Origin of the sequence: Sphingomonas jinjuensis (assembly GCF_014197105.1) — a bacterium.
GTDB lineage: Bacteria > Pseudomonadota > Alphaproteobacteria > Sphingomonadales > Sphingomonadaceae > Sphingomonas > Sphingomonas jinjuensis.
Map to the genome: position 1 here is coordinate 615,874 of NZ_JACIEV010000001.1, position 46,881 is coordinate 662,754.

A 46,881-nucleotide genomic window follows, 5' to 3' on the forward strand; every position below is an offset into this window, starting at 1 on the left:
TCGGCGATCCAGCCGCCGCCGAGCACGTGGTCGCCGGCGTAGAGCACCGCCGCCTGCCCCGGCGACACGCCATATTCGGGCGCATCGAACACCAGCCGGTCGCCGAGGAGGCGCGCCGCCACCGGCTTCGCCATCGATCGCACCTTCGCGGTCAGCGGGCCGTCCATGGGCCCCAGCCGGTTTAGATCCTCGAGCCGCGCCGCGGCCACCGCGAGCGCGGCGCGCGGTCCGACGACGACGCGGCGCGCATCCGCCTCGACGCGGACGACGTAGAGCGGCTCGGCCTGGCCGCCGATCTCCAGCCCGCGGCGCTGGCCGACGGTGTAGTTGACGATGCCGCGATGCTCGCCGAGCTTGCGGCCGGCGAGGTCGACGATGTCGCCGCCCGTAGCCGCTTCCGGCCGCAGCTTGCGGACCAGACCGGCATAATCGCCATCGGGCACGAAGCAGATGTCCTGGCTGTCGGGCTTGGCCGCGACCGCAAGGCCCATCTCCGCCGCCAGCTCGCGGACCCGGGCCTTGGGCAAGCCGCCGAGCGGGAAGCGCAGGAAATCGAGCTGGTCGCGGGTCGTCGCGAACAGGAAATAGCTCTGGTCGCGCGCCGGATCGGCGCCGCGGTAGAGTGCGGAGCCGTCGGCCTCGACGACGCGGCGGACATAATGACCGGTCGCCAGGCAGTCCGCGCCGAGGTCGCGGGCCAGCTGGAACAGGTCGGTGAACTTCGGCCCCATATTGCACTGGACGCAGGGGATGGGCGTGCGCCCGGCCATATATTCGTCGGCGAAGTGATCGACGACGTCGCGGCGGAACGCGCTCTCGTGATCGAAGACATAATGGGCGATGCCCAGCCGGTCGCATACCGCGCGCGCGTCGCGGATGTCGCGCCCGGCGCAGCACGCCCCTGTCCGCCCGGTCGCCTCGCCGTGGTCGTAGAGCTGAAGGGTGACGCCGATCGTCTCCGCCCCGCTGGCCTGCGCGAGCGCCGCCACGACCGAGCTGTCGACGCCGCCCGACATGGCGACGACGATGCGCCGGCGACCGGGCTGATCCAGCTGAAAATCGACCGCATCCATGGCCGCAGCCCATAGGCGAAGGTGGCGAAAGGCGCAAAGCGGCGGCGCGTTAGGGAAGGTCAATGATCTGTTTCCACCGGCTTTACCGCGAATTCACGACATGGCGGCTAGAGCGGAAGGGTGATGACCGCAAAGAGATCAAGGCCTTGAACCTCAACCACTCTCCCTTCGATCGCCGACAGCCGCTTTCGCGATTGCCGCGCGACGTCGCGGCACTCGCCACGGGTGGGCTCGAGATCGAGAAGAAGAGCGCGCCGGTCGAGTCCCCGCCGGCGACCGATGGTTCGTCGGGTGCCTTCAACGGCACAATGGCGGCCGCGCTAGTGCGGTGGAAAGACGAGTGAAGGCAATGTTTACCGCGGCGTTTCAGCCGATCTTCAAGACCCTGGTCTACTCAAATCGGGTCGAGTTTGGAGAAGGGGCCCCGGCCCCGATCGAGGGTTAGTATGATCGAGAACCAGAAAATCCGTCCTGCCAAGGTCATCGGCCCGCTCGGGGAATCGCTGACGCTGGATTCGCTGCCGCCGCCGTCGACGACGCGCTGGGTCGTGCGCCGCAAGGCGGAGGTGGTCGCCGCGGTCAACGGCGGGCTGCTGTCGGTCGACGACGTCTGCAATCGCTACGGCCTGTCGGTCGAGGAGTTCGCCGGCTGGCAGCGCGCGGTCGATCGCTCGGGCATGCCGGGCCTGCGCGTCACCCGGATCCAGCACTACAAGTCGCTCTACGAACGCCAGCAGAAATACTGACCGGGGGGGCGGGGCGCGCAAAAACCGAAACGCCAACGGAACAACATATGCCCCTTGCGAGTCTTTCTCCGGCAGCCCGCGTATCGGGTAAAACGGAGGGACTTATGGGACTTATCCTTTGGCTCATCGTCGGTGGCGTCATCGGCTGGCTGGCGAGCATCATCATGCGCACTGATGCGCAGCAGGGCATCTTCCTGAACATCGTCGTCGGCATCGTCGGCGCGTTCATCGGTGGCCTGGTGATGAGCGGCGGTTCGATCAACAACGCCCCGCTGACCGTGACGTCGTTCCTGGTGTCGCTGCTTGGTGCAGTCGTTCTGCTGGGGATCGTCAACCTCGTGCGGCGCGGCAGCGTCCGCTAAGCACGACAGACAGTCACTACGGCGAAAGGGGCCGCCCGGCACGACCGGGCGGCCCTTTTTGCGTTACTGAAGCAGGAATCGCACCGCGAGCGTGACGGTGATATCCTTCTCACCCGGCTGGATCGCGGTGCGCGCATCCGCCGCCATGGCGCGGGCATAGAGGACCGGCGGATTGGGGCCGCCGGCATCTTGACCGGTTTCATTGATCGACACGATCCGCGCGACGCGCAGCCCCGCCGCTCTGGCGTACAGATCGGCGCGCGCCCGTGCCCGCTTCAGCGCATCGCCGCGTGCTTCGTCGAGCGCGGCGTCCGGCTCGGCGACCGACAGGCTCGGGCCGTCGATCTGGTTCGCCCCCTGTGCTACCAGCGCGTCGAGGATCGGCCCCGCCTTGGCGACGTCGCGGAACTTCACCGCGACGCTGTTGGTCGCCTGATAGCCGGTGATCGCTGGCGGCTGACCATCGGTGTAGCGATATTGCGGGCTGAGCGAGACGTCGGCGGTGGCGATGTCGCGCGGGGCGATGCCGGCGCGTTTCAGCGCGGCGAGGACGCGCGCCATCCGCGCGGCGTTGTCGCTCAAGGCCGCGCCCGCGCTCGTGCCCTGACTGACGACTCCGGCGCGTATCGTCGCCAGATCGGCGGGACGCGTCGCCTTCCCCTCCGCCGAGATGTCGAGGACGGTGCTGGCGGCAGGGATCAACGGCTCGACCGTCGTCGGGGCCGTCTGTTGTGCGGCGACGGCGGACGGCACGGCGATCGCGGCGGCCACGCCGATGAAGGCACTCAACTTCACGCTTTATTCTCCCTTGGTCGGTGGGCGGTGGCGTCGCTTGTGGGCGGGTGCGAATCAACCCCCGATGAACACGCATTACCTTGCGATTTGGCCGGTTGTGGCGCATGTCGCTGCCGCGCTCGCCCGGGGGCAATGAGGGGCTTGAGTGGGGTGCCTTATTTGGATAATACAGCGGATCGAGCCGTGAGCAGGGGTGGGACTGGACGCGCATGAACTACGACCGGGGAACGATCGGACACGAGGAGCGGCTGGCGCTTCCCGGTGACGTGGCGGAGCCGCGGCGCAAGCGCGCGCTGGTGATCGGCATCGTCGCCGTCATCGCACTGGCGGCGATCGCCTGGTTCGTGTTCGGCAACAAGAAGGTCGAGGGCGGCAAGCCCGTCGCTCAGCTGCCCAACGTCACCGTCACGGTGCCCGGCCGCAAGACGATCGATCGCGAGGTCACGGCGACCGGGACGCTCGCCGCCAAGCGCGAGATGCCGGTCGGAGTCGCGGGCGAAGGCGGGATGATCACCCGCGTCCTGGTCGAGCCGGGCCAGTGGGTCCAGGCGGGGCAGGTGCTCGCGACCGTCGATCGTTCGGTGCAGACGCAGACCGCGCAGTCGCTGGCGGCACAGGTCGCGGTGGCGCAGTCGGACCAGTCGATCGCACAGGCCGAGCTCGACCGCGCGCAGGCGCTGGTCGATCGCGGCTTCATCTCGAAGGCGGACCTGCAGCGCCGCACCGCGACGCGCGATGCCGCCGCGGCGCGCGTGAAGGTGGCACAGGCGACGCTGCGCGAGGCGCGGGCCCGCAACGGCCGGCTCGACATCCGTGCGCCCGCCGCGGGCCTGATCCTGACCCGCCAGGCGGAGCCGGGGCAGATCGTCAGCGCTGGATCGGGCGTGCTGTTCCGGATGGCACAGGGCGGCCAGATGGAGCTGCGCGCGCTGGTGAGCGAGGCCGACCTCGCCGGCATCCATCCGGGTGCGCGCGCCACGGTGACGCCGGTCGGTTCCGACCGCACGTTCGAGGGCGCCGTGTGGCAGGTGTCGCCAGTCATCGACCCGCAGACCCGCCAGGGCACGGTGCGCGTCCAGCTCGCCTATGATCCGGCGCTGCGGCCGGGCGGTTTCGCCGCGGCGACGCTGGTCGGCGGCAGCGCGTCGGCGCCGCTGCTTCCCGACTCCGCATTGCAGAGCGATGGGCAGGGCAGTTACGTGTATATCGTCGGTTCCGACGACAAGGTGGCGCGTCGCAACGTCAAGGTCAGCCAGGTGGTCGACGGCGGCGTGGTGATCGGCTCCGGCCTCAACGGCACCGAACGAGTCGTCCGGTCGGCGGGCGGCTTCCTGGCACCGGGCCAGAAGGTGAAGCCGGTCGTCGCAAGGAGCTGATCGATGAGCTTCCGCAATATCTCCGCCTGGGCGATCCGAAACCCGGTTCCGCCGATCGTACTGTTCATCGCGCTGACGCTGGCGGGTATCGTCAGCTTCTCGCGGATGAGCGTCAACAACGATCCCGACATCGACTTTCCGATCGTCTGGATCGAGATCTCGCAGCCCGGCGCCGCGCCGACCGAGCTCGAGAACCAGGTGACGCAGAAGGTGGAGGCCGCGGTCCGCAGCGTCCAGGGCATCGACGAGATCAACTCGACGGTGACGGAGGGGATGTCGCAGACGCTGGTCCAGCTGTCGATCGGCACCAACATCGATCGCGCGGTCGAGGACGTGCGCAGCGCCGTCCAGCGCGTGCGCAGCGACCTGCCCGACGGCATCCTGGAGCCGCAGGTCGGCCGCGCCGATTCGACCGATAACGATCTCGCCAGCTATTCCGCCGTCGCGCAGAACATGACGCCCGAGCAGCTGAGCTGGTACATCGACAACACGGTGTCGAAGGAGCTGCTGGGCGTTCCCGGGCTCGCCAAGGTCAACCGCAACGGCGGTGTCAGCCGCGAAATTCGCGTCATACTCGATCCGCTGAAGCTCCAGAGCCAGGGCCTCACCGCGAGCCAGGTCAATCAGCAGCTGCGCCAGGTGAACCTCAACGCCGCGGGAGGCCGCGCCGAAATCGGCGGGACGGAGCAGGCTGTGCGCGTGCTCGGCAATGCCAAGAACGCCTATGAGCTGGGCCAGACCCAGATCGCGGTGGGCGGCGGTCGTACCGTCCGGCTGCAGGACATCGCCGAGGTGCGCGACCTCTACGCCGAACAGCGCAGCCGCGCCGCGGTCGACGGGCGCGCGGCGATCAGCTTCGACTTCCAGCGCGCCAAGGGTGCGTCGGACATCGACGTGTTCAAGGGCGCGCAGGCGAAGCTGGCCGCACTCGAGAAGCGCAATCCCGACGTGAAGTTCGTGCTGCGCTTCGATTCGACCAAATATACCGAAGAGAATTACGAGAGCGCGATTCACGCGATGGTCGAGGGCGCGGTCCTTGCCGTGCTCGTCGTCTTCCTGTTCCTGCGCGACTGGCGCGCGACCGCGATCTCGGCGCTGGCGATCCCGCTGTCGGCGATCCCGACCTTCTGGTTCATGGAGCTGCTCGGCTTCTCGCTCAACCAGATGACGCTGCTCGGCCTCAGCCTCGTCGCGGGCGTGCTGGTCGATGACGCGATCGTCGAGATCGAGAATATCGTCCGCCACATGCGCATGGGCAAGACCGCCTATCAGGCCTCGATCGACGCCGCCGACGAGATCGGTCTTGCCGTGCTGGCGACGACGATGTCGATCGTCGCGGTGTTCATGCCGGTCAGCGTGATGCCGGGCATTTCGGGCCAGTATTTCAAGAATTTCGGCCTGACGGTCGTCGCCTCGGTGCTGATGAGCCTAGCGGTCGCGCGTCTCATCACGCCGATGATCGCGGCCTATTTCCTCAAAGCGCAGGGCACCGCCACCCATGGCGAGGGCCGGGCGATGGACGCTTACATGAGCGTGCTGCGCTGGTCTCTGCGCACGGGCAAGCGCGAGGGCGACGAGCAGCGCGGGATGCTTTCCCGCCTGCGCGGACGGTTCCGCGATCACCGCATCTGGGTGTTCGGCATCGCGATCCTGACCTTCGTCGCGACGATCCTGATGTTCGGTGCGCTGCCGATGCAGTTCCAGCCGCCGCGTGATTCCGATTCGTCGACCGCGACGATCGAGATGACGCCGGGCACGACGCTCGACCAGACCGATGCGGTGGTGACCAAGGTCGCCGACTTCCTGCGCCGCCAGCCCGAGGTGTCGTCGGTCTATGCGCGCGTCGGTGGCGGCGGCGGCGTCAATCGCGGCAGCGTGACCGCGCAGCTGCGCGACGACCGCACCGTCAAGAGCACCGAGTTCGAACGCAAGCTGGCGCCTCAGCTTGCCGCCATCCCCGACGCGCGCGTCGGTTTCCGATCGCAGTTCGGTTGGGGGTCGAGCGGGCGCGACATGACGGTGACGCTGGGCGGCGACGATCCGGCGTTGCTCGACCGTACGGCGCAGAAGATCGTCGCCGAGATGGCGGCGCTGCCGACGCTGGTTGCGCCGCGGGTGCAGGGCAATCTGAATCGGCCCGAGATCGTGATCCGGCCGCGGCTGGATCTCGCCGCCAACCTGGGGGTGACGACGTCGGCGCTGTCGAGTGCGATCCGAATCGCGACGCTGGGCGACATCGATCAGAATTCGGCGCGCTTCTCGCTGTCGGATCGCCAGGTGCCGATCCGCGTCGCGCTCGACCAGTCGTCGCGGACCAGCCTCTCGACGATCCAGAACATGCCGGTGTCGACGATGAGCGGCGGTTCGGTGCCGCTGGGCGTCGTCGCCGACATCGGGCTCGGCGCCGGGCCGACCAAGATCGACCGCGTCAACCAGCAACGCCAGCTGACGGTCGGCGCCGACCTGGCACCGGGCGTGCTGGCGGGCGTCGCGCAGCAGCAGATCGACAAGCTGCCGACGCTGCAGAACCTGCCGATCGGCGTCAACCGGCTGACGCTGGGCCAGTCGAAGTGGCAGGCGGAGATGATGAAGAACTTCATCGTCGCCGTCATCGCCGGTACGCTGCTGGTCTTTGCGGTACTGGTACTGCTGTATCGCCGGGCGCTGCCGCCGTTCGTCAACATGGGCTCGCTGGGTCTGGCGCCGCTCGGCGGCCTCATCGCGCTGTGGATCGCCGGGCAGCCGATCTCGCTGCCGGTGTTCATCGGTCTGCTGATGCTGCTGGGCATCGTCGCCAAGAATTCGATCCTGCTGATCGACTTCGCGCTGGAAGAGATGATCAAGGGCGTCGACACGCGCACCGCGATCATCGATGCCGGTCACAAGCGCGCGCAGCCGATCGTCATGACGACGGTGGCGATGGTCGCGGGCATGATCCCGACCGCGCTGTCGATCGGCGGCGACAGCTCGTTCCGTGCGCCGATGGGCATCACCGTGATCGGCGGCCTGACGCTGTCGACAGTCCTGACGTTGCTGATCGTGCCCGCTGTCTTCAGCCTGGCCGTGGGCGTCGAGCGTTGGGCGGGGCCGCGGCTTGGCCGGCGTCTGCTCACCTATCGCCCCGGCGACGACGGCAGCGAGGTAATCGGCATCGCTGGTCCGAGCGGGCCGCGGCTGGCGCCGGTCAACGGCCAGATCGGCTATCGGGACGACGACGGTACGCAACCGGCGGAATGACGACTTGAACAATCCCCGGTTTCGGGGATTGTTTCGGGTATGATGCCGATCGCCAGCGCGCGCCGGGCCCGGGAGGCCCCTCCGCCTGCGCTTCGACGGATGCGTCTGGTCGCGACCGGGCTGCTGGTGTTCATGGCGGCGGTGTTCCTCGCCAGCCGCCAGCTGGCGCCGATCCACCCCGGCTGGGGCTTCGTCCAGGCGTTCAGCGAGGCGGCGATGGTCGGCGGCCTTGCCGACTGGTTCGCGGTCACCGCGCTGTTCCGCCATCCGCTCGGCGTGCCGATCCCGCACACCGCGATCGTGCCGCGCAACAAGGATCGGATCGGCGATACGCTGGCGCAGTTCCTGCGCGACAATTTCCTGATCCCCGTCGTGATCGCACGGCGGATGCGGCGACTGGACGTGGCGGCGGCGATCGTCCGCTGGCTGACCGATCCGCCGACCGCCGCGGGCGGTCGATTCCGCCAGGGCGCCTCGAAGCTGGTCGCGCAGGTGCTCGAAGGACTCGACCCCGCGCGCCTCGGCGGCATGGTGAAGTCCGGGCTCGCCAACTGGTTGCGGCGAATCGAGCTGTCGCCGATCACCGGCCAGCTGCTGAAGGCAGCGATCGCCGAGGGCCGCCACCGGCCGCTGATCGAGGGCGCGATCGCCTGGGCGGGCCGCGCGCTCGCCAGCAACGACGAGCTGATCCGTGCGATGGTGCATGAGCGGGCGGGCTCGATCCTGCGCTGGACCGGGCTCGACGAGACGGTCGCAAACAAGCTGATCGACGGCCTCGACCGGCTGCTCGCCGACATGGTCGAGGATGCCGAGCATCCGCTGCGGATCAAGCTGGACGAAGGGCTCGATCGCCTCGCCTGGGACCTGCAATATGACCCCGAAACGCGCGCGCGGATCGAGGGGCTGAAGGCGGAGCTGGTCGCCAATCCGGCGATGCAGCGCTGGATGGACGGATTGTGGGAACAGGCACGCGGTCGCCTGCTCTCGATCGCGCGCGATCCCGAGGCGGCGATGGCGGGGCAGATCGGCGACATGCTGCGCCAGATCGGCGATACGCTGCGTGGCGATGTGCGACTCGCGCGCTCGATCAACCGCTTCGTCCGGCGGACCGCGGTCGGGACCGCGGCGGCCTATGGCGACGGCATCGTCCGGCTCGTGTCCGAGACGGTGCGCGGCTGGGACGCGGGGACGATCACCAGCCGGCTGGAGAATGCGGTCGGTCGCGATCTCCAGTATATCCGCGTCAACGGGACCTTGGTCGGCGGGCTCGTCGGGCTGGCGATCCACAGCATCGACGTGCTGTTGTGATGCGGTTCGTCGCCGTTGCGTATCGCCTTGCCGCGCGCGCACATTTCGCCCAAGGGTTGCGGCGATGAGCGGTCAGCCCGACTTCACCGAGCGCGACGGGACGGTACGCTTCACCGGCGAGTTGCTGCTCGCCCGGATCGGCGACCTGCCGCGCCGCCTCGACGGCGTGAGCAGCGGCGTATCGACGGTCGACCTGAGCGGCGTCCGCCGGATCGACAGCGTCGGGGCGTGGATCGTCCACCGCTTCGCCGCCGAGCGTGGTGCCCGCGTCGAGGGGTTGGGCCGCGAGAATCAGCAGCTGTTCGATCAGGTCGCCAACGCCGCGGCCCCCATCCATCCGCGCGCCGGACCATCGTCGAGCGTCATGCGCGTGCTCGGCGAGATCGGTACCGCGATCGTCGCGACGGGCCGGACGCTGGTCGGCCTGCTCGGCTTCCTCGGTGCAACCGCGATCGCCTTTGCCGGCGTCGTCCGCCATCCGCGCCGCTTCCGCTTCAACGCCGTGGTCCAGCAGTTCGAGGTCGTCGGCGTCTCCGCGCTCGGCATCGTCGGGCTGATGAGCTTCCTGATCGGCCTCGTCATCGCGCAGCAGGGCGCGGTGCAGCTGCGCCAGTTCGGCGCCGAGGTATTCACCATCAACCTCGTCGGGCGGCTGACGCTGCGCGAGATGGGCGTGCTGATGACCGCGATCATGGTCGCCGGGCGATCTGGCTCTGCCTTCGCCGCGCAGATCGGTACGCAGAAGCTGACCGAAGAGATCGACGCGATGCGCACGATCGGCGTATCGCCGATGGAGGCGCTGGTGGTGCCGCGGACGATGTCGGCGATCATCCTGATGCCGCTGCTCGGCTTCTATTCGTCGCTGATCGCGCTGATCGGTGGCGGCCTGCTGTGCTGGATCACGCTCGGCATTCCGCCGGTCACCTTCGTCCAGCGCATCCGCGAAGTCGTGCCGATCACCGATCTCTACGTCGGCCTCATCAAGGCGCCGGTATTCGGCGCAATCATCGCGATTGCGGGCTGTTTCCAGGGCATGCAGGTCGAGGCGAATGCCGAGCAGGTCGGGCTGCGCACGACGGCGGCGGTGGTCCAGGCGATCTTCCTCGTCATCGTGCTCGACGCCTTCTTCGCGGTATTCTTCACCTGGCTGGGATGGGACTGATGGCACAGCCGCAGGGTCCCGCCGGTGACGAGGTCATCATCGACGTCAGGGGGCTGAAGAACAGCTTCGGCGATCAGGTCGTTCACGAGAACCTCGACCTTCAGGTTCGCCGTGGCGAGATCCTGGGCGTCGTCGGGGGGTCTGGCACCGGCAAGTCGGTGCTGATGCGCTCGATCATCGGCCTTCAGGTGCCGGTGGCCGGCGAGATCACCGTGTTCGGTGAACCGACGATCGACGCCGATCCGAACGAGGCGACCGACGTGCGTAAGCGCTGGGGCGTGCTGTTCCAAGGCGGCGCGCTATTCTCGACGCTGACCGTCGCCGAGAACGTGCAGGTGCCGTTGCGCGAATTCTATCCCAACCTCGACCAGGCGCTGCTTGACGAGATCGCCTCGTACAAGGTGGTGATGACCGGCCTGCCCGCGGAAGCTGGACCGAAGTTTCCGGCCGAACTGTCGGGCGGCATGAAGAAGCGCGCTGGCTTGGCCCGCGCGCTGGCGCTGGACCCGGAATTGTTGTTCCTCGACGAGCCGACCGCTGGGCTCGATCCGATCGGTGCAGCGGCGTTCGACGAGCTGACCCGATCGCTGCAGAAGACGCTGGGGCTGACGGTGTTCCTGATCACCCACGACCTCGATACGCTCTACGCGATCTGCGATCGGGTCGCGGTACTGGCCGACAAGAAGGTCGTGGCGGTCGGTACGATCGACGAGCTGCTCAAGCTGGACCAGCCGTGGATCCAGGAATATTTCAACGGCCCGCGGGGCCGAGCGGCCCAGGCGGGCAAGGGCGACATCCAGTCCGAACGCCGCGTCGACCTAGTCGAGGCACAGGCGATCGGCGGAACGGACGACGACAATCGGCGGCGGCCCGCAACGCAAGCAGAGGCAGACTGATGGAAACCCGGTCCAACCACGTCCTCGTCGGCGCCGTCGTGCTGATCCTGCTCGCCGTGCTGGCGATCTTCACCGTGTGGATCGCCCGGCTGGGCGGGACCGCGTCGAAGGAATACGACATCTTCTTCAAACAGTCGGTCGACGGCCTAGCCAAGGGCTCGGCGGTCACCTTCTCCGGCGTACCGTCGGGTCAGGTGAAGGACATCGCGCTGTGGCGTAACGACCCGCAGTTCGTGCGGGTGCGAATCAGCGTCAACGACGACACGCCGGTGCTTCAGGGGACGACGGCGACGATTTCGGGCGTCGGCTTCACCGGCGTCAGCCAGGTGTCGCTCGACGGTGCGCGCAAGGGGGCGCCGTCGATCACCTGCCCCGACCAGCCGTCGCCGAACGATTGCCCCTATGGCGTTCCCGTCATTCCGACCAAGCAGGGTGGCCTCGGCGCGATCCTGAATTCGGCGCCGCAGCTGCTCGAGCGGCTGTCGACGCTGACGGAGCGGCTGACTGGCCTGTTGTCGGATCGCAACCAGGCGTCGATCGCCGGTATTCTCGAGAATACCAATCGCCTGTCCGATGCGCTCGCCGATCGCGGGCCGGAGATTGCCGCGACGCTCGCCCAGACGCGGATTGCGATCCAGCAGGCGGGCGATGCCGCGCAGCAGATCGGTCAGCTGGCCCAGACGACCAACGGCGTCCTCGCCGACGACGTCAAGCCGGCGATGCAGAATTTGAACAAGGCGATCGCCTCGGCGCAGCAGTCCGCCGATACGCTCAACGCCGCGATCCAGGATGCGCGACCCGGCCTCCAGGCGTTTTCGAAGCAGACTATCCCCGAGGTCGGCCAGCTCGTCCGCGATCTGCGCGTGATGTCGCAGTCGCTGTCGTCGGTCGCCGAAAAGGTCGACCAGCAGGGTGCCGGTTCGCTGATCGGCCAGCAGAAACTCCCCGACTACAAGGGCAAGTGACATGAAGCCACTCAACGCAACGCTCGTCCTTGTCCTGGCCGCCGCCATGCCGCTGGCCGGCTGCGTCAGCTTCGGCGCGAAGCCGCCGCCCTCGCTGCTCACGCTGTCGTCGACCGCCGAGGTGCCCGTCGGCCAGCAGCAGAGCAGCGCCAGCGCCAAGACGGTGACGATCGCCGTCCCGGCAGTGCCGCAGTCCCTCGCGACGACGCGCGTGCCGGTGCAGGCGACGCCGACGACGATCGCCTATGTCAAGGACGCCGCCTGGGCTGAGGTGCCCGCGCGCCTGTTCGCGCGGCTGCTGGCGGACACGGTGACCGCGCGGACCGGGCGTGTCGTGCTGTCGCAGGCGCAGTCGATCGCCGATCCCGGTGCGCGGCTCGGCGGTGAGTTGCGCCAGTTCGGCCTCGACGCCGGCGCGCGCCAGGCGGTGGTGATCTATGACGCGTCGCTGATGCGCGCCGATTCGCAAAACGTCGAGAAGCGCCGCTTCGAGGCGCGCGTGCCGGTCGCTGCGATCGATGCCGATGCGGCCGGCACCGGCCTCAGCCAGGCGGCCAACCAGGTCGCGGGGCAGGTCGCCGACTGGGTCGGTCGCTAGGGTTCGTACTCGATCAGAACAGGGTCGGAACGGAGCGGAAATGGCGGTCGGGCTAGGAGCGAGGAGGGAGCGATGCCGAAGCATTGTGACCGACGCCGCGACGCCGCCAGCGGCCCTCGCCGGGCGATCACCATCCCAGTTCTGATCGAGTACGAACCCTAAGCTTGCAACGGCGCCCCGATTAGGGCGCCTTGCGAACCGCGGGCAGCACGTCGCACACCGCCGCGCCGCCCAGCGACACCGTCGGCGCTTCCGGGTTCTCACGCCGGCGCACGGCGGCGGCGAAGCGCGGATTGTCGGCGGCGCGATACTGATAGTGGGGCCGCTCGGTCGCGGGCATGTCGCTCGCGAGCCGCACCGTCACGATCGGCAGCCGCTCGCCCTCGGTCGCATAGACGCCCAACGGCGCGTCGGACCGCGGCAGGCCCGAGAAATATTGCATGCCCTCAACGATCCGCCCGACGACGGTGTAGTTGCGATCGAGCCGCCGCGCCGACTGGCCGATCGGCGTAAACAGCTCCGCCCCGCTGCCCGTCGACGGCAGCGCGTCACGCGCGACCCCGACCATGCCATAGCAGTGCGTCAGCCACGCCGCCTTGCCGTCGGTCGCGACCGGCCAGCCCTCGGCGGTGATGCCCGAGGCGGTGGAATAGGGATCGGCGCGCGTCATCCGCACCGCGGGGGCGAAGGCGGGAATGTCGAACTCCGCGGCAGGGCGATCGGTGACGCCGGCCGGCAACGGCTTCTTCTCGGTCGCGTCGCCCCATTGTGCGACCCAGTTTTCCTGGACGCGATAGACGCTGGCGCCGTCCCACCACCGCGTCTTCGCCAGCGTGCGGATGTTGGCGACATGCTGCGGCGCGAGCGCTGCGGCGAGACGGACGACGACGCGCTTGCCGTTGCCGAGCGTGATGACGAGCAACTCGTCGTCGGGGATCGCTCGCCAGTCGGCATCGATCGGATCGGCGGGCGAAGGCGCCGGCGTGGCCTGGACGGCGGCGGCGAAGAGGGTGGCGAGCGCGAGCGAGATCATCGCGCGCGAACCTGCCTCACTCGCCGCCGCCGCGCAACGCTTGCCCCGCACGCCCCGACGCGCTACGCGGCCCCTCCTGTCCAGGACCTATGCGGAGCGGTGGCCGAGTGGTCGAAGGCGCTCGCCTGGAAAGTGAGTATACGGCAAAACCGTATCGAGGGTTCGAATCCCTCCCGCTCCGCCATTCAGTCCCACAAGTTTCAGCTTCAGCCTTAACTCCAACGAGCGGCGTGGGCAAAGCTCGCGGACTTCGGCCATTCTCGGTCGCTCGTAGAGTAGAGTGCCGTACTTGGGAGGGCGAACTGAGAGCGGCCCGATGCCGACTTTCGTGTATTTTTCTCCGCCGCCAGTCGGGGCAGTACGGAATGCCGCTGCGCAGCCGGCCGCCTGCTTTTACAGGGCTAATACAGTGCAGATCATGTGCGTTGCTGGCTTAGCCGGCATCCCGCGACGGAGCAGTTCCGTCGCCGCAAGCGGATAGCACGCCTTTTTCGCGATCGCGATCAAGGCAGGTTTTCCCATGGAACAAAATCGTTGCAGGGTCAAAAGGCTGCGTCTTGAAGCTCAGCGTTGGCCAACATATCTGCGGCTTACGCTAGAACCAATGAGGTAGTGTATGGGTGAAGGGATAACGAGGCAGACGGCCTCGTAAGCATAGCCAGCTTGAAATCGCCGCGTATTTGCGGCGCCCACTGGCCTCCCTCACCCACATGGTCGCTTTTACTTTTCTTTAAGATTGCGACCACTCACATCGGAATATCATTATGACCGATACTCTGTCGCAGGCGGGGTCGGAGCAGCTTGACCTGCTTTCCGGCTTGCCGCTCGCTGTCCGTCATCTGCCGCCCGCCTCGCTCGCTGCCCTAGGTCGTAAGGCGCGGATCCACTCGAAGGAGCAGCTGCGCCTGATCGGCGAGAGCATCAAGACCTTCGGTTTCTCCGTGCCTATTGTCGTCGATGAGACTGAAAAAGTGCTGGCCGGCAATGCCCGCATCGAAGCCGCCATCAACCTTGGCCTGCCCACCGTTCCCGTCGTAACGCTCTCTCACCTCGATGATGCGCAGAAACGGGCTTTCGTGCTCGCCGAGAATAAGCTCGCAAGCCTCGCCGGCTTCGACAGGAAGATCCTCGCGCTCGAGTTCGCTGAACTGGTAGAGCTAGATCTTACCTTTGACATCGAGGTCACCGGCTTCTCGGCGCCGGAAGTTGATGCGCTCATGTTCCACGAAGATGGTGACGAACGTCATGCTGAGGTGAGTGCGCCCGGCTCCGACGCCACTAGCCGTGTGGGCGATCTCTGGCTGCTCGGTGAGCATCGGCTGCTGTGCGGCGATGCGACTCATCCCGAGACGCTAAAGGTGCTGATGGACGGCAACGAAGCACGCGTGGTGTTCTCGGATCCGCCATTTAACGTGAAGATAAAGGGCCATGTCACTGGCTCGTCGCACCACGGCGAGTTCGTCTCCGCCTCGGGAGAGATGACCGACGGTCAATTCACCGAGTTCCTAACCGCCAGTTTTGCTCGGATGCATGAGGCCCTACGGCCGGGAGGGCTCGCCTACATCTGCATGGACTTTCGTCACATGCGCAACGTGCTCGATGCGGCGGAAGCCAATGAGTTCGAGCTGCTAAATCTCATCGTCTGGTCGAAGCAAGCGGGCATGGGCGGCTTCTACCGGTCGGCACATGAACTGATCTTCCTGCTCGCCAAGCCCGGTGCGGCGCATTGCAACCGCGTCCAGCTCGGCAAGCACGGCCGCAACCGGAGCAACGTCTGGCAGTATCCTGGCGTGAATGGCTTCGGGCCTGAAAAGCAGCGCGACCGTGAGATGCATCCGACCGTCAAACCGTTAGCGCTGGTCAGCGATGCGATCCTCGACTGCACGGCGCGCGGCGACCTGGTGCTCGATCTATTCTCCGGCAGTGGCACGACGATCGTGGCAGCCGAGAAGACGGGGCGTTGCGGCGCCGCGATGGATCTCGACCCGCGCTATGTCGATACCACGATCAATCGATGGCAGGACTTCTCGGGCAAGGAGGCGCGCCTGGCTACAACCGGTCAGACCTGGCGAGAGGTGAGGGCGGAACGAACCGCTGGTGCACTGACTACGGACGCTCAGGCATTTCCACCGCCGCGTGTTCGCACGCGTCGTGCAGCGTGAGGAGGGTGGCATGTCAGACTCCTCTGAAGGCAATGCCGACGGTAGCAATCAGCCGTCGGGTGCCGACGACTATCGTGCAGCGCGGGGGCAACCCCCGCGCGCCTATCGCTTCACCAAAGGAACCTCGGGCAATCCTGCGGGGCGCCCGAAAGGGTCGAAGAACTTCGCCACGCTGATCAAGCGTGAGTTGGACCGGACGGTGAACGCCACGGTCGGTGGTCGCCAGACGAAGGTCGCGAAGCGCGAGGCTATTGTCATGCGGCTGGTCGATAACGCGATGAAGGGCGATCACAGATCGATCGAGGCGGTTCTTAAATATGGCGACGAGGCGGCCTCGAAGACGACGCTGCCACCGATGGACACCGATCCAGCGCGCGAGCGTGAAATAATGGAGGAGTATCTGCGCCGGCAAGGCGGGGGGAGCGGGACCCATGGATAGGCCGCTCGACATACCATCCGCACTGAACCAGGTATGCCGCACCGACTTCCAGGCGTTCGTGGAACGGGTTTTTGCGACCCTCGACCCCGGTGAGACGCTGGAGCGCGGTACATATCTACCCGTTTTGTGCGATCATCTTGCCCGCGTCGAGCGCGGCGAGATCAAACGGCTGCTCGTCACCATCCCGCCACGTCATCTGAAATCGGTGACGGCATCCATCGCGCTGCCGGCATGGGTGCTGGGGCGGGACCCGACGAAACGCATCCTCACGGTGAGTTACGCCAGCGACCTCACCGCGGATCATTCGCGCAATTTCCTGAAGGTTGTCCGCTCGGGCTGGTATGCTCACGTCTTTCCCGACACGGCGCTCAACGTCGAGCGCAACACGGTGCGGGAATACCGGACACGGCAGAACGGCTTCCGGCTCGGCAGTTCGCTGGGCGGGACGCTGACCGGCCTCGGCGGCGACCTCATCATCATCGACGACCTGATGAAGGCGGCGGATGCTCGTTCGCCGGTTGCGCGCGAGCGCGCTCGGCACTTTTACGGTAATACCTTGGTCAGCCGTCTCAATAACAAGGCGGCGGGCTCGATCATCGCGGTTCAGCAGCGCCTCCACGAAGAGGACATCGCCGCCTATCTTCAGGGCCTTGGCTTTGACCATCTCAATCTGCCCGCGATCGCCGAGGAGCGGCAGGAGTTTCGACTGTCGAGCGGACAGGTGTTCGTTCGCCAGCCCGGTGACCTGTTGAAGCCGCGAAGCGAACCGCGCGAGATTCTCGACGAGATCCGCGTGGGCATGGGTGGTCCGGATTTCGAAGCGCAATACCAGCAGAACCCGACGCCGCCGGATAGTGCACTGATCGAGTGGAATCGCATTCAGACCTATGAGGAAGCGCCGCCGCGCGACCGCATCCTCCATGTGGTCCAATCATGGGATACTGCGCTCAGCGACGGCCCGAAGTCGGACTATTCGGTATGCACGACCTGGGGCTTCCACAACGACAGTTGGCTGCTCCTCGAGGTCAAGCAGGTCCGTAAGCTCTATGCCGACCTCCTCGCGCTCGTGCGAAGCGAGCGTAAGCGATGGCAGACCGACACGATTCTGGTGGAAAATGCCGGCGTCGGCATTGCGCTTCTCGCCGATCTTGCCCGAGACCTTCGATGCACGAGCGAGCCCGACCATCATGCGCCGTCCTGCGCGAGGCAGGCGATCACTCCCAAGATGAGCAAGGAGGATCGTCTGACCGTCAGTGTCGAACGGCTCTACAGTGGCAAGATCCGTTTCCCGCAATCGGCGCCATGGCTGGCATCGTTGAAGCGCGAGATGACGGGCTTTCCGTACCTCGCGCACGATGACCAGGTGGATAGCGTCACGCAATTTGCGCATTGGGTGATGAACCGCAACGCCCGCGCTGCGGTGCTGGCGAAGGGCAGCCGCCGTCCCGACCCCGCTCGGCGACGATGATATGGGGCGACGGAAAAAGAAGCTCTTATTGTGAGGGCTGAGGTGCTCCCGTTCCGGGAGGACTTGCACCAACGCATCGCATGACGGCGCGATACTGCAGTATCTTTGTGCCCACGGCATTGTCCGCGCGTTGCGTGACGAGGCTGGCGAAGTCGAGCTGGCCCGGGCACTTCATCCGCTCGGCCAGCCGTCGTCGCACCTCAGCTTCGCTGTCGGTTTTCATGAAGCCGGTCATCGAGACACCCTGTTGATCACCGATCATGGTCGGCACCGGAAAGTTCCAAGGTGTGGCGGCGCACGCCGTGGTCGCGATGGCCAGCATCAGCGTGGCAGCGGTACGTCCGCTCATCGCACTGGCTCCGAACCTTGCCCTTGTCGATCGTAGGATAGGGCCGCAGCATAGTCGGTGTCGTCGAGCCTTGTGGCATCGCTTCCGCACGCGCCGCTGACCTGCCGCCCGGCAATATCGCTGACGCTGCTCTTCTGCCCATATTTGCTCATGACGGAGCCTATCGTCGTTGGCTGCCCCGTAATGGTGGGCTTGTCGTAGAGGCCTGCGACCCCGTCCTTACCTAGCGGCAGCACAAAGGGCTGCCAACCATTGTAACCGCCCATGCGGTTGGTCACGTTGATGTCACCGCAGAAGGCTTTGAAGCGCTTGCTGCTTTGGACCAGCCGGACGGTACGGAAGCGGGCGCGGGGATAGTCGAGCAGGTTGTTGTCCAACTCACGGCGCGCCTCCGCGACGGCCTCGGCGTTCAGGGCGGGTGCGCTCTCCTTCTCTGCCGACGGTCGCGACGGTGCTGCCGCGGCCCTGCGCTGGGACAGCGCGTCGGTTGCTGGTGCCAAGGTAAGCATCAGCACACCCAGGCTCCCCAGCCCGGCGCGCATTACGTGGTAGGCGGTCATCTCTCACTCCCGCTGTCGTCGGCTTTACTGTCGACGATCAGTGACAGACTTCATGCTCGACGCGGCAGTGAAATCAACAGGAATGTCACTGATCGTCTGTAGATCGAACGTCGACAGCGCGGTCTTCATGGCCCTGTGGACATCCGCCAGCGCCTTGCCTCGAACCTGCGACGTTTGCGTGGGCAGCATGGCTGGAGCCAAGAGGATTACGCTGACCGCGCCGGCATCCACCGCACCTATGTCAGCGACATCGAGCGCGCGGCGCGCAACCCGACGATCACGATCGTCGAGAAGCTTGCGGTGCCGTTCGGTGTGTCGGCGAGTGATCTGATCGCCTGATCAATCTGAAGCGGCAGTAAAAAAGCTGCGTATGGATTGACCGGCCAATTGCGGGCTCCTGTCGGGCACAGGAGGTTTTGCGATGACCGATGACGAGAAGATACGGGCCTTCATGGCCGCGGCCGGAATGCTGCTCGAGGACTTGTCCGCGAGGCTGGTCCTGGAGCCAGCGAGCGCCGAACTGACCAGCGCCATGCGGGCGGCCGCGAACGACATTCTGACGATCGCCGATGCCGTCGACAGCATCCGACGCATGCAGCGCTATCCCGACTAATCCATCACGATGTTAAGCGAGGCTTAGCCGGCAAGAAGCTCACCGCCTGAGCGTTCCAGTCGGAGGGCCATTCACCTTCCAGGGTGAGACTGGCAGCCGTCACACCGGCGCGCTGCCGCCCCGCGAGGATGGCGTCGGTGACGCTAGGCGCGAGAAAGGCCAGGCGGACGACCCGGCTGATATAGGAGCTGGTTACTCCTTCCCGACCGGCGAGCTGGCTGATGCTGATGTCGCCGGCCCTCAGGATCGTCCACCAGCGACGCGCCTGGACGAGCAGCCGGACCAGCGCTTTGTCAGGTGTAGCTTGCGCGACCGCGCCGTTGTCCTGGACCAACCGGAGCGCGCGTCCTGAGCGGATCAGCCGAGCCGGACAGCTGATCTCGATGGTGGCCGGAGCATCGGCGTGCTGCGCAATCTGAAGGGCATCTGCCAGCGCCGCCGTTTCACACGTGAGGGTCACGGCTCGGTCGCCCACCTTCACCTCGTTGATAATGCCAGTCAGGATTGGCGAGCGCCGCTCGGTGACCGTGGCGGCCATGGCCGCGGCACGGGCGTGAAACGCTTCGACTTGGTGAACCGGGAGATCGAGCGACGCTGCCGCCGCAAGCTCGAACGGCTTTGTGAACAGATCTGCTACGGCGTCAGCGACAAGTCTTTCGATCTCACGCGCGGGCACGCGGAGGCCTGTGGTCGCGGTCGCGTGCTGAAGCGCGCGGCTGACATAATAGCGGTGTCGCACCTTGCCCTTGCACGCATGATTGGCGACCAGCGGTTCGCCGGCGTCATCGACGATTCTACCGGCGAGCGGGCTTGTCTCGGCTGCGGCCGCACGGCTGCGGTGACCCTGGAGATGGTCAGCGAGCATCGCCTGCGTCGCCGCGAACGTGTCCTCGTCGATGATCGGCTCGTGAAGACCGGAGTAGATCTTGTCCTTGTGTCCAATCTTACCCTGGTAGATCACGTTCTTGAGGATGGCGTAGAGCTGGCCGCGCGTGAAAGCCCCGCCGCCCAGCGGCTTACCGCTGATGCTGACGCGGGAGGGGATGGTAGTCCTCTCCGCTGCCAGCTCCTCTTGCAGCCGCCGCACGCTGCCGAGTGCGAGGTAGCGAGTGAAGATGTGGCGAATGAGCGCGGCATGTTCCTCGACGATGGTGAGGGTGCGGTCGTTCGGTTCATACCCGAGCGGCGGAGTGCCGCCCATCCACATGCCCCGCGCTTTGGACGCGGCGATCTTGTCGCGGATGCGCTCGGCGGTGACCTCGCGCTCGAACTGGGCGAATGACAACAGCATGTTGAGCGTCAGGCGTCCCATGCTGGTCGTCGTGTTGAACGACTGAGTCACTGACACGAAGCTGGTGCCTGCCGCATCGAACGTCTCGACCAGCTTGGCAAAGTCGAACAGCGAGCGCGTCAGCCGGTCGACCTTGTAGACGACGATGATGTCGACGCGGCCTGCCGCCACCTCGGCGAGCAGACGCTTGAGCGCAGGCCGCTCCAGCGTTCCGCCTGACAGGCCGCCGTCGTCATACACCTCGGGCAGCGCGATCCAGCCTTCGCTGGCCTGGCTGAGGATGTAGGCGCCGCACGCTTCGCGTTGCGCATCGAGGCTGTTGAAGCTCTGCTCCAAGCCCTCGTCCGACGACTTCCTGGTGTAAATGGCGCAGCGAACCGGCTTCATGCGGCGGCCGCCTTTTTCTTCAGGCCGAAGAAGGCGGGCCCCGACCAGCGGGTGCCGGTTATCGCACGGGCAACCTCCGACAGCGAGCGCCACTCGCGGTTGTCCCAGCGGATGACACCGTCCTCGCCGACGGTGACGACATGGATCTGGCCCTGCCACTCGCGAACCAGCCGCATGCCTGCCGTCGCAGCGCTCGTTCGCGTCTCACCCCGGCCGAGCTGATCGAGTGTCCGCGTCGTGGCGCGGGACAGGCCGCCGGTTGCCCTTGCCTGGATCTCCCAGGCAAGGGCGAGGCGCAGCATCTTGGGGCTGACCTGGGGAGCGGGGCCGCCGACCAGCGCTGTCCAACGGGCGCGTAGCGCGGGCGAAGCCAGTGTCTCCAGCTCAGCTATCGCGGCGGAAGTGCTCACGCCGGCGGTCATTGTGCTGCACTCAGCAGGCGATAGCCGGTGACGCCGTCGCATTTGATCCGTTGGATGGAGTGGCGCTTCTTGCGCAAGCCGGTGATCGCGGCGCGGATGGTGTGCGGTAGCCAGCCGGTCGCCTCCATGAGGTCGGGCAGCAGCACACCATCGGGCTGTGCCAGCAGCTCCAGCACCTGGGCGATCTTAGTGGGCGCCTTCTCGACGTCGACGATCTCGGGCAGCGAAACTGGCGTGTGCCCGGGCAGGGCCTCACCCTCCTCGTCGATGCCGATCGCGGCGAGGCCAGCGGCGGTGATGTAGGCGCCGTAGCGGACATCGCCGTCCGTGCGGTTGACCTCGGCCTGGTCAATCGTCTCTCGCTCCTCGACCAGCCCGTGGCGGATCAGCGAGACGATGGACTTGGCCGCTCCGCCGCCGGGCTTGAGGCTGCCGTGGGTAGGACGGATGCTGCCGCTCTTGCGCTGGGAAGCGGCGCTGAGGAGGATGCGCTGGGTATCGGTGAGGGTGATCATGGTGGTGTCTCCGGCGGGAGACAGCCCTGTTGCTGCTCCCACCGGCCACAGCCCCGGTGAGCGGATCACCTGGGGCAGCGGGGCGACTCGATCTCGCGTCCGTGTGCATCCGCTGTCGCTCTGGTGCGCGGCCAAGTCGAATGGAATGTGCAGCGGAAGAGCGGAGAGGTTGAATATTCGACGGCTAATCGGCGGTTCGGCGATTGCCGGTCATTGTGGCGGTGGCCGGTCACGCACTTTCGCCGGTCGCAATGTTCCACATACAGAGACGATCGTAGGGCTAATCGTGATGGAAAATCGCCAGTCCGCTTTCAGACGGCGATCGCGAGAGAGAGGATGGTCGCGCAAGCGGCGGGGGCACTGGGACTATTATACCTACCGTTGGAGGAAAGCGCTCCCTCCGCCAGGGGGCGGTCAGCTATCAAACGCTGCTGCCCAGCCAGTCGGCGAGTAAGGGGGTTCGATGCCTCAAGACAGGGAGACGCTGCCTGCCCGGTGCCTCTAGCCAAGGGGCGACCATACTTGGCTCTCCAAGCGCCCGCAGACGTAAACCTTCAGCATGATTAAGGTACTCCGGATGACATTGGTGACGCCAGGTCACCGCGCCCTTGCCATTTCGCAACTTTAACGCTCGACGAGCCCACCTCAGACTTCCTCCTGTGGAGCGGGATCCACGCAGCACGGTCGGGATGGCGAGAGTCGGTCGACACAGGGGAGAATGGCAATGACGGTGAACCTCGGATCAAGGCGCGTTCTCGCGGCGTCGAGTGTATCACTCATCGTGCTCTGCTGGGCGTCGGCGGCAGTTGCGCAGGACGCGGCGCAGATGACCCCGCAAGCGCAGCAGCAGGATGCCTCCCAAGATCAGGTGCCGGGCCGCGTTACCGAACCCGCGACCAGCGACGACATCATCGTCACCGCAACCAAGCGGTCGGAATCGCTTTCCAAGGTTCCAATTTCTATCACGGCCTTCTCGCAGGAGAATATGGACTCCCGCGGTATTCGCGACATTCGTGACGTGGTTGCGCAGACGCCAGGATTGGATATCAGCCGGGGAGCCGGCGGGTCGGGCAGTCAGACACGCTTCATCATCCGCGGCATCGATTCCAACGCCGGTGCGGCGACCTCCGCCATCTACATCGACGACACGCCGATCCAGACCCGCAACTCTTCACTGAATTACAACGGCACGACTATCCCTTTCATCTTTGATGTCGAACGCGTCGAAGTGCTGCGCGGGCCGCAGGGGACGCTGTTCGGCGCCAGCGCCCAGGGCGGCGCGGTGCGCTTCATCACGCCGACGCCCAGCCTTACGCAATACAGCGCCTACGGCCGCGCCGCGGTGAACGTCGTGGATGGTGGGGGCACCGGCTATGAGGCGGGTGCTGCCCTTGGCGGTCCGATCGTCAACGACGTGCTCGGCTTTAGGGCGAGCGTCTACCGCAGGTACAATGCCGGCTGGATCGACCGTCAGAGCTGGCTCGACCCTAACGATCGCAAAGAGAACGCCAACAGCGACCAGACATTTGTCGCGCGGGGCTCGCTGCTGTTCCGGCCGACGGATTGGCTATCGATCGCGCCCAGCGTCACCTATCAAGAGCTGAAGTTCGACGACCGTGCCGACTTGTGGACGCGGTGTCCCGCGTCGACCGGGTCTCCTGGCAGCACCGGCACTCTGAACCCCTGTCCGCTTGGCGCGTCGGACCCGCAGAATGGCAAATTCCTGAGCTATTCGCCTGTCGCTCAACCGAGCACGGATCGATTCGTCCTACCGTCGCTGAAAGTCGTCGGCGAGTGGGGTTCAACGTCGGTTACATCCGTGACGTCGCTGTTCCGGCGGCACGTCACCGACCTCAACGACGCGACGTACATCAACGCGCGCAATTACTTCGGCAACGCCTATCTTTTCCCGATCACGCCAACCGTTCCGCGCACGATCGGCACGCAGAACCCGGACACTCACCAGCGCTTGTTCGCACAGGAGCTGCGTATATCGGGTGGCGAAAGCGACGCCTTGATCCGCTATACCGCCGGCCTCTATTACTCGCGCAGCTCGGTGGAAACGTCGCTGCCGATCACGCTGCCGACCTATTCAGCGCTCTATCTGTACCGCTTCGGTCGCACGCCGGAGCAGGCGGGGATCCCCCCTCGCGTCGGCGATGCGATCTATTTCGGCAACGAATACACAACCGAGCAGGAAATCGCCGCTTTTGCCAACGTCGATTTCCGCGTGACGAACCGTCTGACCGCCACCATCGGGGGACGCTATTCACGCAACAAGCTGGACTTCGACGTTACCGAGCGCGGCGTGTCCTATCCGCCGCTCGGCATCTCCCGCTATCAGGGCCAGCAACGCTCGCATCCCTTCCTGCCCAAGGCAAGCCTGTCGTTCCAGGCGACGCGGGACACGCTCTACTATGCGACCTACTCGGAGGGTTTCCGCACCGGCGGCGTGAACAGGGCGCTCCCCGATGTCTGCCAGGCGGAGGCGCAGCAGCTCGGCCTCAACGCCCGCGACTTCTCTCCGGACAAGACTAAGAGCTACGAAATCGGGTCGAAGGGGAGGGTACTGGGCGGAACCTTGTCCTACGAGGCCAGTGCCTATTACGTGCAGTGGCAGAACATCCAGCAGCAGCTTCGACTGCAATGCCTGTTCGCGTTGGTGCAGAACACGGCGGAAGCGACCAGCAAGGGCTTTGACCTCAACTTGACGCTTCGCCCTTCGCGCAGCCTGACCGTGGGGTTCGGGGTAGGCTATGTCGACGCCAAGTACGACCAGACGATCCTCATCGGGACGGCGCCGCAGGTGCTCGCCGATCAGACGCTTGGCGCCACCCCCTGGACCGTCAACAGCAACGTCGAATATCGTTTCCACGTGGGGCGGCAGGAAGCCTTCGTCCGCGCTCAGTACAATCTCAAATCGGTCAACAAGGGGTTGTTCCTGTTTCAGGAGCCGACCGCGACGACCTACGATCCGACGCGCATCTATCCCAATGATTTCCGAAGTTTGGATCTGCGTGCAGGAGTGGACGTCGGGCAGGTCAACGTTTCGGTCTATGCCGAGAATGTGTTGAACGACAACGGATACCTCGTGAATGCTCCAACTTACGTCCGTGGCCCGCTCTGGCGCGGCGCCGCGGCCCGCCCGCGGACAATCGGGCTCCAACTGATCGCGCGGTACTGACCGTGGCGAGCGCACGCTGGGTGGCGTTAATCGCGATTGCGGCGCCGACGCTTGCTGCGCCGGTGCAGGCGGAGACAAGGCCTGCGCAAACGGCTGCCGCCCCCGAGGTCAGAGGAACGTGGGAACTCGACGCGGGAGCGTCGGCCCACGAACGCGTCATCGGTGAGACCGTCGTGATCGGTGGCGATGAGACGAACGTCACCTACTCCGCCACTGTCCGTTTCCAGGGCAAGGTGACGGGTGCCCGGTTCGCAGCCACGGTGGATGGGCCCGAGGTGCCGCTGATGTCACTGGCCGGGAACGTCGTCGGACGTGCCCGCATCCGTCGTCTGCCCTCTGGGCGCACGATCACGGAAATGACGCCGGACGTGGGGATCCGGCGCATCATCGAGCATCGCGTCTCGATCGATGGCAAAACCCTGCTCAGCCTGCTCTACGATCCGTCCGGCGCCGTGCTGTCGATCCTGGTGTTTAGGCGCACTGTCTGAGCTTCGCCGGGCAGTAGCCGACGCGCGAGATCGTCGAGGAAGTCGATCACCGCCCGAACTGCGGGCATCGCGCGCTGGTCGCGGTGGACCGACAGCCAATAGCTCCGCTTCTCCGCCGCCGATGCCAGCACGCGTACCAGCCGGGGGTCTTCGGCCGCCACATAGCTGTGCAGCCATCCCAGCCCCGTGCCGCCCACCACCGCGGCATATTGTGCCGCGCTGGACGTGGACCGGAAGATCACGGGCGCGACAGGCCCCTCGACGCGCAGTTGCGGAAGATCGACCAGATCCTCGATATAGCCCACCATCCTATGCGACGCGAGATCGCCGATCGTGCGCGGCGTGCCCCAGGCCGACAAATAGGACGGTGCCGCGTATAGGCCGAGGTCATAGTCCGCGAGCCGGCGCGCGTGGAGTGGGCCATGGTCCGGCAGGCGCAAGGTGATGGCGATGTCCGCGTCGCGGTTCGCCAGCCGGACGTCGCGCGATTCGGGCACCAGTTCTAAGCGAAGATGCGGATGTGCGTCGCGGAGGGCGGCGGCGTTGGGCGCGATGATATGGGTGCCGAGCGTCTCCGGCGTCGCGATCCTGACCGTGCCCCGCACCATCGTGTCGCCCGCGCTCGCTTCGGCCTGCGCCGCCAGCACCTGAACCTCGATCCGCTCCGCTCGCGCCAGCAGCGCCTGGCCGGCATCCGTCAGCTGAATGCCCCGCGGCGTGCGGTTCGCAAGACGGATCGCCAGCGTCTCCTCCAGCGCCGCCAGGCGCCTGGCGACTGTCGTCTGATCCACGCGGAGGTGCCGTGCGGCGCGGCTGAGTCCGCCGGCGCGCCCGACCGCCAGAAAGAGCCGTAGATCATCCCAATCCGGCACCGGCATCAGCGCAGCGCCGTCCTGCGATCCTGCCCATTTCCGGTCGCTGCCGCGCGCCGTACCCATCCGCCCACACAGACGGAGGATCGGCCATGCGCGTCATCGGCAATTTCATCGACGGTCAGCACCGGAACGGCGGGGCCGGACGCCTCGGCGACGTTTTTGCACCCGATACCGGCGAGGTTCAGGCGCAGGTCGCCATGTCTACCCCTCGGGAACTCGACCAGGCAGTGGCGGTCGCGGCGGCGGCGCAGCGTGACTGGGCGGCGACGAATCCGCAACGTCGCGCTCGCGTGCTGTTCCGGTTCAAGGAGCTTATCGAGCGCGAAATGGACGCGCTCGCCGCGATGCTCTCGCGCGAACATGGCAAGGTGCTCTCGGACGCTCGGGGTGACATCCAGCGCGGCCTGGACGTTGTGGAGTTCGCCTGCGGCATCCCGCATCTGCTGAAGGGAGAGTATACCGAAGGCGCCGGGCCCGGGATCGACGTCTATTCGATGAAGCAGCCGCTGGGCGTCGTTGCGGGCATCACGCCCTTCAACTTCCCTGCGATGATCCCGCTGTGGATGCTTGCGCCGGCGATCGCCTGTGGCAATGCCTTTATCCTGAAGCCGTCCGAGCGGGACCCGTCGGTGCCGATCCGGCTCGCCGAGCTGGCGATCGAGGCGGGACTGCCGCGCGGCGTGCTGAACGTGGTGCAGGGTGACAAGACGATCGTCGATGCCATCTGCGACCACCGCGATATCAAAGCGGTGAGCTTCGTCGGATCCTCCGATGTCGCCAATTACGTCTATGGGCGCGGCGCCGCGGCGGGCAAGCGGATGCAGTGCATGGGCGGCGCCAAGAACCATGGCATCGTCATGCCGGATGCCGACGTGGACCAGGCGGTCGCGGACATTCTGGGCGCCGCTTACGGATCTGCCGGGGAGCGCTGCATGGCGCTTCCCGTGGTGGTGCCGGTCGGCGCGGCGACGGCGGAGGCGGTGCGCAGCGCGCTGGTCCGCGAAATCGCCGGCCTGCGTGTCGGTACGTCGAACGACCCGGACGCAGACTATGGTCCGCTCGTCACCGCCGCGCATCGCGAACGCGTGGAGGCGTATATCGCTGTGGCGGCCGAGGAGGGGGCGGAGCTCGTCGTCGATGGGCGCGGCTTCGCGCTTCAGGGTTACGAGCAGGGCTTCTTCATGGGCCCGACGTTGATCGATCACGTCCGGCCCCACCATCGCAGCTATGTCGAGGAGATCTTCGGCCCCGTGCTTCAGATCCTGCGCGCCGATACGTTGGAAGAGGCGATCGGCCATGCGACGCGCCACCAATATGGTAACGGCGCAGCGATCTTCACGCGCAGCGGCGCCGCCGCGCGCGAGTTCGCCGCTCGGGTCGAGGCGGGCATGGTGGGGATCAACGTGCCGATCCCGGTGCCGGTATCCTACCACAGCTTCGGCGGATGGAAGCGTTCGGGCTTCGGTGACCTCAATCAATATGGCGTCGATGGCATCCGCTTCTACACGCGCACCAAAACGGTGACCCAGCGCTGGCCGTCGGACGACAGCGCGGCGCAGAGCAGCTTCGTCATTCCGACGATGGAGTGACCGAGGGCGGGGGAGCGCCGTGTTGCTCCCCCGCTTCCGCCGCTCAGGCGGCGGCGCGCACATGCGCGCAGACCAGCTTGTGGTGGAGATAGTCGTCCATCCCCAGGTGCGATCCTTCCCGGCCCAACCCCGAATCCTTGATGCCGCCGAACGGCGCCACCTCGGTCGAAATCAGCCCGGTATTCTGGCCTACCATCCCATATTCGAGCGCTTCCGCCATCCGCACGCTGCGATCGGCATTGCTGGTGAAGAAATAGGCGGCAAGCCCGGCGCGGGTGCCGTTGGCGATCCCCAGCGCCTCCGCTTCGGTTTCGAAGCGTACCAGGCCCGCCACGGGGCCGAAGGTTTCCTCGCGACACAGCAGGGCGTCCGCCCTCACGTCGCGAAGTACGGTAGGGGCGAAGAAATGCCCGGGGCGATCGAGCGCGCTGCCTCCGGTCAGGACCTCAGCGCCGCGAGCAACCGCATCGTCGACGTGCGCGCGCGATTTCGCCACCGCGCGTGCATCGATCAACGGCCCCTGATCGGTACGGCCTTCGAGGCCAGCGCCAACCACCATCGCCTTCACGCGGTCGGCCAACGCGTGCGCGAAGCGATCGTAGATGCCGGACTGCACCAGCAAGCGGTTGGCGCAGACGCAGGTCTGGCCCGTATTGCGAAACTTGGATGCGATGGCGCCCTCCACCGCGGCATCCAGATCGGCGTCGTCGAACACGATGAAAGGCGCGTTTCCGCCCAGCTCGAGCGACACGCGCTTGACCGTCCCCATGCAGGCCGCCGCCAGCATCTTGCCTACCGCAGTAGAGCCGGTGAAGGTGAATTTTGCGACCCGCGGATCGCCGGTCAGCACCGCACCGATCGCGGCCGCGTCGCCGGTCACGACGTTGAACACGCCGGCGGGAATTCCGGCCTCTTCCCCCAACACGGCAAGCGCCAGCGCGGACAGCGGGGTCAGCTCCGATGGCTTGAGCACAACCGTACAGCCTGCGGCGAGTGCCGGCCCTACTTTGCGGGTGATCATCGCCAGGGGAAAGTTCCACGGCGTCACCGCGCCGACGACGCCGACCGGCTGACGCAGAACGGCAAGGCGTTTGTCTGCCAGATGCGGCGTCAGCAATTCGCCGCGTACCCGCTTCGCCTCTTCGGCGAACCATTCCAGGAACGAGGCGGCGTAGACGACCTCCCCTTGCGCCTCTGCCAAGGGCTTACCCTGTTCCGCAGTCATCAGGCGAGCCAGATCGTCGGCATGGGCAAGCATCATTTCGTGCCAGTGTCGCAACGCTCGTGCGCGCTCCTTGCCAGTCCGCGCACGCCATGCCGGCAGTGCGTTGGCGGCGGCATCGACGGCCTGAGTGGCGGCATCGTCTCTAAGGTTCGGAACCATGCCAACCAGTGACCCGTCAGCGGGGTTGGTGACCGGAATCGTTTCCAATCCGTTCACCCAATGCCCATCGATGTAGCTACCGTTCCGCAGAAGGTCGGCGCGAGCGAGGGGAACAGAAGTGACGGCAACGCTCACGCTGGTGCCGCCTCGCTGCCGACCCCTTCCTTGGGGGCGGCGGGCGCGTCACGCATCAGCGCGGTGTCCAGTGCGGTCAGTCCCTCGTCCAGAACGGCATCGCTGACGGTCAGGGGCACGAGGATGCGGATCGTCTCCCCCTGCGTTCCGCACGACAGCAGGATCAGCCCGGCCTCCAGCGCCCGGGCACAGACCGCTTTCGCGCCATCTCCATCCGGAGCGTCCGTGTCGGGATCGACGATGTCGAAGCCGATCATCGCGCCGTGGCCACGCAGATTCGCCACCGCAACGTTGCCGTTGCGCCGGGCGGCGGCCTCGATACGGTCGCGGATGGTGCCGCCCATGACCGCTGCACGTTCGGCGAGTCCCTCCTGCTCGATCACGTCCAGTACTGCCAGCGCCGCGGCGCAGGCAACGGGCGAGCCGCCATAGGTGCCGCCCAGCCCGCCCGGATCAACCGCATCCATCACCGCCGCGCGGCCGATCACCCCCGAGAGCGGGAACCCCCCCGCCATCGATTTGGCAATGCAGATGAGATCCGGCTCCACGCCGCCGTGTTCGATCCCGAACATGCGACCCGTCCGGGCGAAGCCGGTCTGCACTTCGTCGGCGATCAAAAGGATGCCGTGCTTGTCGCACCGCTCGCGCAGTGCGCGCAGCAGGTCGGGCGGAGCGGGATTGAAGCCGCCTTCGCCTTGGATCGGTTCGATGATGATCGCGGCGACCTGCATGGGATCCACGTCCGCTGCGAACAGCATGTCGAGCCCGCGCAGACTGTCGGCCGTGTCGATGCCCTTGCCCGGGATCGGAAAGGGAATGTGATGGATGTCCCCGGGGAATGGCCCGAAGCCGCGCTTGTACGGCATCACCTTGCCCGTCATCGCGGAGGCCAGCAACGTCCGACCGTGGAAGCCGCCGGCGAAGGCGATTACGGCGGGCCGCCGTGTCGCCGCGCGGGCGATCTTCACGGCATTCTCGGTCGCTTCCGCTCCCGTGGTGAACAGGATCGTCTTCGCCGGGCCGGTGAACGGCGCGATCGCGTTCAGGCGCTCGGCGAGAGCGACATAGCTTTCGTACGGTGCGACCTGGAAGGCGGTGTGGGTGAAGCGGTTGAGCTGCGCGCGCACCGCCGCCATCACGGCGGGGTGGCGGTGGCCGACGTTCAGCACCGCGATCCCGCCCGCGAAGTCGACGAAGCGCCGACCTTCCACGTCCCAGAGTTCGGCATTTTCCGCACGGTCGGCGTAGATGGCGGTGGAGGAGCCCACGCCGCGGGGCACGGCCGCGCTGCGGCGCGCGGCGAGGTCAATGTTCGTCGTCATTCCTGGACTCCCCGGGGGTTCAGCGGGCGGTGGTAGAAGGAAAGGCTCGGTCGTAGCGGACCTTGCCGTCGAGGATGGTCATCTCGACCGGGATCTCGGACAGCTTTGTCTTGGGCGTGGTCAGGGGATCGCGCCCGAGCACGACGAAGTCGGCGAGCTTGCCAGGCTCGATGCTGCCCAGCGACTTCTCCAGGAAGTTCGCCTCCGCCGCCCAGATCGTGAACATCTTTATCGCTTCCATGACCGTGATGGCCTGTTCCGGCTGGACGATCTTGCCGTATTTGGTGTCGCGCGCCACCGCGCGCTGGATCGAGAACAGAGGGTTGGTGGCGAACGGCTGAGTTCCGACATTGTCGACGCCACCGGAAGGGTGGAGGCCGAGGTCGATCAGACGGCGCAGCGCAAAGAACTGCACGTCCGGTTCCCGGATATTGGTGTCGGTGAGGCGCCACAGGAACGCTACCTGGGCAGACGGGATGATCCGATCAGCGACCATCCGGCGCAGGCGTTGTTCGGTGCGGGCCGGATCCTGAACCAAAAAGTGGCCGAAATGCTCGATACGATCGCGCGCGTCGGGACGGGGAGCGGCTTTCTGCGCGGCTTCGTAGGCGTCCAGCGTCATGTCCTGCGCGCGGTCGCCGTTGGCGTGAATCTCCACCTGCCAACCAGCCTTATGCGCGGCGACGATCTCGCGGGTCAATTGATCCCGATCGCGGCTGGTGCCGCCGGTGTTGTTGGGCGTAAAGGTCGTCCCGGATCCGTTCCAGAACGGCTTATAGACCGCCGCGGTGGTTCCCCACACACCATCGAGAATGATCTTCACCGCGCCCAGCATCAGCGTGTCGTCCCCCAAGCCGGTGCGCATGCCGGTGGTGAGAAGAGCGTCGAGCTGTTCGGGCTGGCGAATGAATGGGTTCATGCGGACGCGGGTTGGCAGCGCGCCCTCGTCCCTCAGATCCTGATACATTCGATACGCCTCGGCGGTGGAAAGGTCCGACACCGTCGTGACGCCCCGATTCAGATAGAAGTCGCGCAGGACGTTTCGCAGCGCTTCCTTCTTCTGCGCGTAAGGGAAGGGCGTGGCAGGGAAGTCGACCTTGTAGTCGCGGATGATCGTGACTTCGCCGTCTTTGTTTCGCTCGAGCCGTCCGGTCGAACCCTTAGGCGGATCCGGGAAGGTGCGGTCGAGCTTCAAGGCCACGGCTGCGGCGTGGTTGATGAGATTGTCGTGCGCGCTCCAGTCGAGACGGACCGGATTGTCGGGAAATGCCGCGTCGAGTTCCGCGCGCGTCGGCATCACCTGATTGTAGGTGCCGTTGCCGCGCAGCCACGCGCCGGCAGGAAGCGCCTTCTGCGCTTCCTTCAGTCGCGCGATAATCGCCTTGCCGTCCTTGAGCGGCGGTGCCTGGATATCGATCGTATGCGCCTGGACGTCCGCCATCCCCTCGACGTGCGAATGGGCGTCGATGAAGCCCGGAAGCAGCGCGCGCCCCTTGAGATCGATCACCTTCGTCGCAGGGCCGACCCAGCCGTCGGTGTCGCCCACCGCGACGATGCGATTGCCCAGGATCGCGACGGATCGTGCAATCCGTTCCTTCGGATCGACGGTGATGACCTTCGCATTGACGAGCACGAGGTCCGCGCCGCCATGGGCGGGTGCCGTCTGCGCGTGTCCGGTCGCGCTTAACAGCAGGGCCGAAGCGATCGCACCAAAGGATGTGGAAAGTCGCATGGGTGTCTCCATCGGGCGTCGCCTTCTTCGTCGCGAGCGGGGCAAGAAAGCGGTAGGCGCAAAATTGCAGCCCACTGGTGACCCTTGGTCAACACGTGCAACGCGGACCGTGATCGGGGCCGAGGCGTTGACATGACGACACCGGCGTTCATCATCAAGCTGCGACAACGGCTTATCATGGATCGTGCAGCGATGGGGGTAAGACAGTCACGGCCCGGGCTCACCCCGGCGCAAAGGCGCGCACTGCCGCCCTTCGCCGCGATCCGCGCGTTCGAGGCGATCGGGACTTACGGCGGTATTCGCCGTGCTGCGGTCGCGATGTCGCTCGATCATGCCGCCGTCAGCCGCCATCTGCGCGCGCTGGAACAATGGGCCGGCGTGCCGCTGGCGGATCGCGGATCGGGCGGACTGACGCGAGAAGGTGAGCGGTTCCATCAGCGCATCTGCGCGGCGCTCGGCGAACTTGCCTCCGCCAGCGCCGAACTGACTCACCGCAACGACGATCGCCATCTGCGCGTCTGGTCCGTCCCCGGAATCGCATCGCAATGGCTCATCGAGCGATTAGGTGGGTTCAGCGCGCTTCATCCGGATGTGGAGCTGGAGGTGCAGCCGACCGACAACGTGCCCCTATTCGCATCGCACGAGGCAGACGCACACATCTCCTACACGATCGACGGAGAGACGCCCCCTACGCTCGACACCGATACGCGATCGGTAGAGATCCTGCGACCGCGGATCATCGCGGTGGCAAGTCCAGAATTTAGTCGCCGCATCGGCAGCGTGGACAGCCCTGCGACGTTGCTCGATGCGCCGCTGCTGCACGAATCGGATACGGGCCAATGGCGACGGTGGTTCCGCGCGCATGGCGTCGAAGTGGGCGACACGCTGGGCGGCGCGAAGCTGTGGCACGCGCACATGACCGTGGCAGCGGCGCGGCGAGGGCAGGGCATCGCGCTGACGAACCGCCTCCTCGTCGCCGACGATCTAGAGCGCGGGTCGCTTGTCGAGATCGGGGAATTTCCGCCGGTTTCACTCGGCGGCTATGTCTTTACCGCGCGTCGCGATCGTTGGCAGGAGCAGGTGATCCAGGGCTTCCGCCGCTGGCTGGAGAAGGCGATGGCCGAGGCGCAGGCATGATCGACCGATGGTGACCGCGAGTCACCGGCATCTGGACACTTGTCATCTTTGCGCGATCGGATCCACCGGACACGATCGCTTTGTGACACCGCTTCCGCTTCCGACGCGACCCTCGAGGCGCAGTGCGCTCGCCGGCCTCGTTGCCTGCGCCGCGCTGGGCGGATGCGAGCCGCCGCGAGCAAAGGGGGCGTTGCGGATTGGTTCGTCGCCGACCGGCGTGCCATTCAGCTTCGTCGATCCGGCAACAAACGCGCTGACCGGGTCGATGATCGATATGGCGATGGCGGTGACGGCTTCGGCGGGGATTCCGGCGGACACCGCGATTACCCCTTTCGCCGCTCTCATCTCCTCGCTGCTCACCCGTCGCATCGATCTGATCGCTGCGGCGATGCTGCGAACGCCGGAGCGCGAGAAGATCGTCGCCTTCAGCGAGCCGCTGTACGATTATGGCGGCGGTCTCGTGGTGCGTCGCGACGCCGGGCCGTTCCGGGATCTCGCGGCCGTCCAGCGGTTGCGCGTCGGCGCGCAAGTCGGCACCCGCTTCACCGATCAGTTGACGGAGGCCGGCGTCGCTGACGTTGCCACGTACGAGAGCCTGTCGGACGTATTGCGCGACCTGGATCATGGGCGGCTCGACGCCGGCTATGGGGACGAGCCGGTGCTCGCTTATCAACTGCGGGTACGCCCACGTGAGGGGTTGCGCCTCGCACGGGAATTCGTCTCGCCCGGGAAAGAGGCGCTATGCCTCATCATGCGTCGGGGTGATCCGGTGATGGCGCGCGTGAACGAGGCGATCGGTCGCTTGAAAGACACGCGGCTCGCGACAATCAGGGCGCATTGGGGACTGGACGGATGAACGAGTTCCTGACGGACGCGGCCTTGTTTTTGCCGGTTCTACTACGCGGGCTTTGGACGACCATCCTGCTGACCCTGTGTGCGCTGGTGGTCAGCGTGATGTTGGGGCTGGTCTGGGCTACGATGGCGCGGGCACGTTTCGGACCACTCCGCGCCGCGGCGGCGACGATCATCAACGTCGTGCGGGGCATCCCGATCATCGTTCAGCTCTTTTGCGTTTACTTTGTGCTGCCCGAGGCGGGGATCAATCTTTACCCTTTCGCGGCGGGCGTTATCGGGCTTGGCCTTGCCTATTCCGTCTATCAGGCGGAAAATTTCCGTGCCGGGTTCGAGGCCGTCGACCCAGCACTGCTGGAGGCGGCGAAATCGCTCGGCATGGATGATCGGCTGGCGATGCGGCGCGTGGTCCTGCCGCTAGGCATTCGCATCGCGCTGCCCCCGTTCGGCAACACCACCGTCATGCTGCTGAAGGACTCCTCTATCGCCTCCACCATCACCATCGCTGAGCTGACCCGCGCCGGACAACTTCTCGCGATCTCGACCTTCAAGAATGGCACGGTCTACGTGTTGATCGCCTTGCTCTATCTCGCCGCCAGCCTGCCACTGGCGGCCGGCGTTCGGATGCTCGAGCGACGGATGGCGACGCGATGATCGCGATCGAGGGCATCCACAAGGCATTCGGTGCCAATCACGTCCTGCGCGGCGTCACCTTCACGGTCGAGGCCGGGGAAGTGGTGTGCCTGATCGGCCCCTCGGGATCGGGCAAGTCCACCGTGCTGCGCTGCATCAACGGGCTGGAGCGAGCGGATAGCGGATCGATCCGGGTGGCCGGGCAGGAACTGGGCGACGCGACGCTCCCCGCGATCCGGCGATCGGTGGCGATGGTGTTCCAACGCTTCAACCTATTTCCCCATCGTACCGTGCTGGAGAACGTCGTCGAAGGGCCGGTCCACGTTCTGAAAGAACCGCGCGCCGAGGCAGAGGCGCGAGGCCGCGACCTGCTCGCGCGCGTGGGGATGGGCGATCGCGCCGACGAATTCCCCATGCGCCTGTCGGGCGGCCAGCAGCAGCGCGTCGGCATCGCTCGCGCGCTGGCGATGCGGCCGCAGGCGGTGTTGTTCGACGAGCCCACTTCCGCGCTCGACCCCGAGCGTGTGGGCGAGGTGCTGCAGGTCATGCGGTCGCTGGCGGAAGAGGGAATGACGATGATCGTCGTCACCCACGAGATCGCCTTCGCCCGAGAGGTCGCCGACCGCGCCATCTTCATGGACGGAGGCACGGTCGTTGAGCAGGGGGCCGCGCGCGCGATGCTGACCGATCCGCAGGAGCCGCGTACGCGGCTGTTCCTCGACCGGGTGCTGCGGCCACTCTGATCTGGTGACATCCGGACACCGGCGAGACCGGCGAACGCAACTTCAGTCACCGCCGCCACTGCCCCAGCGTGACTCGACCGCACGGGGCGAGGAGGATGTTGTGGCAGCGATCAGGATCAGGTCAGGCGAGGCGTTCGACGCGCTGGGCGAGGGAAAGCCGGTTCCCGCACCGATCGGCGAGCCGGTCTCGCAGGTTCGATCCATGTCGCAGACGTCCGCCAGCGCGTCGACCTCGCGCTGCGGGGTATGGGAGTGCACGCCCGGCCGCTGGCGCCGCCAGGTTACCCAGGCCGAGTTCTGCCATTTCCTCGAAGGTGATTGCGTGTTCCAGCCCGACGACGGCGAACCGATCGCGATCGCGGCAGGCGACATCGTCTATTTCCCGGAGAACAGCTCCGGCGTGTGGGATATTCGCTCGACCAGCCGCAAGGTCTTCGTCCTGTTCGACGAAAGCCGTCGCGCATGAGCGAGGCGCGCGATGCCAGTGCCTATCGCCGAACCAGCTTCTGGCTGGAGACGACGCCGGACGATCTGACCCCGCGCGCCGCCGTCGCTGGCGACCTGACGGTCGATGTCGCCATACTCGGCGGCGGCTTTTCTGGGTTGTGGACGGCCTATCACCTGCTGCGTGACGATCCCACGATGGACGTGGCCATCGTAGAGCGCGATATCGTCGGCTACGGTGCGTCTGGGCGCAACGGCGGTTGGTGTTCGCCGCGATTCCCCGTCGACCCTGCGCCGCTCATCAAGACGTTCGGCATTGAGCGGGCACGCCGCACGATCCTGGCGCTTCAGTCGTCGGTTGAGGAGATCGGCACGATCACGAAGCGGGAGGGGATCGACGCGCATTACGTTCCCGGTGGCTTGCTGAGCGTCGCGATCGGAGATCACCAGCTTCCCGGCCTCGCCGCCACGCTCGCCACCTATCGGCAACTGGGGCTCGGCGAGGGCAATCGCCTGCTGGACGCTGCGGAAGCGCGCGAGCGGGTCAGCGTGCAGGGGATGGCCGGCGCGCTCCGGACCGAAGCGGGGGCTTCGATCCATCCCGGCAACCTCGTCCGAGGCCTGGCGCGCGCAGTCGAGCGGCTCGGCGGCACCATCTATGAGCGCACCGCGGTCGAGGGCGTGGAAGCCGGCAGCTCTCCGCGTTTGGTCACCGCGAACGGTAGCGTCCGCGCCCGCCGGGCCCTCATCGTCGCGGCCGAGGCCTATCTCCCCGGCCTGCCGGCGTTCCGGCGTCATGTCCTGCCGATGTCGTCGATGATCGTGCTGACCAACCCGTTGCCGGCGGATGTATGGGAGGAGATCGGCTGGGCGGGACACGAAAGCCTCAGCTCGCAATCACACCTAAAGAACTATCTGACCCGCACCGCCGACGGGCGGATTCTGTACGGCAGTCGCGGCGCGCTCTACACCTATGGATCGACGACGCCAGACGTGACGTCCGAAAGCGCGCTCTTCTACGATTGGATGCGCGATAGCCTGTGCGGCTGGTTCCCCTCGGTGGCTCGGGTCGGCTTTTCTCATGCGTGGGGCGGATATTTGGGCGTACCGCGCGACTGGATGCCCACCGTCAACTTCGATCCCGCTGCGAAGATCGGGCGCCTTCACGGCTATACCGGACGGGGCGTGTCGACGAGCCATCTCGCAGGCAAGCTGCTTGCGGGTCTGATCAGCGGCAAAGCGAGCGGGCTGGAGGATCTGCCGATGCATCGCGCCCGTACACGGCGTTGGGAGCCCGAGCCGCTCCGCTGGCTTGGTGTCCGCTACGTTCAGAGCGCATTCGGGCGGATCGATCGGGCGGAACAGGAAGGACGGCCCGCGCCCTGGGACGCCTCCTTCGCCACCTATCTGGGGGAACAGTGACGCCGATGTCTGACGCCTCGCCAATCTTTAGCCGCATCGCGCAGCTCTGCGCCGCGCTCGTCTTGGCGGTTACGGCGGGAAGCTGCGCCCGTTCTCCCACTCCCGACGGCGGGGACGGCAGCGAATGGACCAGCACGGGACGGACCAACGACGAACAACGCTTCAGCCCGCTGTCGCAGATCGATGCCACGAACGTGGGGCGGATGGGCTTGGCTTGGTACGACGATTTCAATCTGTCGCGTGGAGAAGAAGCGACACCCCTAGTGATCGACGACGTGCTCTACGTCTCGACGGCGTGGAGCATGGTCAAGGCGTATGACGCCGCCACGGGCAAGCCCCTGTGGTCCTTCGATCCGGAGGTGCCTCGGGCTCAATTGGTCAAGGCGTGCTGCGACGCGGTCAATCGCGGCGTCGCGGCGTGGAAGGGCAAAATCTACATTGCGACGCTGGACGGGCGCTTAATCGCGTTGAACGGAAAGACTGGCAAGCCGGTATGGAGCGTTCAGACCACCGACCCGAGCGTGCCCTACACGATCACCGGGGCGCCCCGCATCATCAAGGGCAAGGTGATCATCGGGAACGGCGGTGCGGAATTGGGCGTGCGCGGCTATGTCGGCGCCTACAACGCAGAAACGGGGCGGAAGATCTGGCGCTTCTACACCGTACCGGGCGAGCCGGGGAAGGCTGACGGGGAAGTGTCGGACCGGCCGATGCAGATGGCGGCGAAGACCTGGTCGGGCGACGCCTGGTGGCGCCAGAAGGCGGGGGGCGGCACGGCATGGGATGCCTTCGCCTATGACCCTGAACTCGACCTGCTCTACATCGGCACGGGTAATGGTTCCCCCTGGTCGCGTGCGGCGCGCAGCGAGGGGAAGGGCGACAATCTGTTCCTTTCCTCGATCGTCGCGGTGCGGCCCGATACCGGCGAATACGTCTGGCATTATCAGGAGGTGCCGGGCGACGAATGGGACTATACTGCCACCCAGCACATCATCCTCGCCGACCTGAAGATCGGCGGCTCGGTGCGCAAGGTGTTAATGCAGGCGCCGAAGAACGGCTTCTTTTACGTCATCGATCGCGCCACGGGAAAGCTCATCTCGGCCGAGAAATACGTTCCCGCGAATTGGGCCGAGCGGATCGACGTTGCTACAGGGCGCCCGGTCGAAAACCCGGCGGCGCGGTACAGCGAGTTGGGCAAGCCCTTCTACGCCACCCCCAGCTCGCTCGGTGGGCATAATTGGCCGCCGATGGCGTATAATCCGGGGACCGGGCTGGTCTACATTCCGGCGCAGGAGCTGTCGGTGCTGTTCGTCGCCGACCGGACATTCCGCAAGTCGCCGATCGGCTACAATACCGCGACGAAGCTGGGCACCCGGGACGCATCGCTGAAGCCCCCGATACCAGCGGCGAAGGGATATCTGCTGGCTTGGGATCCGGTGCGCCAGCGCGAGGTGTGGCGGGCGCCGCGCGACACATTTGGAAATGGCGGCGTGCTGACCACTGCCGGCGGGCTGGTGATCCAGGGCACGGGGACCGGTTTCCTAAAGGTCATGCGCGCGAGCGACGGCAAAGAGCTCTGGTCGCAATGGCTGCAGGCCGGGGTGCTGGCGGCGCCCATGACCTACAGCGTCAAGGGCCGGCAATATGTCGCCGTCCTCGCCGGCTGTGGCGGCGTCTACGGCTCCGCCTGCCGCATGGTCGACAAGGACGGACGCCGGCCGAACTTGGACCGGCTGCTCGTCTTCGCGCTCGATGGCAGGGCCAAGCTTCCGCCTGCGCCCGCGGCACAACCGATGGTGTTGAACCCACCCCCCGCAACCGCCAGCGCTGCGGCGATGGAGCGCGGAAAGGGGCTCTATACTCGCTACTGCGCGGTGTGCCATGGCTACGATGCCGTCAGCCTCGGGAACCAGCCTGACCTGCGCTACAGCCCGTTGCTAGGCGAAGAGGCTTGGTTCTCGGTACTGCGGGAAGGCGCCTTGAGCGGTTCGGGGATGGCGAACTTTGCCGACGTGCTGGATCGTCAGGACGCCGCCGACATCCGCTACTATTTGATCGGCAAGGCGCATGATCGCCGCAAGAACGCGCCCGCCGCCGCGTCCAAAAACGCGGAACATTCGAGCTGATCCGCGTCAGGCCGGTTTACCGCGGGTTTTCACAAGGGCCGCGTCTAGGGAGAGGGAGTGCTTTTCGAGAATGGCGCAGCAAAGGCCGATCGTGGGGAGCCGTCGCCTCATATCAATCATCGGTGGATCGATCGGCAATCTTGTCGAATGGTACGACTTTTACGCCTATGCCGCCTTCGCGCTCTATTTCGCGCCCGCGTTCTTCCCTAGCGACGATCGGACGTCTCAACTGCTCGGAACCGCCGCGGTGTTCGCGGTTGGTTTCCTAATGCGACCGCTCGGCGCATGGTGGATGGGCATGTATGCCGATAGCCGGGGACGGAAGGCCGGCCTTACACTGTCGCTAATTCTCATGTTCTGCGGGTCAGCACTGATCGCGCTGACGCCGACACACGTAGCAATCGGATCTGCCGCCCCCGCAATTTTGCTTTTCGCACGAATGCTTCAAGGCATAAGTGTTGGTGGCGAATATGGAGCGAGTGCGACCTATCTATCCGAAATGGCCGAGGGGCGGAACCGTGGCTTTTGGGCGAGTTTCCAATATGTGACGCTGATCGGCGGACAGCTATGCGCCTTGCTCGTCGCGCTTGTGCTCGGCGTGTTACTGTCGGAGGCGCAAATTCAGGCCTGGGGATGGCGCATTCCTTTTGCGATCGGGGCGGTGCTGGCGTTGATGGCTTATGGCTTGCGCCGGCGAATGGCCGAAACGGATGCCTTCATCGATGTGGGGGTGGATCGGCCGCGATCATCGCTAACGGCGCTCTGGCGCGCTTACCCGACGCTGTTCGTGCGGATCGCGATTGTCAGCGGCGGTGGCGGCCTCGCCTTCTATGCATACACCACCTACATGCAGAAGTTCCTGGTCAACTCCTCCGGTTTTTCGCGCGGCAGCGCGACGCAAATTATGACTGCAGCCCTCGTGATCTATATGCTGGCGCAGCCGCTTGCCGGGCACATCTCTGATCGCTTCGGGCGCAGACCGAATATGCTGGCATTCGCCATGCTCGGCACGATCGCAACGGTTCCGGCCTTCACCATATTGGCCGGCACCCAAAGCGCCGGGGCGGCCGTGGTCATAATCGTTGGGCTGCTGTTGATCCTGACTGCCTACACCGCGATTAGCGGCCTTTTCAAAGCCGAGCTGTTCCCGCCGCACATCCGAGCGCTTGGTGTTGCGCTGCCCTACGCGGTGGGGAATGCCCTCTTCGGCGGCACTGCGGAATATGTCGCCTTGTCGTTCAAGGCAGCGGGGATGGAGAGCGGCTTCTACTGGTATGTGGCCGGCGCTATCGCGGTTACCGGCGTCATTTTTGTAACCCTACCAGAAACCCGGGCGACGTCCACCGAATGGGAGTTGAGGGGAAGGTCCGGCCGCTCCTGAAGCTTGATCGTAATGGCGGCTGTTCGTTGCACTTTGGAAGCAGGCTCGGACGACGAGATTTGGTGGATTGCGGACTGACCGCTTTCGGGCGCTCTGCAAGCCTAGGCGGCCGTTTATTCAGGCGCCTTGCCGCGTAAGGTGTGTCTGATTTCAAGCGCATAGCCGAGCTTAAAGGCGCGCTGCGCTTCAGGTTCGGGGCGGCCGCCCTCAAACTCGACGGCAAATTAGATTTGATGACCGCCAGTTTACGGCAGAAGGCGCCGTACTCAGGTTTCCACGCTTCAGTGTATTGTAGTCCCGTCCGTCCTCCGCAATGAGACGTCTCGAACCGCTTCCTGGCTCGTTATCGTCGCCGTCGCATGCGGGCCAACTTCGCTTTGGCAACGATCGCCGCGAAAGCGACGGCAGAGTCGATCGACGATGAACGCTCTATGCAACGGTTCAACAAGCGACCAAGTGTTAGGTCGTCAAAGTCGCTCTGAATTACAGCGTCGGTCCAAGCATCCAAGGTGTCGCGAGCAGCAATCGCAGATTGGCGAGATTCAGGCCCGCGCTTAGCTTCAACGGGCCGACTCACAACTGAGTCGAGCGGCAAAGATGTTTGCGCCTCCCGTTCGCGGGGGACCGCCCTAGTCGTTCGCTGCGGTGCTGGCTGACGTGGGCCCGGCATCTGAGAGGGTGCGAGCTCCCCAATTTCGTTAGCGCGTCTTTTCGCCAGGATTGATTGTCCAAAAGGCAGCGAGAACCACTGCCAAACTGCGTCGCTAGTCCGGTACTCCTCACCCAGAGGAGCCAAGAAGCCTAAGCCCGCAATGGCTATCTTCCCTTCGATCCTCCCCACGGACGCAGTCTGCCTCGCGGGAGCGGTCCAGCGTCCTAGATCAGGATAATCGAAGCTATCCTGTGGTTCGCCAAGAGAGATCAGCGCCAACCGTTCGGCCTCGTGCGCTATGTATTCCTTGTCCTGAATAGCCCATCGCGGTTCGTCAGATGATAAAGCACCAAGAAGCGCGCCCGCCATTGTAGCTATAGTGTCCGTGTCGCTGTCGAGTTCGTTAGCAGCTAGGATCAATGCATGCTGCGGCATTTCCTTTGCGCATAGCCTAGCTAGCGCTGCAGCCGCTAAAGCAGTCTTGAATCCGGAACCACGAAACTTAGGGGTCAGACAGCCGATAGAGTCGAGGATGTCCCGGTAAGCCTTCGCACCACTACCTTGAAGTAATTTATCTACAGCCCGCACATCCTGGATAGCCTCGTCTTGCATCTGCAGCATTGCTGCTTGAAGAGACGCTCCAGATTGCGCTTCCCATGTCGACAGCCAAAAAGCCGCAAGTTGCGGATCGTAGGCAATCAAGCGAGGCACGTCGCTGAAGCGGACAACAAAGCCGTTCCAGTCCTCCACCCCTGGTAACTTCTGATGAACAAAGACGTAGCTCAGGCAAAGAGCGTGGAACAGAGCGCCACAGAATCCATGCGGGTGACCATGGGTAACCAGAGAGTCCTGGAGAACACTGACAAGCATCTCGTCAGTGGTGCTCAAGGAATTCCAGACATGCGGCTGGATACGCATGGCAGCCCCATTTCCGCCACCCTTGACATAGCTCTGGCCCGACACCTCAAAGAAGTTAGAAAACCAATTAACACTGCGCTTGCCTAAATTAGTGGCTGCCGCTTTGGTGCCGAGCCCTCCCCCTAGCGCGTATGTCGGCCAGACAGTTACTTCAATTTTGGCGAACGTTTCTGCGTCGAACGAGCCGTCCCCTCGTATGGAGCGGCAAACGGCCAATCTTAGCTGAGTGTCGTCAGAGTAGGTCCCCGCTGGGAGGTCGACCCGCACTCCGCTGCGCCCGCCGATGATCCGCTGCCAGTTGACGGGCTCTGTGACTTCGGAGACGCCTGCCCGGTGGGACACTCCTGCGGCACCTCGTGAAAGCTCTGTTATCCAACCAAGCGCATCTCCTGCGGCGGCCCACAAAGCAGAGTTGCGAACCGCCCGCACGCGAAGAGCGCGTTCGCTAACCGCCTGCGGGTGAGGCGCAGCCTCGATATCCATGTGAACCTCAGTGCTCAATTTGGCTTCCCTGCAAATTTCTCGGGGGACAATACAACCTCCACGGCGTCGAAGCCAAACTCCGCAAGCCAGCCACTCACAGCGTCGTGATGGTCGCCCTCCCGAACGTAAATCCTCCGCAGGAACTCTGCCGGTACCGCAGTGGGGTAGAGAACCTCCGCCTGCTCACATGTGGGGAGCGCCGGCCCACGGAGCCCACGTGTGACAGACCAATTCGGGCTTTTGCGCCCAATCAGCGGTCCGAAAAGCGCGTTCAATCCGGCCGCACCGCCTGCGCGGATGCATCGATCATAGGAGTTGTTTGTCGTTCCAAAAACCACTCCCGGGTGGGTCGCGATCACCGCGTCGAAGGATAGAATGCCCCACCATACATCGGCACCTAAGTGCCACCTCTGAGATACTTGAAAGTATCTGTTATTTATCTCAGAGATTGAAAGGTTAACAAAATCAAGCCAGTTCTCACTTTTGTCAAAGAAGGCTCCCGCCTCGGGTCGGTTTGCTGCATTGACATGAAGAATATGCTTTAAGTACTTTTCCTCGGGGAGCTTATACCTCGACAGCAGGGCACCGCTCGCAAGGGTCCCTACGATCCCGCGATTTGTGGTAAAATGGAGAAGCTCGGAAATCCCGCGGCTCACAAGTAAATTGGCTATGGTCATAGCGTAACACCATCAAACGTCCCAGCGGCAAAATATTGAACAAGGGCGGACTCTGAACCAGGTTTGTAACCGACCACTACGGACTTCCGAGCTCGCGCGATTGCTACGGCCAACAAGCGCCGAAGCACAAAGACCTCATCGTCCATTGCCGCATCAACAAAGGGCGTGTTCTCGTCATTGAATCCGAGTATGATCACGTGATCAAACTCAAGGCCCTTTGCGGAGTGGAACGTTGAAAGAGCCACATTCTCTGGACCCTGCGGCCAGTCGGCCTCACGAGTTATGTCCGCATATTGTATGCGCCTGCTTCTAAGTCGCGCCTTTATGTAGGCAAACCACTTGCCGGCTTGCGGCTTAAGAAACGCGACTGAGTCCGTTGTTAGGTCAACGGAGTTCGCAATGTAGTCTAGTGCCCATTCGACTTGTTCGTTGTACAATCCCGATATGACAACGGGCTTCGGGCCGCGGGAAGTGGCGCCGGCAAGGTTGGGCAGCACGCCATCGCCATCTACGCCGATCCCGTTCAGAACCCCGGCGGCAAAGGTAGCAATCTCAACCGTGTTTCGGTGGTTTGCGCGGAGCGTGTGTACGCGCTCTGGCCGAACATCAAAGCCAGCTTCAGTCCACGTAAATCCGCGAGCATAGATGCGCTGTACCGTGTCAATAACGAAGGTGGCCGCGTGCTCCTGGGCGAGATGCGCCCTTACGGCACGCAGCTGGTTGGCCGAGAAATCTTGGCTCTCGTCGATAACTACCACATCGTAGTCAAGGGATTGAGGTCGTTGCGCCATCTGGAGTGCGACTAAGTTCCAGTCGAGTACTTCCGACTCATCTAGCCACTGTAGGTAAGGATATACCACCTCGTCCAGAATGCGTCTGCGCACCGGACTTTCCACACGGGGGAGTAGTCCGCGGCCGGTGCGTTCTGTACTCATATAGAGCTCAAGATTTGACGGCTCAAATCGGCCCAACAGGTACTCGACCTCTTTGATAATATAATCAGCAGCGAGCCCTTTTATGTGGGACGCGAGGCGACGTAGTTCGGCCTTAGCGGCATCGTTACCAACTGCCGGAAAGCCCAATTCCGTCATCGCCCACCGGCTGAAGGTATCTATGCGTAAGTCGACAGCAATGCTCGGCGCAATTTGGTGCTCCGCCAAGCTTCTGACGTAACCAGCAAGCGTCCGGTTGAACGTGAGTACGAGCACGCGAACTGGCGTGGAGTCGTTCTGACGAGCGCGGCGGGCCGCAAACATGAAGCACAACGATCGTAGCCGCAGCAGCGCCGTAGAGGTCTTCCCGCTTCCCGCGGCTCCCCGAATGACCTCAACGCCTAATCTGTTTTGGCTGACGAGCGGCAGCTGCTCGGGCGTTGCAGTCACCTGCGGAAGCGTTTTCAACGATATATCTCCCCGGGGGGACCCATATCGTTGAACCGCATGGAATGCGAGAGTGCGACTGATTCAGCGTGGCGCTAGGCATGCGAACTCTCACTCACCCTCAGGGGACCCCGCAGTGAGCCAGCAGTGTCCCCTCTTGGTTCGCAGGCATGGAGCGCCGAGCCATCATCTAGGTGGGCGTAGCGGGAGGTGGACTCGGCTTTAGCATGCCCCAATAATTTGCCGATCATGGGGAGCGTCTCCGAGCGACGCGCGGCGAAGCTCGCGAAGCTGTGGCGTAGATCATGCAGGCGCACGCCGGGCAGGGCCGCGTCGGTCCGGATCGCTCGCCAGAAGCCATCCAATGCCCCCCCGGCTCTGCGCCTGAAGTTGGAACACTCGAGCGGCTGGTTTGCCCCCCCCCTGTCTGATGCGATGATGGTATGAAGAGGTTGCGGAAGGGAGCCCGTCCCCCCCGAGGGTCTGGAGCCCGATAGGGAGCAAGGGTCCCTTCCGCGTTGGTCACAACCCTGAACAGTTGCTTGGGACTGCTGATCCCGCACGACATGGACAGGAGCCTATACCATGCCACAAGCCGTCATCGGCTGCGACCTTTCACGTGCCGTCATCGACATTTGCGAGCTGCCATCAGGTCGGATCGGGCAGATCGCCAATACACCCGATGCCATCGCCGCATGGCTCGACATGCTCGATCACGACATCCGCCTCGTCTTCGAGGCCACCAGCGGCTGCGACGGCGACCTGATCGCCGCGCTGGCGACACGCGGCCATCCCTTCTCGCTCGTCCATCCGCGTCAGGCCCGCGAGTTCGCCAGAGCCACCGGCACGCTGGCCAAGACCGACCGCGTCGATGCCCGCGTGCTCGCGCAGATGGGCGCCGCGCTCGACCTGCCCGCTACCATCCCGCTCAGCCCGGCCCGTTCGCGCTTGGCCGATTTCCTGCGTCGTCGCAGGCAGTTGGTCGACATGCGCAAGGCCGAAAAACTGCATCGCCACAGCGCCGGTGAGCCCGAAATCGCACAAGCCATCGAGGCCATGATCACGCTGCTCGGCCAGCAGATCGCCGAGCTCGACCGACAGATCGCAGGCTTCATCGCCCAGGATCAGGCCCTGTCCGAACAGGCCCGGCTCCTGACCGCCGTTCCCGGTATCGGACCCACCGTCCTGGCCACCCTGTGAGCTGCCCCCTTCTGAGTGGTCCATCGACTATGACAGTCTGGATCAAGGAAGGGACGACGAATGCCTTCGAAGAAGCACAAGCCCGAGGAGATCATCGGCAAGCTGCGTGAAGTGGAGATCATGCTGGGCCAAGGCGGCACGACCGCCGAGGCATGTCGGCGGATCGCAGTCAGCGAGCAGACCTACTATCGCTGGCGCAAGGAGTATGGTGGCCTGAAGACGGATCAGGCACGGCGGATGAAGGACCTGGAGAAAGAGAACCTGCGGCTGCGCCGCGCGATCTCCGACCTGACATTGGACAAGCTCATCCTGCAGGAGGCGGCACGGGGAAACTTCTGAGCCCCGCGCGGCGCCGGCGCTGCATCGAC

General features: G+C 65.2%; 43 protein-coding genes, 1 tRNA gene and 1 pseudogene (1 of these 45 only partly in view). 29 read left to right on the forward strand and 16 right to left on the reverse strand.

The genetic code is table 11. The annotated features are described in order from the left end of the window. Positions 1 to 1,073 carry the 5' portion of a tRNA 2-thiouridine(34) synthase MnmA gene (mnmA, locus tag GGQ80_RS03015; RefSeq protein WP_183982353.1) on the reverse strand. Its footprint begins 28 nt before the window's first position, so the window shows 1,073 of its 1,101 coding nt (coding positions 1-1,073); its start codon is at positions 1,071 to 1,073; its stop codon lies off the left edge, out of view. Positions 1,074 to 1,219: 146 nt separating this feature from the next. Here mnmA and GGQ80_RS03020 point away from each other — a divergent pair, with 146 nt between their 5' ends. The 3 genes from GGQ80_RS03020 to GGQ80_RS03030 all read left to right on the forward strand — a co-directional run bounded on the left by GGQ80_RS03020 (position 1,220) and on the right by GGQ80_RS03030 (position 2,181). Then, positions 1,220 to 1,417, forward strand: a complete 198-nt coding sequence (locus GGQ80_RS03020) for a hypothetical protein (protein WP_183982355.1) — start codon at positions 1,220 to 1,222, stop codon at positions 1,415 to 1,417. Positions 1,418 to 1,519: 102 nt separating this feature from the next. Further along, positions 1,520 to 1,819, forward strand: a complete 300-nt coding sequence (gene sciP / locus GGQ80_RS03025; RefSeq protein ID WP_183982357.1) for a CtrA inhibitor SciP — start codon at positions 1,520 to 1,522, stop codon at positions 1,817 to 1,819. Between the two features lie 104 nt (positions 1,820 to 1,923). Beyond that, positions 1,924 to 2,181 carry a GlsB/YeaQ/YmgE family stress response membrane protein gene (locus GGQ80_RS03030; protein ID WP_183982359.1) on the forward strand — a complete coding sequence of 86 codons (258 nt, stop codon included), beginning with the start codon at positions 1,924 to 1,926 and terminating at the stop codon, positions 2,179 to 2,181. A 63-nt stretch (positions 2,182 to 2,244) separates the two neighbouring features. Here GGQ80_RS03030 and GGQ80_RS03035 read toward each other — a convergent pair whose 3' ends face one another. Continuing rightward, on the reverse strand, positions 2,245 to 2,976 hold the full coding sequence (locus tag GGQ80_RS03035) for an SIMPL domain-containing protein (protein WP_183982361.1): 732 nt from the start codon (positions 2,974 to 2,976) through the stop codon (positions 2,245 to 2,247). A 209-nt stretch (positions 2,977 to 3,185) separates the two neighbouring features. Here GGQ80_RS03035 and GGQ80_RS03040 point away from each other — a divergent pair, with 209 nt between their 5' ends. The 7 genes from GGQ80_RS03040 (at position 3,186) to GGQ80_RS03070 (ending at position 12,518) form a co-directional block, all read left to right on the forward strand. Beyond that, the gene (locus GGQ80_RS03040) at positions 3,186 to 4,352 is read left to right on the forward strand and encodes an efflux RND transporter periplasmic adaptor subunit (protein WP_183982363.1); all 1,167 of its coding nucleotides are present in this window, start codon (positions 3,186 to 3,188) and stop codon (positions 4,350 to 4,352) included. Between the two features lie 3 nt (positions 4,353 to 4,355). Next, the gene (locus GGQ80_RS03045; RefSeq protein ID WP_183982365.1) at positions 4,356 to 7,589 is read left to right on the forward strand and encodes an efflux RND transporter permease subunit; all 3,234 of its coding nucleotides are present in this window, start codon (positions 4,356 to 4,358) and stop codon (positions 7,587 to 7,589) included. Positions 7,590 to 7,631: 42 nt separating this feature from the next. Beyond that, a complete protein-coding gene (locus GGQ80_RS03050) occupies positions 7,632 to 8,897 on the forward strand; it encodes a DUF445 domain-containing protein (RefSeq protein WP_221364130.1) in 1,266 nt (421 codons plus the stop codon). A gap of 64 nt (positions 8,898 to 8,961) precedes the next feature. After that, on the forward strand, positions 8,962 to 10,059 hold the full coding sequence (locus GGQ80_RS03055; protein WP_183982367.1) for an ABC transporter permease: 1,098 nt from the start codon (positions 8,962 to 8,964) through the stop codon (positions 10,057 to 10,059). Further along, positions 10,059 to 10,955 carry an ABC transporter ATP-binding protein gene (locus GGQ80_RS03060; protein WP_183982369.1) on the forward strand — a complete coding sequence of 299 codons (897 nt, stop codon included), beginning with the start codon at positions 10,059 to 10,061 and terminating at the stop codon, positions 10,953 to 10,955. Before GGQ80_RS03055 ends, GGQ80_RS03060 begins: the two co-directional genes overlap by 1 nt. Then, on the forward strand, positions 10,955 to 11,920 hold the full coding sequence (locus GGQ80_RS03065) for an MlaD family protein (RefSeq protein ID WP_183982371.1): 966 nt from the start codon (positions 10,955 to 10,957) through the stop codon (positions 11,918 to 11,920). Before GGQ80_RS03060 ends, GGQ80_RS03065 begins: the two co-directional genes overlap by 1 nt. Position 11,921: 1 nt before the next feature. Then, positions 11,922 to 12,518, forward strand: coding sequence for an ABC-type transport auxiliary lipoprotein family protein (locus tag GGQ80_RS03070; protein ID WP_183982373.1), 597 nt, complete (start codon positions 11,922 to 11,924; stop codon positions 12,516 to 12,518). Positions 12,519 to 12,699: 181 nt separating this feature from the next. Here the strand turns inward: GGQ80_RS03070 and GGQ80_RS03075 are convergent, their stop codons facing one another. Further along, positions 12,700 to 13,551, reverse strand: coding sequence for a peptidylprolyl isomerase (locus GGQ80_RS03075; RefSeq protein ID WP_183982470.1), 852 nt, complete (start codon positions 13,549 to 13,551; stop codon positions 12,700 to 12,702). Positions 13,552 to 13,644: 93 nt separating this feature from the next. Here GGQ80_RS03075 and GGQ80_RS03080 point away from each other — a divergent pair. The 4 genes from GGQ80_RS03080 to GGQ80_RS03095 all read left to right on the forward strand — a co-directional run bounded on the left by GGQ80_RS03080 (position 13,645) and on the right by GGQ80_RS03095 (position 17,620). Beyond that, a tRNA-Ser gene (locus GGQ80_RS03080) sits at positions 13,645 to 13,735 on the forward strand. 580 nt (positions 13,736 to 14,315) lie between these two features. Then, positions 14,316 to 15,713, forward strand: coding sequence for a site-specific DNA-methyltransferase (locus GGQ80_RS03085; RefSeq protein WP_183982375.1), 1,398 nt, complete (start codon positions 14,316 to 14,318; stop codon positions 15,711 to 15,713). Continuing rightward, positions 15,688 to 16,152, forward strand: a complete 465-nt coding sequence (locus GGQ80_RS03090; RefSeq protein ID WP_183982377.1) for a DUF5681 domain-containing protein — start codon at positions 15,688 to 15,690, stop codon at positions 16,150 to 16,152. Before GGQ80_RS03085 ends, GGQ80_RS03090 begins: the two co-directional genes overlap by 26 nt. Further along, the gene (locus GGQ80_RS03095) at positions 16,145 to 17,620 is read left to right on the forward strand and encodes a hypothetical protein (RefSeq protein WP_183982379.1); all 1,476 of its coding nucleotides are present in this window, start codon (positions 16,145 to 16,147) and stop codon (positions 17,618 to 17,620) included. The genes GGQ80_RS03090 and GGQ80_RS03095 overlap by 8 nt, the downstream gene beginning before the upstream one ends. A 25-nt stretch (positions 17,621 to 17,645) precedes the next feature. Here GGQ80_RS03095 and GGQ80_RS03100 read toward each other — a convergent pair whose 3' ends face one another. Together GGQ80_RS03100 and GGQ80_RS03105 are read right to left on the reverse strand one after the other, a co-directional pair. Continuing rightward, on the reverse strand, positions 17,646 to 17,969 hold the full coding sequence (locus GGQ80_RS03100; protein WP_183982381.1) for a hypothetical protein: 324 nt from the start codon (positions 17,967 to 17,969) through the stop codon (positions 17,646 to 17,648). Continuing rightward, on the reverse strand, positions 17,966 to 18,529 hold the full coding sequence (locus tag GGQ80_RS03105; RefSeq protein WP_183982383.1) for a hypothetical protein: 564 nt from the start codon (positions 18,527 to 18,529) through the stop codon (positions 17,966 to 17,968). The genes GGQ80_RS03100 and GGQ80_RS03105 overlap by 4 nt, the downstream gene beginning before the upstream one ends. A gap of 135 nt (positions 18,530 to 18,664) precedes the next feature. Here GGQ80_RS03105 and GGQ80_RS03110 point away from each other — a divergent pair, with 135 nt between their 5' ends. Next, complete coding sequence (locus tag GGQ80_RS03110; RefSeq protein ID WP_183982385.1) at positions 18,665 to 18,868, forward strand: helix-turn-helix domain-containing protein; 204 nt, start codon at positions 18,665 to 18,667, stop codon at positions 18,866 to 18,868. An 82-nt stretch (positions 18,869 to 18,950) separates the two neighbouring features. After that, entirely contained in the window at positions 18,951 to 19,142 is a 192-nt protein-coding gene (locus GGQ80_RS03115; protein ID WP_183982386.1) for a hypothetical protein, read from the forward strand. A 4-nt stretch (positions 19,143 to 19,146) separates the two neighbouring features. On the opposite strand, the gene GGQ80_RS03120 is transcribed toward GGQ80_RS03115, so the two are convergent. Genes GGQ80_RS03120 through GGQ80_RS03130 form a run of 3 tightly spaced genes read right to left on the reverse strand, consistent with a single transcriptional unit; the run spans position 19,147 to position 21,757 of the window. After that, entirely contained in the window at positions 19,147 to 20,820 is a 1,674-nt protein-coding gene (locus GGQ80_RS03120; RefSeq protein WP_183982387.1) for a recombinase family protein, read from the reverse strand. Further along, entirely contained in the window at positions 20,817 to 21,230 is a 414-nt protein-coding gene (locus GGQ80_RS03125; RefSeq protein ID WP_343050784.1) for a DUF2924 domain-containing protein, read from the reverse strand. Before GGQ80_RS03125 ends, GGQ80_RS03120 begins: the two co-directional genes overlap by 4 nt. A gap of 8 nt (positions 21,231 to 21,238) precedes the next feature. Next, positions 21,239 to 21,757, reverse strand: a complete 519-nt coding sequence (locus GGQ80_RS03130; RefSeq protein WP_183982389.1) for a DUF3489 domain-containing protein — start codon at positions 21,755 to 21,757, stop codon at positions 21,239 to 21,241. A gap of 724 nt (positions 21,758 to 22,481) precedes the next feature. Between GGQ80_RS03130 and GGQ80_RS03135 the strand changes: the two genes are divergently transcribed. After that, positions 22,482 to 24,941 (forward strand): TonB-dependent receptor, encoded by a 2,460-nt coding sequence (locus tag GGQ80_RS03135; protein ID WP_183982390.1) that lies wholly within the window; start codon positions 22,482 to 22,484, stop codon positions 24,939 to 24,941. 2 nt (positions 24,942 to 24,943) lie between these two features. Next, the gene (locus GGQ80_RS03140) at positions 24,944 to 25,429 is read left to right on the forward strand and encodes a hypothetical protein (protein ID WP_183982391.1); all 486 of its coding nucleotides are present in this window, start codon (positions 24,944 to 24,946) and stop codon (positions 25,427 to 25,429) included. On the opposite strand, the gene GGQ80_RS03145 is transcribed toward GGQ80_RS03140, so the two are convergent. Continuing rightward, positions 25,375 to 26,367 carry a LysR family transcriptional regulator gene (locus tag GGQ80_RS03145; RefSeq protein WP_221364131.1) on the reverse strand — a complete coding sequence of 331 codons (993 nt, stop codon included), beginning with the start codon at positions 26,365 to 26,367 and terminating at the stop codon, positions 25,375 to 25,377. The genes GGQ80_RS03140 and GGQ80_RS03145 overlap by 55 nt on opposite strands. 26 nt (positions 26,368 to 26,393) lie before the next feature. Here GGQ80_RS03145 and GGQ80_RS03150 point away from each other — a divergent pair, with 26 nt between their 5' ends. Then, entirely contained in the window at positions 26,394 to 27,893 is a 1,500-nt protein-coding gene (locus tag GGQ80_RS03150; protein WP_183982392.1) for a CoA-acylating methylmalonate-semialdehyde dehydrogenase, read from the forward strand. 43 nt (positions 27,894 to 27,936) lie between these two features. On the opposite strand, the gene GGQ80_RS03155 is transcribed toward GGQ80_RS03150, so the two are convergent. From GGQ80_RS03155 to GGQ80_RS03165, 3 genes are read right to left on the reverse strand one after another with little or no spacing between them, the layout of a single operon-like run. After that, complete coding sequence (locus GGQ80_RS03155; RefSeq protein ID WP_343050787.1) at positions 27,937 to 29,412, reverse strand: NAD-dependent succinate-semialdehyde dehydrogenase; 1,476 nt, start codon at positions 29,410 to 29,412, stop codon at positions 27,937 to 27,939. Then, positions 29,409 to 30,734: a 4-aminobutyrate--2-oxoglutarate transaminase gene (gene gabT, locus GGQ80_RS03160; RefSeq protein WP_183982393.1), complete on the reverse strand. Its 1,326-nt coding sequence runs from the start codon at positions 30,732 to 30,734 to the stop codon at positions 29,409 to 29,411. The genes GGQ80_RS03155 and gabT overlap by 4 nt, the downstream gene beginning before the upstream one ends. Positions 30,735 to 30,753: 19 nt before the next feature. Then, positions 30,754 to 32,478, reverse strand: a complete 1,725-nt coding sequence (locus tag GGQ80_RS03165) for an amidohydrolase (protein ID WP_183982394.1) — start codon at positions 32,476 to 32,478, stop codon at positions 30,754 to 30,756. A 120-nt stretch (positions 32,479 to 32,598) separates the two neighbouring features. Between GGQ80_RS03165 and GGQ80_RS03170 the strand changes: the two genes are divergently transcribed. The 8 genes from GGQ80_RS03170 to GGQ80_RS03205 all read left to right on the forward strand — a co-directional run bounded on the left by GGQ80_RS03170 (position 32,599) and on the right by GGQ80_RS03205 (position 41,204). Beyond that, positions 32,599 to 33,603 carry a LysR substrate-binding domain-containing protein gene (locus GGQ80_RS03170; protein ID WP_183982395.1) on the forward strand — a complete coding sequence of 335 codons (1,005 nt, stop codon included), beginning with the start codon at positions 32,599 to 32,601 and terminating at the stop codon, positions 33,601 to 33,603. A gap of 7 nt (positions 33,604 to 33,610) precedes the next feature. Then, positions 33,611 to 34,459, forward strand: coding sequence for a substrate-binding periplasmic protein (locus GGQ80_RS03175; protein ID WP_183982396.1), 849 nt, complete (start codon positions 33,611 to 33,613; stop codon positions 34,457 to 34,459). Then, positions 34,456 to 35,109 carry an amino acid ABC transporter permease gene (locus tag GGQ80_RS03180; RefSeq protein WP_183982397.1) on the forward strand — a complete coding sequence of 218 codons (654 nt, stop codon included), beginning with the start codon at positions 34,456 to 34,458 and terminating at the stop codon, positions 35,107 to 35,109. Before GGQ80_RS03175 ends, GGQ80_RS03180 begins: the two co-directional genes overlap by 4 nt. Continuing rightward, positions 35,106 to 35,831, forward strand: coding sequence for an amino acid ABC transporter ATP-binding protein (locus GGQ80_RS03185; RefSeq protein ID WP_183982398.1), 726 nt, complete (start codon positions 35,106 to 35,108; stop codon positions 35,829 to 35,831). Before GGQ80_RS03180 ends, GGQ80_RS03185 begins: the two co-directional genes overlap by 4 nt. Before the next feature lie 100 nt (positions 35,832 to 35,931). Next, the gene (locus GGQ80_RS03190) at positions 35,932 to 36,297 is read left to right on the forward strand and encodes a cupin domain-containing protein (protein ID WP_221364133.1); all 366 of its coding nucleotides are present in this window, start codon (positions 35,932 to 35,934) and stop codon (positions 36,295 to 36,297) included. Continuing rightward, positions 36,294 to 37,697 (forward strand): NAD(P)/FAD-dependent oxidoreductase, encoded by a 1,404-nt coding sequence (locus GGQ80_RS03195; RefSeq protein ID WP_183982399.1) that lies wholly within the window; start codon positions 36,294 to 36,296, stop codon positions 37,695 to 37,697. Before GGQ80_RS03190 ends, GGQ80_RS03195 begins: the two co-directional genes overlap by 4 nt. Before the next feature lie 5 nt (positions 37,698 to 37,702). Beyond that, on the forward strand, positions 37,703 to 39,823 hold the full coding sequence (locus GGQ80_RS03200) for a PQQ-dependent dehydrogenase, methanol/ethanol family (RefSeq protein WP_183982474.1): 2,121 nt from the start codon (positions 37,703 to 37,705) through the stop codon (positions 39,821 to 39,823). Positions 39,824 to 39,893: 70 nt separating this feature from the next. Continuing rightward, positions 39,894 to 41,204: an MFS transporter gene (locus tag GGQ80_RS03205; protein WP_183982400.1), complete on the forward strand. Its 1,311-nt coding sequence runs from the start codon at positions 39,894 to 39,896 to the stop codon at positions 41,202 to 41,204. 343 nt (positions 41,205 to 41,547) lie between these two features. On the opposite strand, the gene GGQ80_RS03210 is transcribed toward GGQ80_RS03205, so the two are convergent. From GGQ80_RS03210 to GGQ80_RS18705, 4 genes are all read right to left on the reverse strand, one after another. After that, a complete protein-coding gene (locus GGQ80_RS03210) occupies positions 41,548 to 43,257 on the reverse strand; it encodes an ADP-ribosylglycohydrolase family protein (protein WP_183982401.1) in 1,710 nt (569 codons plus the stop codon). Between the two features lie 14 nt (positions 43,258 to 43,271). After that, positions 43,272 to 43,934 (reverse strand): DarT ssDNA thymidine ADP-ribosyltransferase family protein, encoded by a 663-nt coding sequence (locus tag GGQ80_RS03215; protein ID WP_183982402.1) that lies wholly within the window; start codon positions 43,932 to 43,934, stop codon positions 43,272 to 43,274. Next, complete coding sequence (locus GGQ80_RS03220) at positions 43,931 to 45,334, reverse strand: 3'-5' exonuclease (protein WP_221364134.1); 1,404 nt, start codon at positions 45,332 to 45,334, stop codon at positions 43,931 to 43,933. Before GGQ80_RS03220 ends, GGQ80_RS03215 begins: the two co-directional genes overlap by 4 nt. A 74-nt stretch (positions 45,335 to 45,408) precedes the next feature. Then, a complete protein-coding gene (locus tag GGQ80_RS18705) occupies positions 45,409 to 45,876 on the reverse strand; it encodes a tyrosine-type recombinase/integrase (RefSeq protein WP_183982403.1) in 468 nt (155 codons plus the stop codon). 22 nt (positions 45,877 to 45,898) lie between these two features. On the opposite strand from GGQ80_RS18705, the gene GGQ80_RS03230 reads away from it, so the two are divergent. Then, positions 45,899 to 46,513 carry an IS110 family transposase gene (locus GGQ80_RS03230; protein WP_183982404.1) on the forward strand — a complete coding sequence of 205 codons (615 nt, stop codon included), beginning with the start codon at positions 45,899 to 45,901 and terminating at the stop codon, positions 46,511 to 46,513. A gap of 60 nt (positions 46,514 to 46,573) precedes the next feature. Next, positions 46,574 to 46,881 (forward strand): annotated as a pseudogene (locus GGQ80_RS03235) (transposase); the annotation flags it as partial.

Excerpts from the sequence above, each read along its gene's own strand:
- GGQ80_RS03205 (WP_183982400.1), top strand. The coding sequence starts at position 39,894 with ATGGCGCAGCAAAGGCCGATCGTGGGGAGCCGTCGCCTCATATCAATC.
- GGQ80_RS03145 (WP_221364131.1), bottom strand. The coding sequence starts at position 26,367 with ATGGGTACGGCGCGCGGCAGCGACCGGAAATGGGCAGGATCGCAGGAC.
- GGQ80_RS03180 (WP_183982397.1), top strand. The coding sequence starts at position 34,456 with ATGAACGAGTTCCTGACGGACGCGGCCTTGTTTTTGCCGGTTCTACTA.
- GGQ80_RS03120 (WP_183982387.1), bottom strand. The coding sequence starts at position 20,820 with ATGAAGCCGGTTCGCTGCGCCATTTACACCAGGAAGTCGTCGGACGAG.
- GGQ80_RS03185 (WP_183982398.1), top strand. The coding sequence starts at position 35,106 with ATGATCGCGATCGAGGGCATCCACAAGGCATTCGGTGCCAATCACGTC.
- GGQ80_RS03105 (WP_183982383.1), bottom strand. The coding sequence starts at position 18,529 with ATGACCGCCTACCACGTAATGCGCGCCGGGCTGGGGAGCCTGGGTGTG.
- gabT (WP_183982393.1), bottom strand. The coding sequence starts at position 30,734 with ATGACGACGAACATTGACCTCGCCGCGCGCCGCAGCGCGGCCGTGCCC.
- GGQ80_RS03230 (WP_183982404.1), top strand. The coding sequence starts at position 45,899 with ATGCCACAAGCCGTCATCGGCTGCGACCTTTCACGTGCCGTCATCGAC.
- sciP (WP_183982357.1), top strand. The coding sequence starts at position 1,520 with ATGATCGAGAACCAGAAAATCCGTCCTGCCAAGGTCATCGGCCCGCTC.
- GGQ80_RS03085 (WP_183982375.1), top strand. The coding sequence starts at position 14,316 with ATGACCGATACTCTGTCGCAGGCGGGGTCGGAGCAGCTTGACCTGCTT.
- GGQ80_RS03150 (WP_183982392.1), top strand. The coding sequence starts at position 26,394 with ATGCGCGTCATCGGCAATTTCATCGACGGTCAGCACCGGAACGGCGGG.
- GGQ80_RS03050 (WP_221364130.1), top strand. The coding sequence starts at position 7,632 with ATGCCGATCGCCAGCGCGCGCCGGGCCCGGGAGGCCCCTCCGCCTGCG.
- GGQ80_RS03175 (WP_183982396.1), top strand. The coding sequence starts at position 33,611 with ATGGTGACCGCGAGTCACCGGCATCTGGACACTTGTCATCTTTGCGCG.
- GGQ80_RS03045 (WP_183982365.1), top strand. The coding sequence starts at position 4,356 with ATGAGCTTCCGCAATATCTCCGCCTGGGCGATCCGAAACCCGGTTCCG.
- GGQ80_RS03055 (WP_183982367.1), top strand. The coding sequence starts at position 8,962 with ATGAGCGGTCAGCCCGACTTCACCGAGCGCGACGGGACGGTACGCTTC.
- GGQ80_RS03095 (WP_183982379.1), top strand. The coding sequence starts at position 16,145 with ATGGATAGGCCGCTCGACATACCATCCGCACTGAACCAGGTATGCCGC.
- GGQ80_RS03215 (WP_183982402.1), bottom strand. The coding sequence starts at position 43,934 with ATGACCATAGCCAATTTACTTGTGAGCCGCGGGATTTCCGAGCTTCTC.
- GGQ80_RS03115 (WP_183982386.1), top strand. The coding sequence starts at position 18,951 with ATGACCGATGACGAGAAGATACGGGCCTTCATGGCCGCGGCCGGAATG.
- GGQ80_RS03060 (WP_183982369.1), top strand. The coding sequence starts at position 10,059 with ATGGCACAGCCGCAGGGTCCCGCCGGTGACGAGGTCATCATCGACGTC.
- GGQ80_RS03070 (WP_183982373.1), top strand. The coding sequence starts at position 11,922 with ATGAAGCCACTCAACGCAACGCTCGTCCTTGTCCTGGCCGCCGCCATG.
- GGQ80_RS03195 (WP_183982399.1), top strand. The coding sequence starts at position 36,294 with ATGAGCGAGGCGCGCGATGCCAGTGCCTATCGCCGAACCAGCTTCTGG.
- GGQ80_RS03210 (WP_183982401.1), bottom strand. The coding sequence starts at position 43,257 with ATGGATATCGAGGCTGCGCCTCACCCGCAGGCGGTTAGCGAACGCGCT.
- GGQ80_RS03130 (WP_183982389.1), bottom strand. The coding sequence starts at position 21,757 with ATGATCACCCTCACCGATACCCAGCGCATCCTCCTCAGCGCCGCTTCC.
- GGQ80_RS03165 (WP_183982394.1), bottom strand. The coding sequence starts at position 32,478 with ATGGAGACACCCATGCGACTTTCCACATCCTTTGGTGCGATCGCTTCG.
- GGQ80_RS03200 (WP_183982474.1), top strand. The coding sequence starts at position 37,703 with ATGTCTGACGCCTCGCCAATCTTTAGCCGCATCGCGCAGCTCTGCGCC.
- GGQ80_RS03170 (WP_183982395.1), top strand. The coding sequence starts at position 32,599 with ATGACGACACCGGCGTTCATCATCAAGCTGCGACAACGGCTTATCATG.
- GGQ80_RS03040 (WP_183982363.1), top strand. The coding sequence starts at position 3,186 with ATGAACTACGACCGGGGAACGATCGGACACGAGGAGCGGCTGGCGCTT.
- GGQ80_RS03075 (WP_183982470.1), bottom strand. The coding sequence starts at position 13,551 with ATGATCTCGCTCGCGCTCGCCACCCTCTTCGCCGCCGCCGTCCAGGCC.
- GGQ80_RS03100 (WP_183982381.1), bottom strand. The coding sequence starts at position 17,969 with ATGAGCGGACGTACCGCTGCCACGCTGATGCTGGCCATCGCGACCACG.
- GGQ80_RS03030 (WP_183982359.1), top strand. The coding sequence starts at position 1,924 with ATGGGACTTATCCTTTGGCTCATCGTCGGTGGCGTCATCGGCTGGCTG.
- GGQ80_RS03135 (WP_183982390.1), top strand. The coding sequence starts at position 22,482 with ATGACGGTGAACCTCGGATCAAGGCGCGTTCTCGCGGCGTCGAGTGTA.
- GGQ80_RS03065 (WP_183982371.1), top strand. The coding sequence starts at position 10,955 with ATGGAAACCCGGTCCAACCACGTCCTCGTCGGCGCCGTCGTGCTGATC.